The following is a 57,671-nucleotide window of genomic DNA, read 5'->3' on the forward strand; positions in this document are numbered from 1 at the left end:
ACCATGAATGTTCAGTATATTATTCGCAACAATTGATACTTCATCTATCAGCTTTTCCTGAAAACTAAAATCAATATCATCTAAATTTATATCAATCATAAAATATCTCCTCTTATCAACGACTAATGTTCTTACTAACAGCTTTAGTGGGTTCTGGTGCTTCTAATTGTGGAGCGACTTGATTTTCCAGATGCTCCACATACTCTTTACTCAAACTCGAATTGAAGGATTCTACTTGTTTGTGTGAATCAAACAAAATCTCCATATTCTCCTCTCCCTCTACAGTTAATTTGCGATCGAGGATAGACCAAGTAACAGAATTGCGTTCGCCTTCGAGCCGGATGTCCAGACCCATATTGGAGACAACTCCATAACGGTTCAGAGCAGCAAAAAGGATAGGAACTGCTCGTTGGACTAAGTCTTGTTGTAAAGGATCGTCGTCTATCAGTTCCTCAGTATCCGAAATGCCAGATTCTTCAGGTTCTTCTTTAGGTTCTTCTTTCTCCTTAAATTTATCAGTGGCATTGTTTATAGCCGGATTTGCTGTTATAGGTTTATGATGTGTTTCTGTATCAATAGTATTAACAGTGACTCCACTAGCAGCATCACTACTACTAGCAGTAGAATTCTTATCACCCGAAACTGAAGGAAAAAAATCAATCTGTAGCCAATTTGAGGATGAATTCTCACGCTCATCAAGCAAAGCTTGCCTAGTTTCCTCCCATAATTCCTCAGACATACCCTCAGAAAGACTTTGCTCTTTAATTTGCTCAGAAAACCCGCGATATTGTTGGGCAAAAACAGCCCAGTCATCCCCAAGGGTTTCTAGTGCTGTGGCTGTCAATTCAAATCCCACAGCACGCCGAACAGTATTAGGTATTTCGATGCTTATTTCACTCATAATTTACTTAAATATCTATAGGTAAAGGGTTACTGCGACGCGAACTAATTGTTGCGGAAGATCTTGGATCTTCGGGTAAAGGGAGAAGTTCTTCTGCTAGAGCAATACGCTTATTCATTTCTTCAGCCATGCGCTCATCCAACTCATCATAACTGCTAATTTCTAATCGTTTGAACTCAGAGGCAATTAAGCGAGGTTCTATTTTCTCCTGCCACATCTTTTCGTTTCCCTGAAAGCGTTTTACCTGCTTTAGTGGCAACTTGATTTCGGGTTTGATATGCCAGGGAACGCTGCCCTCTTGAGAGCTTCCGACGGCCGGATTAATAAAAACACAGCTACGCTTAAACTTGAGCAGAACTTCCTTACTCATCAACGGCACGATCTGAATAGACTGATTTTTAGAACGTGACCCCCCCGCAGCACCAGTACCAAAATTATGAGAAACATTTTGAGTAGAGTAGGTGATTTCCGACTCTCCCAAGTATTTGGAAATCTCCTCTGCCGTCTCCACATGGCCGGGATTAAAGAAAAACTTGGTCGCCATGTTCGCCTGTATGATTGTGGCTCCTTCCTTTCCATACCTTTGTTCTAGCTGTTTATTATTCTGGAAACCAATAATAGTACCACACCCCTTAGACCTAAACTCTGCTGCATATTGCGCTACATTGACTTTTATGGTAGGCAACTCATCAAACATCAAAACTAAGCCACTCTGGCGCTGCTTTGCAAAGTTTTGCAAAACAATCATGTGAATAGTTCCTGCCAGTACGGGAGCTAGAGCATCTTGACGGGCAATGTCATTCTCAACCACAAGCATCATACCGTCATCGATGTAGGTCTGAATACTTGAATCACCAATAGTACAGGCCATTAATTGAGGTTGTACCAAAGGCTGTAATAAGTTGTACGCTCCAGCAATAATACCTCCAGTAGTTTTTCCTGCATCCTCCTTAGCTAAAGAAGCTATTTGATTGAATTGATACCAAAGGAAAGGAGAATATTTTTCCCGTTTGCGAGTTGCTTCTAATAGTCTTTTTTCTAAATCAGAAAGCTGGATTAAAGCATAGCACATAGCTAAATCAGGGTAGTCCGTCGCCCGCGCCAGTTGAATTAACGCCTGCAACAGTTGCTGACTGGCGGGTTCAAAAAATGGGTCTCCGCCCGAATTATCTTTGGAGCCATTTTGATATAAAACCTCTGCTAATTGTTTAGCTCCAAAATTATCAGTAGCACTACGAATGAAATCCTTGATAGGATTGATACAACAACTATATGGTTTTCCTGGGGCAAAAACCCTCACATTTTTGTAACCATTCTGCAATGCTTCAGTCGCTACAACCCACTTTTGTTCTCCCTTATAGTCATAGAGAAGAAAACCAAGATTTTGAGCGATCGCTGCTGAGGCCAAAGGATTTAGAACTCCAAAAGTTTTACCACACCCTGCACCTCCGACAACCATTACACCTCGATTGATTGTACACACGGGAATAGTAGGAGGATTGCCAGAAAAGAAAGTGCCGATAGAACTCCGTTTCCTGAGTTTCCAGTCCCCACAGTAGAGGCCAATTTCAGAAACTTTTCGCTTTTTAATTTCGGAACATAATTTACCAATAGCAGAAGCTTTTTCTCCTCTTCCTGCCCAATGTGCGGTGGTGAGCTTTTGTTTCTTGTCGCCACCGAGAAGTTGCATTACTAAAAGTATCCCTCCCATAGTCAGAATTAGAGGTAGATTTTCTCCCCCAAAGACATTGCCAAAGGCGCTGCCTATATCGCCTGCAATATTGTTAGATGGTGGTGGTTGAGTAGTTTGTGCTAAGATTTTCAATTTAGGATTTTCCTCCTGAATAATTAACAATTAATAATTAACAATTAATAACCACCTCTGATCAATAAATAATTAACCAACAATGCAGGGTAGTTTCATTCTTAACTGTGCTATTTTATGTATTAATAAAACAAGGATTTTCAAGGTTTAGGAAATTTATATTTCGCTGTATGGAAATAAATAAATTAATTACAAAAATCTAGAATTAAATGATGATGCCAACAATAAATCATAAGTTATACTATCTTATGATTTTTTTACACTTTTTTAAACAAGTAAATGAGTGAGTAAAGCAGAAACAAACAGAAATATTAGATGAAAAAAATCTAATTAGGCAATGATTTATTTGTTGGTTTTAATTATTGAACAACTGAAGTATCAGCTAAGTATAGCATTACTTTTTATTGGTATTATATAGAATTCGGTTATATAGTATATGTTGATAATTCTATAATTACTTAAATATTTAATCTCCCCCACTCCCCTACTCCCCTACTCCCAACTATACAATAACTATTCAACCGGATTCTATATTACCCCCATGAATCCGCGACTCAATTATTACTTATTAATCTCAATCGAAAAGGGAGGCTTTTTACCTGATTTTTGAAATCAATAATTATTAAATATTTAATCAACAATTATTAATTATTAATTATTAATTACCAATAACACTATTTCTGGTTTCCACAATCTTGTAAACTTGTCCGTCGAAACATTCGGTAATTTGTTGCAGGGTATTGTTTGTGGGATGTGTTTGGAAAAATCGCAAGCAAGGTAGGGAACTTTTAGCAATAACACCATTAGGTGGCTCTTTCAGTAATTGGATTTGAGTAGTATTTTTAGGAAGAAGCGGATTGATATATCGCCTCAAAATAGGTCTATACTCTCCCGGAGTTTCTTCTAGATAGGCAAGATGTAGACATCCAAAATATCCACAAAAAGATGGTGAATTTATCTTAAATAAAGTAAGTTTATTAGTCAGACGAATTGCTTCTAATTGCTTATAAGTGTTCTCGTTAGCCTTTTCGGACGAATTATCAGCAATAATTTGCTTTGCTGTATCTTCAGAAACGACTGTAGTAGCAGGTTTCCAACCACTAATAGCTTGAGCATGGGAGCCACACCCAATAATTCCGAATAATCCACTCAGGATGAGAAATAGAGCAAATCCTTTAATAAAAGGGACTATAAGGTAAATATATTTTTTGATTGTGAGGGTGTCATGATTTTTCAACAAATTAGTTAGTGGCACAGCTAACTACAGTGCCACCATGAGAGTTGTAATAAGTCCTTACTTTCTGGCCCAATTTCAGTATAGTTAGGCTATTGTCAGCATTTGCTACCCTAGAGTCAATGGGGGTGAACAACCCACCAGCAAAAATTTGAGCAGTTCTTTCAATCAAGCGATCGCCACAAAAATACTTGTCGGTAGTAGGATCGATTTCGCTGCGAGCTAATAGAGCAGCTTCACCAATAATTAGTCGCATCACCTCATCTTGTTTGGATGGGGGAAAAAATTTGTTTAGAGCTGTGGGTGTAGGATGGTTGGATTTTATTAAATTCAAGAGAAATTTTTCACCCCCATCATGCAGAGTAATACTTTCTATTACTTTTTGGTGAGTAGAGTGTAGATGGTATTTGCCAAGAGATTTTCCACAGCGATCGCCCAAACAAGTGATTGGGGGAAAATCAGATTGACTATTGCTATAACCCACGCTTAGAATCTTGATAATTCCTTCTGCCAAAATAGATGGAGAAATTCCACCTGCCACTTCCTCCCCAGTAATGATATTGCCTCGCATTGATATACTTGGTTGCTGCCTTCTCACCTGCTGCTGTGCCAACCGTTGTTGTGTCCGTATAGGCAGCCGATTACTTGGAGGATTACTGCGCAAGCTACCAATAGGAATCATGGCATCTCTCTTATACTCCATGAAAGGTATAGGGCCAATATTGTATGGCGTGCAACCTCCAGTGTTACAGTAACGCAAAAACAAGACAAATTGTGCCGAGTCGTTTGTCTCATCAACCTCCCATAATACCATCTTTGCAAAACCTCCAAATGGAAATCGTCCGGTAGGTTCTAATCCAGGTTTAGCGACGGGTGACAGAACTGCCATTTTAAGTAATCCAGAACCACCATCAACCCACTGCTGCTGGCCGTTAATCCAAGCTTTTCCCTCAAATGGAGACGAGACAGTCGCACCCAGGTTTTCTGGATCGTCAAGTTCTATGTGGGAACAGGACTCTGTATTTTCCGAGGTTTTATTGCACGGGAACTCAAAACCTACCTCCGAACTACCTGTAACAGTCCGCCCCCAATTGGCTTCAGCGGGACCTCTCACAGTGTCAATTCTAGCAATGATGCTAATACTGCTCAAATTCAAAGGATTGGGAAACTGAGAGAGTGGAATATCCGAGATTCCGGGAATGCTGTCTAAACTAAAATTCTCCCAATCAACAAAATTCTTAAGGGGAGTATTTCCCAGGTTTGGGATGCTGCCTATTTTGAGGTTCCCCAATTCGTTCAATTGTATATTGGCAGCAATGGGATTGTTGGCCACAAATTGACCTAAATTTTGTGAAAGTTGGATATCTTCAAATTGAGGATTGTTCTTAAAAAAAGTAGCAAGGGGTTTTATTTGCTTGATTTTGTACTGATCTAAATAGGGAACCCCGGCTGATGAAATGCCATCACCCAAAACTAAATTGCCCAGGGTTTGTTCTCCCATCAGTGGTAATTGGTTCAGAGTTAATTGATTGACATCCACCCCTAAAAAAGCAGATGTTTGTTCTAAAGTAAATTCGGAAGCTCCCAGGGAGGATAAGGAGCCTAATTTGAGTAGTTGGGATGGAGCATCCATACCCTCTATATTAGGCATAGAATTGAATGTCCAGTTCTCTATGTCCGGCATAGCTACTTGCTGCTCCCCCACCTGCTGCACTGTGATAGTATTGGGATTGCTAGAAGCAGTTGTAGTGGTTAGTAGTAGGATTAGCCCAGTAAATCCAGTAAATATGGTTGCTATTTTTAGATTCATTAAATTACTTCGAGTGATTTAGGTTGACGGTTGAGCTTTGTCGTACCTGTCCCCTGGTTTTCGCTCCAGACTGCTCGAACATTCCTCGATTAATTCGAGCAAAACGAGATGTATCTCTCCCTGAAGTCGGGCGAGCAAAATCGGCATCTTGCTTAATGGCATAAAGTTGATCGCTGATGGCTTTATTAGCTGAAGCAGGCGTGAAATTCTGCCGTTCAGTCAGCAAATCTTCTAAGGAAATTTGGGGTAAATATTTTCGAGGATTGAAGGCTTTTCCTTGTTCCTTTGCACTTTGTACTTGGTGGTGAAAGTTTGTTTCTAGAGTTCTTTCAACGGCCTTACCAATCTCATCCGGAGAACAACCTCGGTACTCATCAAGTAAAATTCGCCATTGTGAATCAGTAAAACGCAAATTGGGACAATATTTGCCTAGATGTATTTGAAAAATTTCATACAACGCTCCATTATGGGGATTGCCCAAAAACCACACATATTTGAAGCGCCGGACTAATTCTGCCGGGAGCAATCCTAATCTGTTGATTGTTGCCAGCATAAACACGGGAGTAGTATGGTCTTGCAGCCAAGACAATAATTCCCCAGTCATCTTGGCCATCGCCCCGCCACTACCGCCAGACTCCCACCCCACAAAGTTTTTCTCAAATTCATCAAAAATAAGACTACATTGCCAGAATTATCTGCCAAATCTAGGAGGTGCTTGAGATTCTGTAACGATTCTGATACAGTAGAGCCTACAAGTTGGTTGAAGTCTACCGCTATCATCTTTGCTCTGATGCGTTGGGCAATCATCTTTGCCACAAGGGATTTTCCTGTCCCCGGCAATCCCCAAAGCAAGCCACCATTAGGATTGCGTAATTTCCAAGAAGATGCACGAGGATCGAATAGTGATGCTATTTTATCTATATCTTTATCAAGTAAATCCAAGCCAGCAGCCTTGGGTACGTCAGGAGGAGGCAAAATCCTAACACCTTTACCCGCTAATTTTTGTTTAGCATACTCCAAAACCGAATCTGCAAACTCTTCCAGGGTACTAGCTTCACCTACCAACCGATTCAGAACAAGGGTAATCTCGCCTTCTGGCAGTCCCGTACAAGCTTGAAGCAATGGTAAAGGATCGGATTCTTTTTTGAAAGGATGTTCCTGACAGAATTGAGCTACCAACTCCTCAAGTTCTTTGGACGAAGGAAAAGGCTTCTCCAACTGAGGAATTAAGGGATACAAATTCATCGGTATGTCCAAAAGTGCATCAAACAGCACTATAAAAGTTAGGCTGTCCCTCTGTGTTAGGGCATCGTGGGCATTCCGTAGTTGCAGGTCTATGAGAGGATCAACGCTCTGGACGATACCTTCAACCAAGAAAATCCCATCCCGACTAGCGTTACAGATAGTACCAAGAATATTATCCTCAACTGCAGTAGGAGTAGGGGTAATCTTGCCTGAACGAAATTCTTGGACATATTTATATCCGGCATTCCATAGGTATAGGGGCAATTCCATATCCAAACCCCATTGCTCAAACTGCTTAAAAAAGCATTGTCGGTCTGAGGGCGAGACGGCGATCGCCGTTAACGGACTCTCTAGTAGAGGCCAATGTGTATAATGTCTTCTAGTCATCGCAACTTTCTTTGCATAATTATTCAGCTACTTTCTGAGGCTCCGTTTCACGGGGACTTCTCACAAAAATTGCACAAACTCCTCGTGTAGCTTGGATACCATCAATGGCCAGAGTGATACGATCGCGTTTCGCTTCGATTTCGCATTTTCGAGACACCAAGCGATCGCCATTCCATTCAATCAATTGCCGGGCGAATTCCCCCTGCTTTGATTTGGCCCAATTAAGAAGATGATTGTCTGTAGTAGGATTAATGGGGTTTTTACTGCTCAGAAAAGAACTGATGAAAAGACCCAACACTAGGCCAATAATTCCACTTGAAGCAACGATCGCGCTATGCGCTAATTTATGAGTTGCAATTTTGAGGCCCTGTACAGACTTATCTTCTTTATCTTCTGTTTCAGAAGGACTATCAAAACGCTCCGCAACCAACCGTTCTGCCATCCAACTCATTCGTGCCTCTATCTCTGCGGATAAAGCTTGCTGGTAACTTTCTCTTTTGAATCAAATTCAGTTCCAATCCTTTTAAACATATTTGATTCAGCTATTTCAAAGGCAGAACGGATTTCATCAGGTTTGTTGCGTATTACATAGGCTAAATAAGCGTTTGCTGCAATCTGACTGCAAAACGGATCTTCAAGCGCAGAACCACTTTGAGTAAGAAAACTATGGACCCATACTTTTGCTTCTTCTGGTTCGCCATCCAAAAGGTGATTCAAGGCTTTCTGGTTCTGCTCAATCCACTGACTCGGGGTTGACATAAGCTGTTTCTCTTAGTATGGAAATTAGTTAGATTTAGATCCAGATTCAGCCGGGATTTTGTCTCGAAGCTTCTGATACTGTTCGTTGGACAGGTTAAGTGTCTCTTCAGACACATTTAATTTTGCTGCTAATTCTTTCAGATTTTTGGTATTAGTGATCGCTGACTCAATAGAGCTGATATCTTTTTTGAGTTGATTGGCCAAATCATCTAAAGTAACCTTCTTCTGACTTTTTTTAGGGACTTTTAACTTACCCTCAACAAGATTCGGCAACTGTTCAAAAATCTGGTCAAAGGTTTAGTTGTACTGATTGACAAAAAATCTTGCTCGTCGCGCTAACAAACTATTCGCAGTGTCTATAGCTTGTCGAAATGTTAGATTTTTGCGGTCTAATTCAAATAGTACGGGTGTTGCCACTAAAGGAAAATCAGCTACTAATATACAGTGCTTCTCGAACAATTCCCGATACTCAGGCACGTTATTAAGGTAATTCCAATCAGGAGAACTCATTAAGTGCCCCGAATTACGAATCAAAACATGAGGAAGGTTATCATTATGTTCGCTCAAAGATTTTTGAAGCAATTGAATGGAAGACCAACAACCGTCGGTGATGAAAAACTGGATAAATTGGGGTCTGCCTTCAGGAGCTTTTCGAGTTTGAATACTTCCAGTGGTTATTAGCCATTCCAGAAGTGGCTGATATGTGTTACCGGGCAGATTAACTACTATGTAGTCGGGATTGGTCTCGGCCATCTCTAAAATTTTATCCGGTTCCATTGCCCGCCTCAAATCGTCAGAAAATCCAATTGATTCAGAATCATAAAGTTCGGACACATCTTGAACTTCTCGGTCTGAATCTACGGCAATAACAGACTTACCCGTTGATTCAAGATATTCTATACAGGTACGGCACACGAGGGTTTTTCCCACGCCACCCTTAATTCCTCCTACGAGGATGATATATGTCATGCGTTGTTCTCCTTAATCAATATTGAAACTGTTGAATAATTGGACTCCTATTTGTTCGGTCTCAGACAGCGGGATATCGTTGTCTGAGGTAACATTTTGAGGTTCAATTGTAGGTGCAGGAGAGAGAGAATACGAATTAAATTGATTAGTTTGACGGGGTATCAATCCAACTGTCTCTGTGAGGTAATTGATATGGCCTTGTGATATATTGATACAGATTGTGTGGCTAGACGTGTAGCTTCTTCTATGGAGCCATATTTGTATAAACCAAGAGGGGTATGTATTAACTGGAAAGCTTCTATAATTGCGCTGTTTATATCACCTACATACGAACTATCTGAACATAATATATAGGCATAATATAGGGGATCTTTTTTATCAGCGTAGATTGCTCGATTGAGTCTGAGTCTACCTACGGGATCTTGGGTATGAGTCATAATGAGTGAGTATGTAAAATGTTAAAATTTTCTAGACTGGAGTTGGTATAGACTTTTGATTTTGAGAATCGTGGAGGCTTTTTAGTTGGTAGGAGTGGGCAGCATAGGCATCTACTAATCGAAATGCTAGGATATCTCTGCATTCTTCATGTAGATCTAAATTTTTGAATTGAGGAGAAGCTTCGATCAGGTCTTGCCAATCAGTCCCCCAGTAGGTTGAAATGGTAGAAAAGTGTTCCTGCAATCTATGATACAGGTATTTTCCTGCTCCCCCTGCAACGACCACTTCACTTAAGGATTTTGGAACTTGTTTTTGCAGCCATTGACTGATTAACGCCCAATAGTATTGCTGCGCTGTGCGAATGGCAACAATAATTTCATCTTTTTCTCTCTGCTGATTTTGGGGTATTTGTGACATACATAGCTGGTTTAGGATGGGATTATCGGGATTTACGGGATCTCCTAATTGGTAAACTATTTTATTTAATAGTTTTCGGTCAAGACCGGAAGTTAGTTCGATAATCCGGTCTATGAGGCGAAAAAAACCTAAATTGGTGGTATCAGCTTCAATCATCATTCCTCTCTGGTATGTGAGGATACTGGTATTACGGTGTCCGAATACTAGCGTGGTAATGAATCTGCTGCTTTGAATAAGTATTCCTGTATACCTATTCAGGGTAATACCTGCTCCTTCAGGTATGCACATACAATTTAAACCCCGCAAGTTTATAGGCTTACCTGTAAACAAAAATGATTTGGCTTCTTTCTTGATTTGCTCCTTCAGCTTAGATTGATCGTTCCACTCTGACCATGGCAATAAGATGGTCAGGTTAATTGCTAGCCTGAATTTGGTTTGTTCGGCAATAACCCCCAAGACGGCAAGAATTTTGTACAAAGCTGATTCGTATTTGAGAGCTTTTAGGTTGGCCTCGGCTAGCAGGGCAGAAGCCAAGAACCCAATAGCAAAACTACTTTGCTTATTGTCTTTAAGATTTACCCACGCATCATCCTTGCTGGCACTGTTTAGGTTGATACGTTTTGATCGGTATGTGTCTAAGTGCCCATGTTCGCACTCTATGATCTCGGGTTCCATGGTGAGAAAGTTAATGTCTGGTGAATTATCCAAACTCCAGACAACTTTGGTGAGACTACTACCAAGATCGATACAGATGGTGATTGTTTGTGTCTCCTTAGCCACTGTGTACCTCCGCCAATAACTTTGTTGATTTAGTCTCCTTGATACCTCAAAAAAAAATGAATTGGATAGTGTTTATGTTTTTTAATATTGCTAAGTTGAATAACGCAATTGTCAGAGTTTTTCCGATAGCATTTGCTATCGGAAAGAAAAACTAACTATTACATAAAGTTAAGAAGTATATGAAAATTAACAAAAAAATAGAGTGTATTAATTTGTATGAAAATATCGCGTGTGTTTATGAAAATATCGTGTGTGTGTATGAAAAAGTAAGCTAAAAAATAAGCTCGGAAGAAAAAAAAGAAATAATGTGCATAAGTTTGTATAAAAATATCGCGTGTGTGTATAAAAATATCGCTTGTGTGTAAAAGGTAAGACCATATCCTAGTTCGTCTAATACTTTTGCCATTGCTTGCAAGTTTTTTTGAGACCTGTTCTAGGGGTTGCAATTTCTAAAATCAGCGACTAAGTTAAAAACAAGCTCAAGGATTGTGTGAGGTATCTCCTGAATCATGGATGAAATTTAATCTAACTAATGAAAAGAGATTGTCATTTGAGAGTTCGGTTAACGTTCTCCGAGTACAATGTCCTAAAAGCATTGGCAGAAAGGAGTGAAAAGAGTCTTAGCTCGGTAGTTCGAGAAAAGTTGTTCACTCCTAATTGCCTCACAGATTTCATTGAGCAAAGGTTGAAATTTAGGAAACAGCAAGTAGAATTGCAAACTCTACTTCATCTGGTACGAGATTTAATCTCTACTGAAGAGTTTTCCCCCCAAACTCTTAAGGTTGTTCAAGATATTCAATGCTTGTTGGATGAGCATCATGATTGGTAAAGTCACACGAAACACTAAATTTCATAGTGTCGCCAGCTATATATTTGGCAAGCCGGGAGCCGAAGTACTTCTTGAGAATGTGTTTGAAGGCAAGACGGTAGCAGAAAAAGCTGCGGCGATGCAATGGGTGGCGAGTCGTAATAACAGAGTTAAGCGTCCAGCATATCACTTGTCTTTGTCTCCCTCAGCCGGAGATAATTTGAGCCGGGGTGAATGGGCAGCAATTTGTAGCCAAGTTATTGACGATCTAAATCTTGATAAGAACCAGGTGCTGGTAGGTTTGCATAACGATGTAAATTATCCAGGCTCGGAAAAAACGCGCACTCATGCTCATCTATTGATTAATTTGGTGGATGATAATGGCAAGTGTGCTAATACTAGCTGGGATTATTATAAGATTCCCAAAATCTTGCGGACTGTGGAGCGCAAGTATGGTTTGCAAGCTGTTCCAGATATTGGAGAACTTGAAGAGCAGTCAAATACTATCAAGCCAACTAAGCGCAGTATCCGGCAAAAGCTTCAGAATATTATTGATGAAAGCCTAGAACCGGGAAGTTCCTTTGAAGATTTGACTGCTGCGATGGAATCTTTAGGAGTAGAGGTACATCCTACATCACAGGGGTGGTGGATGCGATATGAAGGTATCCCTTTTGCCGGATATCAACTAGGTCGTAAATACACAAAACCCTCTATATTGAAGCGTTTGGAGGTTAAACAGGTGGATGAATCTGAAGATCGGGAGCCAAGGAGTGAGTCAGTAAGTACACCTATTTCGTCAATGAAGGATGTATTTACTGTCGATGAACCCTCTTTGGGCAAAGATTATTCACCTGAATTGAACTCCGAACAGGATGAAACGTCTCAAAATGAGGAACAGTTTAGTTTAGAAAATATAGATGTAGAGGTAGCTCCTGGAAATTTAATCCAGATGATGAAGCAACAGGCAAATCATCTTGAGCAAAGTGACTATATAGATGGCAGGTTCTATGCGGGAATGTTTCTTGATGTGACGGCGCACCTGGCAGAAGTTGTTGAAATTGGCAGAGAAGTTTGGGGCTCGGAGCAGGAGCAAGAGCAAGAGACAGAAACGCAATTGGAGGAGAATTCTCGGCCTTCAGTAGAAAGATCTCAATCTGAGAGTGATGATGATTGGCTCCATGACGAGGAAGCCTTACGTCATTTTGATGAACGGTTAGCTCAAGTAAAAGTTGACACTGAAACCCCAAGCTCCGATGTCCCAACCAACTTTCAGGAAAGTCCTCAAGCTGTAGCAGAGTCATTAAGACAGTTTGTTCGTGTACGGGCCACTGCACATGACTTGAATCAGGATGAGCCTATTGAAACTAACTTAGGTGTCCTCCACTTCAACTCTGACGAGAATACTATTAGTATTACTCAAAACGTTACTGTAGCAAGTTGGGATGAAAATTTACAGGACTGGCAGGCCGATAGCGAGTTATCTGAGGCACATAAAGCCAATGTGGCACGATTGCTTGATAATCAGGCAGTTGATGCTGAAGGATATCAATTTTCTTCAGACGAAAAAGAACGAACCATCACTTATAAACAGGTGCGGTTTCGGGCTGAACAAACCGATGAAGGTTGGCAGATTTCCGATAATTCTCTATCGTCGGAAGAACAAAATCGCATTCTTCAGTTACCTCAAACAGAGTCAGAGTATACCCGAAATGTTGATAGTAAGGATTTAATTGATTACTTCCAACGCCATGCCCCAGAACAGTTTAGGACGGATATTGGCTCTATCCATTGGACGGATACTAATGGAGAGTTTGAACGTGTCTTTGAAATTTCAAAGCAGTCAGACCTATCGTATCAATTAGAAGGATTTGATTTAAAGCAAACCGATGAATGGGGGAACCCCCGTAAGATTTTTAGTGCCTCCATTGAAGCTGACAATTTCGTGCGATGCGATACTTGTGAAATTCCTTCTTCAGATGTGGATGATTTGCTGACACAGGAGTCTCAACATCGGGAAAAAAGGCCAGAAATGGAGCGTTAATTGTATGTATGCGGAATAAGAGGTTTGTGAGACCTAAATAATTTGATAGCTATAGCCCGTGCGCATCTAGAATGCGGAGATTACTTGATATATCCCGCAGAAAAACTCAGCGTGTGTGTCTCAATTTGAAAAAGAAAAATGGAGTAAGTTTATGCAACTACGTTATGAAGGGCAAAACAGCGGTGACTATCCTATAAGCTACCGTCGTCGTCCAGAAACTTTGGAATCAAAACTAAGTAAAGCATTAGGAATGCCTATTGAGAAAGGAGACTTATGGTTGCTTGCGTTTGTTATTGCCGGACTTACCTTTATCGGTATTCAGAATCCAGCAATGATGACTGTGTATTTAATTGTGTGCTTAATTGCACATAGCGTAAAAATGATGATTGATTATTTCCCGCCACTAGGTAAGTTAATCGGTGTAAGATTTAAGGCCCATCATGTAGCAGCACTTGTCTTGATTTGTTGTATGATATTTTCCAGCATAGGGATGCCCGCTCATGCCCTATTATTCGATGCTATTGAGGCAAAGGTGAATGAGATTCTCACAGGCTCGGGTTCGACTGTCGATCCTGCAACAGTTACCCTGATTTTTACTGTGTTGCGGGTGATCGTGATTTTGGGGATATTGGTAGGGGGTATATTTTTGGTATCACAAGCTATGCAGGGTGGGGACTGGAAACCAATTGGCAACATGATGGCTATAGGTGTAGGCTTCGTGTTGGCGATTGAGGTAATGACACAGCTCATACTGGGTGCGTAGCCTTATAATTCAAAACTTTTCTTGTCTGACAGAGAAAGCAAGAAATTTCTTACTTTCTCTTGAAAAAATAGCTATGGAGTTTCTGAATATGGAGAATCAGTCAGATTTTGTCAAAGTCTCTAAAATTTACCAACAAGAGGCATCCATAGGTCCAGTCCCCGCAGATCAATTAGTTCCATGGGGGCTCTTGATTGGCTTGAGCTTCTTCGTCTGTGAAATATTGCTATCTCTGGGATTGGCTGTATGGGGAGCAAGTTCGGTCTGGCTGATTGCCTCCTGGTGGTTCCTGACTGGCAAGAAGAGCTATAGTGCGACTCGTTCCTATTAAGAGCCTCTAGAAACTAGAGGGGTATGAATAGGGTCTAACGAGGCCACGGAGGAAGAGCCTGCAATAAGTGAGGCCACCAAAGAAGAGCCTGTTAGATAACTGAGTTATGGATGCTGGTGAGAATCCAGCCCGCTAAGGGAAAGCGGACTCCCGACCTGGCCACACCGAGCTAGAACTTTTCCACTAACGGAGTGAAGCTGGCATCAGGCCCCAACCAGAGCTAAGGGTGATAGGCACACTGGGGGTAATGGGGAGACGGCATGGGTACATTACGGAATGTCCTGAAAAAGCGTCTTAATTCTCGGCAAGGAGTCACTCCAAAATCTCCTGACCGCACACGATTATCCCCGCGTCAAATTTTATAGCGTTAAACGCATCCCTGGGGATCGTGTAGGCGAATTGGACAGCCCTAAACCGTCATAATAATCTGTAACTCGGAACGAGGAAAAACGTTGAGAGAGTCTCTAGGAAAGGTCGAATAAGAGAGTAGGTGGGAAAGCACGGAAACCTCTCCAACGGGTAGGATGCAAGCGCAAATTGCTTGCAGGGTAATCAGCGTAGTGAAATTTAGTAAGAGAGTACGTTTAGACACATGAACAATCATAGTGAAACCTGGAGCAACCAAAACTGGAAGAAATTCCAGAAAAACCTGTTCCGCCTCCAAAAACGAATCTACAAAGCCATGCAGAATGGAGACACCCGCAAGGTAAAAAGTCTTCAACGTTTGGTGCTGAAATCTCATGCTGCAAGGACGCTGGCTGTAAGACAAGTCTCTCAGCTTAATTCTGGGAAGAAAACTTGTGGGGTCGATGGACAAAAATCCTTAAACTTCAAACAAAGGCTTAACCTAGCTCAAAAGCTAAAAGAAGCAAACCATTGGGAACATGAGGAATTAAGGGAAGTTAAAATCCCTAAGAAAAATGGGAAAATCCGAACATTAAAAATCCCAACCATCGCAGATAGGGCATGGCAATGTCTTGTTAAATATGCCTTAGAACCCGCCCACGAGGCAACATTCCACGCCCGAAGTTACGGCTTCAGACCCGGAAGAGGCGCACAAGACGCACAAAAATACGTCTTCGATAACCTCAAAAGTCAAGCCAAAGGCAAAAGTAAACGGGTAATCGAATTAGACATTGAAAAATGTTTCGACAGAATTAGCCACAAGGCGATTATGACTAAGGTCATTGCCCCCCAACAAATAAAAACGGGGTTATGGAGATGTTTAAAGGCAGGGGTATCGCCAGAATTTCCTGAACAAGGCACACCCCAAGGTGGTGTAGTATCACCACTACTAGCCAACATAGCACTAAACGGTATAGAGGATATCCACCCGTCCGTAAGATATGCGGATGACATGATATTTTTCTTGAAGCCAAAAGATAACGCTGAGAAGATTTTAGAAAAAGTACAGCAGTTCCTAGCAAAACGTGGGATGAATATATCAACAGAGAAGACAAAAATAACACGGGCAACGGCAGGCTTTGACTTCTTGGGATGGCACTTCAAAGTGCAAGGAAACGGGAAATTTCGATGCACCCCCTCAGAGGAAAACTACGAAAAACTCCGCAAGAAGGTTAAAGCCATAGTCAACAACTCTGCATTAGCCACTACCGCCAAAGCGAAAAAGCTAGACCCTATTATTAGAGGTTGGAGAAATTACCACCGTTATTGCAAGATGGACGGGTCAAGGTTTAGTCTATGGCTCTTAAGCTATACAACCTTTAAAAAGTTCTTAAAGGACAAAAACAAAGGTAAAAATGAAGCCAAAAAACTCATAAATCAAGCATTTCCAACGGTAAACTACTCCGAGAACAAGTTCGTCATGGTCAAAGGGACAAAATCTCCTTATGACGGTGACTTACTCTACTGGAGTAAAAGAAATTCCAGCCTATACGATGGTCACACGGCAAAAGCGTTAAAACGGCAAGGTTATAAATGTGGGCACTGCGGATACTACCTAGAAAACAATCAAAAAGTAGAACTGCACCATATCGACGGCAACCACGACAATTGGAAACCTAATAATCTTTTAGCAGTACATGAGTCATGTCACGATTATATCCACATGGGCATCCATGCCAAAAGCCTAAGATTATCTAGGAGCCGTGATGCGGTGAAAGTCGCACGTCCGGTTCTGAAGGAGAGGTGCGAGGGATAATACCCTCCATCGACTCTAACAATATACCGATTTGTGGATTATCCCTTTAAAAGATTGGGTAAATTTACCAACCATGTGGGTATCTGCGGAAGAAAAGCAATTTGAGCAAAAATGTAAAATGATGATGAAGGAAAAAGTAGCGGTTGCTTCTGTAGATGGAAAAAAAACTACAACTTACCGACCTTTTCAACTTGAAAGTAATCTTCATGTTACGCTTCGGGTTACTATAGGTGGACAAAGTTTCGGCTGCTGGCTGCTGAATGAGGATGGAGATAAATGGTCAGCAGTGATTCCATTTAAACTATGTGGATTTCATCCGCAGCTTCATACTGAGGAAATAGTCGAATATTCGGAAGCGATCACTGAAGCTTTCAAAGAATTTCCCTCTGATGAAAAAATCACATTCCATATGGGATGCTTCCGAAATAAAGCTCCTCGAAAAAAAGAACTCGAACAACTTGCGGAAAAGGCATTACAAAATGAAATGTTACCTATATCGGTTTTAGTAAATAATGAGAAAATTAGGATTGATGAATTAGATGAAATAGGTAATCGGAAGTTTTGGGAAATTTGGGTATTCTGTACTTGGACTGGCAATAAAAATTATCGCGAGAAAGATGGGTTTACAGATAAAATCCTGCGAACAGTGGCGAGAAAAATTGGCAAAACAACCCGAACTTTTATGGGGACTCAAGGGGAATGGGAAGAAAATCTATATTGTCAGCTAGCTAAAGATATTTATGAAAATGGGTATCTGCCTTGGCGGTTACTCCTGGAGACAAAAGTCGGACTTTCTCTTGAAAATCCAGCCGATGATGATTTATGGCATTGGCTATGGTATAGGTTCAATGGAAGATGTACTGTTGCTCCTGAAATCCCCCAAATTATTAAAGTCTCAGAAATGGGCCAAGGTCTTCAGCGTCAAATTATAACGAATACTCAAAAAGATACGTTGTCAGTGGCGCTGTCTGGATTTGACGGAAAAACATCTTGCCCACAACATAATGGCAGTCGGGAGTACATTTACTTAAATCATACTATCGGGGCGGTATTAACAATGGAAGAAGCTCCCACTGGATGGCGCGATCGTCGTTCACAACTCCGGTGGCAGTTTGATTGCTTGGCAGCTTCTTTTGTTTACGACACCGAAGTTTGGCTAGAAATGGAGCCTGGATCAAAGGCAGCGATGCGATATAATTTGGAAAAAATAGCAAAACAAGCTGAGGCTAGCAATCAGCATACTGTTGAGCAGGGTGGTGGTTTGGACGTAGGTTCGGTAGTCCGAGAGGAGGAAAGTTTTGAGGCACAAAGGAAATTAGTAACGGGCGCTACACCTATGATGTGCGCTCCGCTGTATGTGATTTACCGCGATACAGAAGCTCAATTGGATAAGGCTTGTGCTTTGATGTGCAGGAGTTTTGGCATAGCAAGTGTAATTCGAGAAACTAATATTGCATGGAGGCTGTGGGTAGAAACTTTGCCTATTAATAGATTAAAGCTGCTGTGTCAAACCAGTTTATTTTCAAACAGACGGATTATCTTGGATACAGATACTGTGGCTGGTTTGTTACCTCTAACCTGCTATCGACCTTTTCACAAAGGTGGTCGTGGTGTGGAGTTTATTACTGACAAGGGCGGACAACCTATCTATGTAGATTTGTTTCGGAAGACAGAGCGGGCTATTATTACTGCCACTTCTGGAGGAGGTAAGTCGGTTTTGGGTTTTCGCTTTATTGTGGATGCCCTTGCTCAAGGTATTCCAGTAGTGGGAATGGACATTTCCACTGGTGGCGATTCTACCTTTGCTACAGCTTGTCGGATGTTGGGGGATAAGGCTGCTTTTTTCAACATGGCTAACCAAAGTTACAACCTAGTGGAGCCTCCTGACTTGAGAGGAATGGATAGAAAAGTAGTAGCAGAAAGGTTGAATCGTTGGAAACAGTTTCTTCAACAAGCATTAGTCGGTATTGCTATGGGGTCTATCCACGACCCGAAGTTGCAAGAAAGAGTTAACGCTTTGGTAGTAAAGATGATTCAGGTTTTTACCACCAATCCTCAAATTATCGATCGCTACAACTTTGCTTTTGAGCAAGGTTTTCATTCTAATGCCTGGCAAAATATCCCAACCCTGCACGATTTGCTTAATTTCTGTTCTAAGGAAAAGTTGGGATTGAAGTCTTTTGAGGAAATTGACAGACTGGCAATTAATCAAATTGTCAACCAAATTTCAGCAAAACTGGACGATCCAGAGATTGGGCAGGCTATTGGTCGCCCTAGTACAATACCGCCAGACCCTATGGTAAAGATATTTGCTCTGTCAGGTTTGAATAATGACAGTAATGCTCAAATCATGTCTTTATTGGCAGCTATGGCTTGCGTGACCAACGGATTGTCCCATCCTAGAAGTTTGTTTGTGGGAGATGAATTGAGTGTATTGCTGAGTAAGCCTGGATTTGCAGAAATGGTCGGGACAATTTGGGCTACTGGCCGTAAGGATGGTATTTCAGGGCTATTAATCTTACAGGATGTTAATGCTATTGCTGCTTGCTCTGCTGCCAGTAAAATTTTCCAAAATACTTCTATTGAGATGGTAGGAAAAACTACGGCTGCTGCTGCTTCCGCTTATGTTAAATACTGTGAGTATGACCCCGATACTATCAGAGTAAACGCGACTGAAGCATTTGATCCTGATGCGTCGGAATATTTTACTAAGTGGTTGTTAAAGGTAGGCGATCGCTATTGGAGTCCTTTGCGATATTATCCCGGAGCAATGATTCTGGCTGCGGTGGCTAATTCAGAAGATGAAAAAGCTGCTAGGCAAAGGTTTATCAATCAATATCCTCAGAGTCAAGTAGGGGTTCTTAAAGGAACCAGAGATTTTGCTGCTGCTTATATCAAGGTATTAAGAGGAGGTGTTTCTATTAAAGAAATTGGAAAGTAGTATTTTTAAGGAGAAAAAAGGATGAAAACTCTACGGATTTTCAAACTATTAGTTAGTGGGGCAACAGTAGCAAGTATAGCTATTGCAAAACCTGCATTCGCTGCTTCTTTCAGCTTTGAAGATATCTTGGGATTGAATCCTGAAGATATTCTGAGTGATGCACAAGGGAAAATAGAGGATCAGATCAATGATTTAATTGGCCCTATATCCGAATTACTGGCGATCGATCCTAATGATTTTTTGGATGATGCTTTGAACGAATTAAATCTTCCGGATTTAGAGATTTCTGGTATTTATGGAGACATGAATATTCCCGATCCTAATAAATTATTGGAGGAATTAAAAAACGCTGGGACTGAAGATTTTACCTTTGGGATGCAATTAGGTTCTAGTGTCGAGGATAATTTGCTACTCCTTAATGAAGCAAGTGTCGAGTTGACGGGAAAACTAGCAAAAGCTGTGGCCTCCTCGTCAGCTTTGGGAGAGGACGCTCAGGAAAAAATCAAAGAAAAAATAGAATTTGGAGATCAAACTACTCAAACTTCTGCTCTTATGGCTGCTGCTACACAAAAACTAGCCGAGCAAGGCAAAATTTTGGTATCAGAAGGAGAAAGTACGGATGTTACTCAAGACTTGGAGAGACTTCAATTAGATGCAATGGGGCTGAAGTTACAAGCAGAGGCAGCTCAATCTAATCAGCTATCCATCTTATCCGCCCAACAAGCTGCAATATTTACTGAAACTCAGCAAAACCGAATTGATAATGCTTATCGAAATCAAATCCTCAGTGATATTTCGACAACTTTGCAGGGTGGCAATGCTGGAAATCGAGTTGAAAAATCTGCCAATATTCGAGCTTTGGCTAACGGCTCTCAATTTTCCACTTTCAAGGAACCTGAGTAAGTGAAAAATGGCTAACTTAACAGGAAGTGACTTAATTAATCTTGGTTCCGAACTAAACCAAAGCACCACTCAAGCTTGGGGTGAACTATGGGGTGAAGCTATTTCCTCCAGTAGTCCTCTCTGGCAAGCCTTGAATGATTTGGGATTATTGCTGGCAGGAATCTCACTACTGTACTTAGCTATTGAAAAGATTCAGCCTTTGCTTGAAAAACAAAGTTGGAGTGCTTTGGCTGATTTGCTGATTATGCCACTCATAGTAGTGTGTCTGCTTGGAGGGAATGGAACTTTGGCAGCGGGGGTGGTGCAAACCTTTTACGGTATTGGTTCTTACAATGTTCAGTTTGTCCTTACTCAACAGATTGGCTCTTCTTCACTGGATGCTCAAACTGCCCTAAATGAAATACGACAGGAGAATGCCGAACAGGCGATCGAGCAAGAGATATACGCGGATTGTATGAATCTACCACCCGCAGAGCAACAACAGTGTATGGAAGATCCAGCTAGGGAAGAGGCAGCAAATGAAGCGGGGGTTGATGTACCTTCCCCTACTGTGAGTGGTGGAAATCCCTTGACAAATGGCTTGCGCTCTGCTCTGATTACCCTCCTGATGATGTTTTTGTATGCCATTCAGTGGGCATTTATTAATTGTATGGAAGCTGCGTTACTAATGACAGCACTGTTATTTCCACCTGCTTTAGGTATTAGTATCCTCCCGGTGGCAGGTAAAACTGTCTTTGCTTGGGCTTCTGCGATGGTGGGGATGTTCGCTACCATGCTCAGTTACAACATCATTGTGGGTTTAACGGCTATTGTTGTCAAAAAAGCTCAAGTTGCAGCCGGACAGGATATGGGTGGGACTAGCTTCCGAGATATTGCTTTTGCTGCTTTCATTGCTGTTGCTAGTCCTGTACTAGCAATCTATCTAGGGCAGATGGGTGGTGTGGCCTTATTCCAAGCTATTAGTAAGCAAGCTGCTGCTGTTGTTTCCGGGGTGGGGAGCTTTGCTATGGGAGCGGGAGTCGCGACGACAAGAGTAGTAGCTCAATCAGGAGCGGGGCGGGCGTTTGCTCGCAGAATCCGGCAAGCATTCCAGAAATAATGAATAATTAATAATTAATAATTGCCTATTTTTTCAAGAAAACCAAGCTTTTTATGTGGCAATAATAGCAGTAAAAAAATGGATTTTAATCCCTGTTTAATTGAATTGATAGTTTCAAAAAAAACTGTTAAAATCTCTGACTACTGACTATTAGAAACATTCAAACTATTTGTGGTAACTATCGTTGGCCTCTGTTCAATAATTAATAATTGAGTTGCGTATGTGTAGGGAGATAGTCTCCCCTTGTAATTAATAATGAATAATTATTCATTGTTAAGCTCCCTAACCGAATAATTAATAATGAATAATTAAATGATTCAGGTTTTAATATTCCCCCTTGAAGGGGAAAAACAAATTGTTTTCTTTGTTCCTCAATCCTCTCCCTAAAAGGTAGAGGTAATTATTAATTATTAATTGTTAATTGCTGAAAAAATTGTTTACCTACCCTAATTTGATGTGAGCCTACAGTATAAGGATTTCAGTCTGACAAAAAGCGTAATTAATTTGGTAATGTGCTTAATTGTTAATGCTCCGGCGAGCGATAATTATTAATTGTTAATTATTTAGGAGAGGTAATTATTGATTATTAATTATTAATTGTTAATTATTAATTAGTATCATGGCCAATATTCTTATTCCAGAAAAAGATACTCCTAAATTTCTGATTGCTTTATTACTTCTGGCAGGTAGCCTGTGTTTTGGTACTATGGGAGCTTTGATTTTAGTTTTGAATAATCGCTCCTTAGCTACGATGGAAAGAACTTATGTGCAGATGAGTGATGGTACTGCACACGACATTGTACAGGTAGAGCCACTACATCGGGAGCCAGGAGTTCTTAAATCTACGGCTGAATCATTTATCCAGCTCATGTTTGAGTGGGATAATAAATTGCCGAATGGTGAGAAGGATGCGGGTGTATCAGTTGTGGGTGTGAAAGTTCCTTCAAAAGTATACATGGCAAGCTTTTTAATGGAACCTCGATTTCGCACCGAATTCCTGAAGTTAATGGGAAGTCAGATAATTCCAAAGGCAGTCCTTGATGGATTTCTAGAGTCTTCGGTTGTTATTTATGAGGTTTCTGAGCCTGTGGAAATTGCCCCGGGTAGGTGGGAAGTAAGAGTTCTTGCTGCACGCTTTGAGACCAATAATCAAGGCGAACAAGGGCAGGTTATTATCAGTAGGCGTATCAGTCTAAAAGCTATACCAGAACAGGTTTCAGTATTATTGCCAGCCGATCAAACTAGCCCTTTTCGAGAGAGTCTGCGGTTGTTGCTTAGAAATAAAGTTATGGTCACGAGTGTTGTTGAAGATGGTTTTTAATGTGAGAGGTTTCAACGATTAATAATCACCTTTATACAGAATAGGATAGGCTAAAAGGAGGAATGGACGTGAGTGTAATTCAGGATGAAAAGGGGACTCAAGTTATCTCAGGGACAGAAGAGGATAGTCTGTCGATAGAAGAGCTTGCAGATACCACAGGAAGCGCGGACACTTCAAAAAGCTCGGTATCAGAATTAGAATCTGATGCTGACACTTTATTGAGTCCAGAGGATTTACATCATCCCATACGGGGAGAACCACGAGCGGACGTTACCAAGAATCCTCTAGCAAAAACAGTATTTGTGGGTGGGCTGTTTGCTGTTGTGGTAGTTGCTATTTCCCTTGTTGTGATGCTATTCAATTCCACGGGGAACAAACAAATAGCCAAAACTTCCACGAATGAAGCAGGAGAGACTGATGCTAGTGCTGAAGAAATTAAGCGACTGCAAGATGAATTATATAAAGAAAGAGCTGCTGTAGCTGTGAGGAATCTTCAGTCACCTTTACAGGAAAACCAAGAGAAACCTAAAAGGTCTAGGACTGCTAAAAAGGCTGAAAAAACTGAGGAGACTCCTTCTCAAAAACCTACTCCAAAGCCTACCTCTACTCCAAAGTCTACTCCTACTCCAAAGCCTACTCCTAGAGCTGCTCCTAGACCTGCTCCTACTCCTGTGCCTAGAACTGCTCCTGCTCCAAGACCTGCTCCTACTCCTGTGCCTAGAACTGCTCCTGTTCCTAGAGCTGCTCCTGCTCCTGTTCCTAGAGCTGCTCCTGCTCCTGCTCCTAGAACTGCTCCTGCTCCTAGACCTACTCCTATTCCTAGAGCTGCTCCGACTCCTGCTCCAGAACCCGAACAGTTTGACGATCTGAGCGCCTGGACAGAACTAGCAGCACTTGGTCAGGTTCAGCGAAAGGAGTTTGAGGAGAAAGAAGTAGTTTCTGAATCTGAAACTCCTCAAACACAAGCAAAACCAACCCCCGCAATTGCACCGACAAATAATCTTATTGCTTCGGTTGTTGTAGGAGAATCAATCAAGGATGGCTTGACACCAGGAATGCAAGGCATTATTAATCAGAGTTCTGAATTTACGGGCTACAAGGATATTGAGGTTACTATTGGTACAACTGCAGAAGGTAGGGTGGTTGTACCTCTGCACTGGAACCAGGAAATCGATGGTACAGATGGATTGTTTTTGGTGGAGCTAACAGAGCCTTTGGTGGCATCGGATGGTACCCATGCTCTGAAAAAGGGCAGCCAGCTAATTGTATCGGTGTCATTTATCTCTGATGCCGGACAAGTCTTTCAATCTGTGGTGGCTGTTGTTCATCCCGACGGACGCCAGGAAACTATTCCTACAACAGGTTCCGGGTATAATGATGCGCCCACAACTCCTTTGGTAATTCGAGGTAAGAAAGGTAACGTATTGATTGCTAAAAAAATCAAAGGCTCGGATGCAGGCCCGGGATTGGGTAGTGATATTGCTGTGGGATTAATGGCAGGAATTGCGGAGGCTGCCGATAACATAACACAGCCAGAACAGGAGGTACAAACACAAACTACAGGATTGTCTTCTACTACGACAGCTCAACAAAATAGGCAAGAACCAAGGGCAGCATTTATTAAAGGTTTAGCCGAGACTCTAACAGAAAGGATGACGGAACGACTGGACTCTAAGCCCAAGGATTTAAAAATATTCCAGGTTCGTAGGGGAGAAAAAGTACAGTTGTTCGTGAATAGCTTTGTGACGTTTAGAGTTCCGAAAAAAGGGGGGCTCAGATGAATTGGAAAGGAACCATTTGGGGTGCAATTGCAAGTTTTGCTATTATGTCAAACCGAGCTTTATCCGTACCTCCCGCTATAGAAACTGTGAACGCTCCAAAAGCATTAGCGGAGACTACAGAAATAGTCTTGGTTCCTGGGCGTCAGAGTGTGATTGAATTTAGGAATGGGGAAACGATTCAATTTATTTCTCTGGCTGATGTACATCAAATCGTATTTTCTACCGATTTGCCTGTGGATACTGGCCGGGCATCGTTAATTGTGCTGAAAACCATTGAACCTCTGCGGTTGAAGGGTGTGGTAGAAACTCCATCTATAAGGTCTGTTCGCGAAGAGGATTATCCTTATGAGACTATTTATCCTACTAATTTGGTGGTTGTTACGTCTAATCAAAATAATGAGAAGCGTACCTATACTTTTGATTTAACTATTTCTTTGACAAGAACTCCTCAAATTTCTAATGGAGTTGCTATTGTGCCAGAAGTTTTGCCACCAACTGAGGAGCTTCTCACTTTAACTGATGGGCGGCAGGCAAGCTTGCTAGATATCCGACGTGGTTATGTAGAGGCTCTCAAAGGAAAGTACACAGCTTATAAAGACCCCGTTGTCGATAAAATCAAAAAATTTCTAGATTTAGCTCGTCATGGTGTGACTTTTCTAGAAGCTGCCCAGAGAGCTGAGTTGCCTTTTGCCGTGATTGAATCGCTTGCTGAGATTGGTTTGCAAACTGCTGCGACAGAAGTGATTGATGATAAGCAACCCTCACTTCTGAGAGGATTGATTCCACCAGTTCGGAGCCGTTCCAAATTTTAGAAAAATTATGAAAAGTCGATCGATCTGAGAATATTGAAATCAACTATGTGTGTCCTTCTTCTTGTCCCCCTCCGTTAAAACTGGTCCGACGACGGTAGCAAGGGAGGGGGTTAGGAAGTGGGTTTTGCCGGGGCGTGGGAGGATGTGGCATACATTAAAAATGCTCTGTAACACTTAGTAAATTTGATGTTTCGGAGCAGACTATATAGAACTGTTGTAACTAACGTTAGTTAACGAGAGAAAAACCTATGGAAGTAAAAGTAGAGATCAAGCCGGAGGAAATAATGTGGGCAATTTCCCACATAGCAAAATATGGAACTATTGAAGAAGTACGAATGCTTTTACCCAAGTTGCAATCGGCTGTGAGTGCCCTCAATTTGCGATTAGCTAGAGATTCAAAGATGCTGACACAGAGACGGAACCAAGAAAAAGACGCCTGGTCAGTTAACAATTACATATAATATTTTCTAGGCTGTTTGGAAAAGGAGAATTAACAAACAAACCATTTCCTCCCAGCGATCGCCCAGAGAATAAATTTCAAAGCGATCGCCATTACCAAACTCAATCTATGTACTTGCTTTGAGTTGAGACCAAAACGATAAGGAACGGGAGTTAGAGTTATTTTGTATTGGTCTCTCCAGCTTTTCCAGACTGTATAAATTTTGTTAGAAGTTATCATAGAACAATAATATTAAGATTCTGGTTGCATTTTAGTACAGTTGTCAGGGTCTGACAAGAAATCCCGAACTATTTCAATAATAAAAACGACGTGTGGAGGAAACATGGATAATACGAGTATTGATGATGATATGACTAATTTAATACTAGATCCAAGTACAGAGTTGCAGGATTTTGATGAACGCTCAAAAACTTCATCAACCACCCCTGAACTAAGTGAAAAAGAAAAAATGGAGCTAGAAAATTTTGATGTACAACTTGAAGCCTCATCACAAATTAATCCAGAACTTGCTAATTTTGATAATCAGCTAGAGCAAATTGACAACAGCTCTGCGCATCAAACTATAGCGGATGGAATTAACAACTTCCTGGAGCTACTTCAAACAGATCGTTATGAGACGGAGAATTACATCTTGGAAAAGGGTGATGAGGAAATTTCAATTAACACTAAAGACGATAGAGGTGAAGTTTTTCATCAAGATGCACAAGGAAATATTGAATCTAATCTCACTCAAGATGAAACTGAAAAGTTTGTTGATTTTAGCGAACAAGTCCAAGAAAAAAGTAACAATTTAGAAGGAAATAATGAAACAAACAAAGCCTTGGAGTTAGAGAATGACTACGAACAGTCAGAAAATAAGCTTATTGTAGATGGGGTAGATAATTTTTTGACAATGCAAGAGTCGGAACGGTATGAAACTGCTAATTATATACTAGAAAAGTCTGAAAATGGAGAAATATCAATTAGCGCTCGTGATGGCGACAACGAGAATAAATTGTTTACTGTGGATGAGGGTGGTACTATAACAAACCAACTTAGTGCAGAACAAACAGAAGATTTCGTGACTTTTGCTGAGAAAGTAGACGAAGCTGCTAATAAAAAAATACTTGAAGCTGTTGACAATTTTCTTGACCTCCAAGAAAGTGATTATCACGGGACTACTAATTACTTTTTTGAAAGAACAAGTGATGGTGATATTTCTATCACATCTAAATCAAGTGGAGAGGAAGTATTTCAAGGTTCAGCAGATGGAAATATTGTCGAAGAAAATCTGAGTCCAGAAGAGACTAAGAAGTTTTTAGAGTTTGCTAATACTGTCGAGCAAGCTGTTGAACAGAAAGAGTATACTGCCTCGCAAAAAGAACGTTGACATACCCCGACGTTGCTATATTCGCGAGCCGTTCTTAGAAACCTACGATAATCTATAGAAATTTATGATTATCTGTTCCAATCCTGCTTCATTAGATATAACAATTATAGCCGGAGCAAAGCATCATTAATTATTTGAGTTATGAGGGTGTCTAGTAAATATGTCTATTACTCACAAGACAGTATACAAAAACATTTAAAATAGATAGTTTATAGTTTAATATTAATTATTTGTTCATTCATATCAACTTATTTCTACTTATCTGAAGTAGTTAAATTTCCATGATAATTTTCTCAACTCTCCAAGCTGTTGCACCTCCTATTTTTCCCACTTTGATGAACTGCCAACTACCATGAGTGTAAATATTAGAACCTTTTTGACAATAAGGCTTGACTCCTATTAAATGTTTAACTTCCGCAGTGGAAAGTAACCATCCCCCAATAGCAGCTTTCTCTAATTCGTCGTGGTACCAAATTGGACTTTTAGCTTGAATATTCGCAGCGATCGCTCCGACTAGCTGTTCCAATAATTCAATATATTTAGTGTTATTACTTTGAGTAATAGATAAATTTCTTATTCTCCGCTAACAAGTTTTTCTATCTGAACCAATAACTTTTCTAATTGTCTTCTTTTTTTAGTATTATCCCAAATTCTCGAACTCTTAATTAAACGATAGGTATTGTCCAGACCACTTTTCAAGGTATCTTCTTGTTTTACAGTCTGATTAATTTCTGCCACTCTTTGTCGAATCCCCGACAAAGACAGTGAATTTTCTATTACTTCTTCCAGTAAACTTTGTCTCATGGCCTCGTCTTTGACTTTAGCTATTGCTACTGCCTTTGTATAATCTAGCTTTCCAGAGCGCAGAACCTCTAGAATATCTGGGGGTAATTTTAACAATGGAAGGCGATTTTTAACAAAGGATTGCCAGTTCATCAGTCCCAGGTCTTCAAATACTGATTCTATGATTTGAGCAGTAGGGCTACCCATAACGTTAGGGGTAACTTTTCCTTTTTCCTCATTTTGCATTCTGTTTAACAACTTTACCACAGAGGGAATATTTTCATCTATCTGGACAGCCAATAGTTGCAAAATACCTTCAGTTTCTTCAAGAGGGTTGAGGTCTTCTCTTAGTAGATTTTCTATCAACGATAATTGCCAGGCATCCTCATCATTGAGAGAGCGGATAATTACAGGCACAGAAGTTAGTCCAGCCATTTTTGAAGCTCTTAAACGTCTCTCCCCTGCGACTAACTCATATAAGTTGTTGTTAGTAGGTCGGACTAATAGTGGTTCAAGTACGCCAAACTGAGAAATAGAAGCACTTAGTTGAGCTAGTTTCTCTGGGTCGAAATAGCGTCGTGGTTGAGATGGGGGTAAAACAATTTCTTCTATGGATATTTCTTGTTGTCCTGTAGTGGACTGTAAGGAAGTGGTGGACATAGAAGAAGTTTCTTTTGTGTCAAATATAAAGTTACGGAGTGGATTTCTTTTTGTCATCGTCAAGAAACTTTGGACTTAGAAGATTTAGATTTCGGCTTAGATTTAGCTCTAGTCTTAGTAGATTTGGTAGACCTAGTAGATTTGCTTTTTGTTGCAGGGTTTTTCATTTCTATTCCTGCGGTAGAAAATGCTTCTGTAAATAATGAGTCAAATTCAGATGCAGAGGAAGTAGCCATAGCGCCGGACATTTGAAATGTTGTCTTGTTTTGTCCAGGGGCATCAGCGAGGCATTGTCTCTGATAGATTACGGCTTGCAGGGTTGGAATGGAAGATTCTGCTAGGACTTGCCGAGATTCTCTAAGGAGAATTGTACCTTTGGTGGCTCGGTTAAGATAGAGAAAAGCTTTTGGCACACCCTGACGTAGTTCTTGAGCCTGGTTAATAAAGCGTAGTGTTTTATTACTACTACGGAGGTCGAGACCGGATGGTTGACAGGGTACTAGAGCAATATCACAACGGGATAATATAGCTTTGGAAACTTCACTCATTCCTCCAGGCCCGTCTACTACTACGTTGTCATATTCTTTGGCTAGGATTGGGAGAGCATCAAAGATTTCTTCTGGGTCGCTGATAATTTGAAAAGGCATTTGGAGTGTTTCTGCCCAGACTGAACTACTGTTTTGGGCATCTGCATCTACAAGAATAACTGAACCACGTTGCATTAACCAGTAGACTAGATGGATGGCCGAAGTGGACTTTCCTGTGCCTCCTTTCTGATTGACAAAGGCTATAATCATGTGTTTTTTCTGGGTAATATGGTGCTGTAATTGAATACTATCAGAAAGTGGTTCTGATTTACCCATAACATTAGGGGTAAAATTATTATTGATAAAGAGATTATCTATTATCATATATGTAGATAGATATAAATCTAGACAAAACAATTAATGCCAATAAATCTAAATTTGTATCCAGACAACTGGAAAGAAATCGCTTTATCCATTAAACAAGCAGCAAATTGGACTTGCGAATGGTGCGGGCGACCGTGTAGACCTCCTGGAATCTCTCAAAAGGAGACTGAACAATGGCTGATGGATAATCATCCAGAGTGGTTGGTTCATCTTTACAAAGTAGTGGAAGACGATGAACACGGCACTATCAGAATTACCAAACCTCAACGATTTACTTTAACAACGGCTCATTTAGATCATAATCCTAACAACTGTGAAGCTGACAATCTTAAAGCGCTCTGCTCAGTCTGCCATCTTAATTTCGACCGTAATGACTGGAACCGAACCCAGAAGGTACGGAGAATGAAGTTGTGGGAACAATACGGGCAGTTAACTCTTGATTTGGATTTGGAAGTTCAGTAATTAATAATTAACAATTAATAAGAAAAAAATCAACTCTAACATTCGTTCCTTTATTTATAAACAATATAACTATGAGATTTATCAGTCCGAAAACCGACTTTGCCTTTAAAAAAATCTTCGGTTCAAACCGCAGTAAACAAATATTAATTAGTTTTCTCAATGCCATAGTTTATGACAATCATAAAACTATACAATCTCTGGAAATAATTGACCCCTATAATCCAGGCATTACTCAAACTCTTAAGGATACTTATCTAGATGTTAGAGCCGTATTAGATAATGGCTCTACAGTCATAATTGAGATGCAAGTATTGAACGTTGAAGCATTTGAAAAAAGAGTAATTTATAACTTAGCTAAAGCTTATGGTAACCAGCTAGATACTGGGGAAGGATATCGAACTTTAAAACCTTTTATTGCTTTAACTATTACAGACTTTGTGCTATTTAAAGAAGCCAAAAAAATGATTAACAAATTTAGATTCAAGGAGGAGAAAGATTCATTGTACTATCGAGACGAGTTAAAACTAATATTTTTAGAATTACCCAAATTTAACAAAGAATTATCAGAGTTAGAAACCGAGAGTGATAAATGGATTTATTTCCTTAAATCTGCTCCTAATTTAGAAGTAATTCCTGATTTTCTTGGAGAAGTAGCAGAAATCGAAGCAGCGTTAAATATTGCTAGCCGAGCTAATTTAAGTAATGAAGAATTAGAGGAGTTACATAAACAAGAAGTATTTATTGGAGATAGAAAAGGTGAAATTAGTTTAGCAATACAGGAGGGTCGAGAAGAAGGCCGAGAAGAAGGTCGAGAAGAAGGTCGAGAAGAAGGAAAAATTGAGGAAGCAGTTAAACAAATATTGCGTCTAATTCGGCGAATGTTAGGAGAAATTTCTCCAGAAGTGGAGAGTCAAATCCAACAATTATCTTTGGCCAAATTAGATATTTTAGGGGAGGAAATTTTTGACATGAAAACTATTGCAGATGTAGAAAATTGGTTAGATAATCAAAGAGAAAAAGAGGAGTAAACAATTAATAATTATAGCGCTTTTCACATGGATAGACTACAGTTAATATGGCCAACTCCAAAGCATTTTTCTACTCCCTACTCCCTACTCCCTACTCTAAGCGCCAAAAATAATTTTGTGGTCTACTAATCATGAAAAACGCTGTAATAATTAATAATTACCTCTTCTTGTAAGGGTATCGGTAGCAAATTTACAGAAAACCACGCGCTTTTTTAAAGAAGTCCAACCTATATTACTGAAAAGGAAGGGCATTCCTTGTTAGCTCAGTTTATGTCTACATAGTAGAGTCGCGCTCGTAGCCCACACGCTCTGCTAGTCTCAGTGCCCGGAGTATGTCACTCTAATAAGATTTTATATACGAAATCAACAATTTTTTTTCCTAAAGTAAATCCTATTGACATAAATAATACACCTAATAAATAGTCTTGAGAAATCTCCCATACATTTGATTCTATATATAGTTTATAGTTATCTTCAAAGTTATAAACTAAGTTATATATAGCTGAGATCGAATGTTTTACAATTATGATAAATAAAAACAATATTATATTTTGGCTAACTATTAAACTCGCTTCATAATGTATGTCATCTTCAAGTCTATCAACGGGAAACAATAATAATAAAAAGGTGAAAAAATTACCACTGAACCATTGATAAATATCAATTAATTTATCAGAAAATTTGTACAGTTTTATAGATCTAAAAATTGCAATTAAGAATACTATAAAGATTAAAAATATAATAGTAGATATGACTACTGGCATTACTAAAATACTTTTTAAAAAGTTTATTAATTTTGTATAAATTTGCATAATTAGTAATTACTGGAGTTTAGACCAGGGCAAATGCATCTAAATTGTGGAAGCTTCTGCCGTTAAGCTTTAGAATAGTAATGAGTAGAAATACTTAAAATATGGGAATTAGTTGTCTGGGAATCTTTTTCTTGAAATATACCTCTATAAATAGGTATATTTAGGTCAAATTTTTCCATCTATTATAACTAATAATATCAAAAATTAGATGATAAAAATGATTGATTTACAATTTTTCACTATGTCTTTTCGATAGAGTATGCAATCGAAAAATTTGACAAATACAGGATATTGGAAAACAAAAATACAGACATCATCAGGATTATAACGGTTCATCACTTACACAGATGTATCAAAAACCTACTACTGAATTGCCTTTTCTACTTACGGTTGAGGTAAGCTCCTACATATTTTCCGGTAGCATACTCTATCGGAAAATATCATAGTAAGAGTTTTCTCTTGATACACATATATGTAGCACAGCTTCTTAGCTATACATCCTATAAAAATATTGATGTATAAAGCTTTCAAAAATCAATATTTCGTCTCATGTCAAGTCTATCTGTAACAACCAAATTTGAACACAATCCAGGCAAAACTTTTAGCGTTAGCGCCCCAACCGCCCCGCCTCACCAACAACTTTTGTTTTCTGCATTAATTTAACTAGGGGCGTGTTGGGGAAAAGTTTTAGCGGAGCGGCCTGGATTGTGTGTGGAGCCGACTATAGAGGTTAATCAGAGCGCGTTAATAAATAACCTCTGACTCAATTTACTCAATTTCTGGAGAAGGCTCTACAATTTTTATTTCTTTCCAAAAAGCAGGAGGATAGTTGTATCTCTCGTCTCCACAATCCCAAACATATACATTGTAGTTATCTTTATCTTTGTAGACATAATAGGTGCCTATTTTATAAGTCCACTCTCCTTTTTTTCGATAAGCCAGCAGTAACAAATTACTACTCCTTTTATTATCTCTCCAAGGTCCTGTGGGGATATCATTAATTTCTGATTCGTCGTGCCATCTAGTTTCAATTTTACACATGGTTTCAAAGGATAAATTTATAAATTATGATGAGCTGCGACCGCGCCCATTTGATGGACAGCTAGCACGCTGAGTAGTTCGCGACCGCTTTGAGTTTAGAACAAATAGACTTCAATTAATTTTCTAACAAATCTAGAAAATCTACATATTTTTTGATAAATTTTGTCTGAACAAATGCTTGCTCCTTACTAATTTTGGTTATTTTTATTTTTTGATGATCGATACAAAATTTTACCTCATAACAATAATTATCAGTGTTAAACACATAAGTATGCCCTTTTTCTTCGGAGTAAATATCATCGAGGTAATGTGTGAATTCCCAGTCAAATTCATTCAAATATTGCCTAATTTGATTTTTGATTTTGATGAATTCTAAGTAATCAGTTATTGTGTTCATATTAATCAGCTATTATCATAAAGACTATTCGCGGGACAGCGCGAATAGCTGAAGGCTCTTGACTACCAGACGAAACCCCTAACGGACAGATGGATCTCCTAATCTGTGCATAATTAATTTCAATACTGCAATCTGAGCTGCATCTGCGCTAGCTTCTGAAATATCTTCGTCCAGGCTAGTTGTCAATTCCACAACTTTCGTGGATAAATCAGTATCTTCAATACAACAGGCTAGATTATCCAGAATTTGATAAGCTGAAACCAACAATTCTTCAAAGTTCATCTGGGGAATCAATTCATCAAGTTGATCGAGTGCTTGTTGGTCTTGGTCTGAAGGCTTTTTACTTACAAAATAATTGACCGATTTCATCATTATTGCTCCTATTTGTGTAGAATTTGACATAGGTTAGATTTCTACGACTGCTTCCAACCAGTCGGTTATGTAGGTTTGAAAAATTCTTCTTGGTATGGTGATGATTGCGTCGGGTGTCAGTATTGATATATCCTCACCTACCCTTATTGCTGCCTCTATGTATTCTGGATAGATTATTCTACCTAGTTCCATAGAAGCAGCGATCGCTACCTCTATGCTCGTCATGGCGAGTACCTAGAATTCGTCGTAGTCATCGGGTGATGCGGATGCTTTAAACTCTTCTACCTCTCGCCATATCTGCTCTGGTGTTTTGCCTGGTTCATTGGAGTAACAGTCTAGGTCTTCCTCGTACAGAGGGAGTTTATATGCAGTAGTTTCTACCTCAGTGCAAATGTTGTAAGGAGCTTGAGAGTAGTCTGTATACAACCAGGCTTCATCTGTACCTGCATAAAGCCAGTTATCGTTGCTTTGAGGTGGTTGTACGGGTGGTGCGACTAGCTTCAGTTGAGGTGGGGCTGGCCTTTTTGTCTGTATTTGTGTTAACATTGTAGTTCTCCTATGTCTGATGTAGGGGGTGGGACATCACTTTGCTTTTCCAGGGCTTGGGTGGTGTCCCTTTTGGTTTTTCCCTTTCCTATATCTATATATTATCCTAGTATACTAGGATAATACAACCCTTTACCGATTAGAATTATCCTGGTATACCTGAAGATATGATAACTTCAGCTTATATATCCTAGTATACCAGGATATTCGGATATAATGGAGTAATAATTTATAGGAGAAGTATTATGGCTAAAGGTAATCGCAACCCAAAACCAAAAGACTCAGTATTTCATCAAACTAAAAGAGTAGCTATAAGCGATCGTTCATTAGGAGAGTTAGCAAAAAAACCTGTATCGGTCAAGTTGGAAGTAGATGTAGATGAATATATCAGGGGGCTACCTCAAAAAGATAGAGTTACTTTTCTGAGAGAATCAATTACCAATGCTGCAAGAGCGGAGATGGCTAACCAACATTCTGAGGAGATGTGATCTGCTAATTCCATTTCTGCTCTCTTTTTTTTTGCACATTAAAAGCGAACTGCTCACATTTAGTTTGAGCGATTTGTGTAGCGCTCCGTTCCGGAATTGCCATCAATCTAATTCAAAACAATTACTTTCTTTGAAATAATTCAAATATGTATCAACTAACCATTAATATACCTGAAGAAACAGCCCTAGCGTTAAAATTAACCCCAGAACAACTTAGTCAAGAAATGCAACTAATTGCTGCTATTAAACTTTATGAATTAGGTCGTCTTTCTTCTGGGGCTGCTGCAAATTTAGCTGGAATTCCTAAAGTCTTATTTTTAACAAAATTAGCTGATTATGGTGTAGACACTTTTCAACTCACTGAAGCTGAATTAGCTGAGGAATTCAGACGTGCCTAATATTATTGTCAATACTTCACCTATTCAATATCTCTACCAAGCTCATTTACTTGATTTACTCCATAATTTATATGGTCAAATTATTGTGCCTGAATCTGTCGCTGATGAATTAGCAGTTGGTCTTTCCCTCGGAATTTCTCTACCAGATATTTATTCTATTTCTTGGATTGAAATTCGTTCAGCTCAATCTAAAGCTATTTTACCTCTTGTGACTGAATTAGGAGCTGGAGAGCGAGAGGCACTGGCTTTAGGCTTAGAAATACCTGAAAGTTTTATAATTTTAGATGATGGTTTAGCCAGACGTTATGCCCAGTTATTAAAATTAGAGTATATTGGCACATTAGGGATTCTTCTAAAAGCAAAACAAAAGGGATATTTAGAGCGAGTTAAACCTATTCTGGAACGATTAGATACTTTAAAATTTCGTTTAGCATTATCGACTCGGAATAAGATTCTCAAACTAGCTGGAGAAGAATAAGAATAACTACAGTAAATCCTGGATATTTTACAACTGGAGTTTAGACTAAATAGGTGGAAATCAAAGAATAAATCATAAATTTGCCAGGAGAATTCCTCTATTAATAATTGTTTTTTGCGTTGGTAAATCAAGAGATGAAACTTTAAGAGTAATCTGTCTCTAATACCTCTAAATATTTAACCAGAGTACAAATGTTGTTGATTGGGTTGAATCTGAGGTAGGGATGGGGCAGTAGTGAAGTATCCACTCAATATGATGGGGTAGGCAATGATTTATAACTGCCAAGACCAACCAAAGGAATTAACAGAGCCATATCATCGGACTAATACCCTGTAATACGACTTTGAGTTGGTAGATAACGGGTTCGGAGTAATCAGACATTTGTCCATCTTACCATATACTGTCATCTCCCCCGATTTTTTTCACTCTCCTACATTTTGTTGTGTGGAATGTGGGTTTAATCACCAAGGACTACCAATAATAGTAAAGCCTGCCCAATAATAAGGATGAGATAAATTTTGACTCTCCTGATTTGCTAACGCAGGGGGTAATACCACTACTACTCCACGACCTTCAACTCTTCTTAACTTCCCATCTGCAATCACCACCTCCCCTCTTAGCATTGCTAACTGAGCTTGTCTTAGTGCCTCTGCTTTAATCTTGACATCATTCAAATGAGTATAAAACTCCATCATCAACCCCAATGTACCTTCATCACTCACATCCCACAAACTAGCTAAAGCCGACTTCACTCCTGCTGCTATTGATAACCCTGCAAACCCTAATTCTGCATTTCTGTCTCCAATAGCAGTAGTGCAAGCTGACAAGACCAACAAATCAACCGCAGGTTGACTCCAACCTAACTTCCTAATTTGGTCTAATTTTATTTGTTCATTACCCCACAGTTGAATATAAGAATTACTCGCTTTATCAGGTAAAAATTTTGCATGAGTAGCTAAATGAATAATAGGATAAGGATAATTTTGTCGTTGAATTAGTAGGTTATTACGAGTAAAATCTTCATTAAGGAACATATTACCCTGCCATAACTTTTGGGAGATAGTTTGTATCTCTACGGGTACTCCTGGTAATGGCTTTTGTTCCAGAAATTCACTTGCTCCCATTGCTAATACCTGAGTATCTTGAAGTGGGCGATAGTTAGTATCCATTAAACTCACACTAGGAATCAAACTGAGGCTATATTTTTCAATTAAAAATTGTTCCCCATCATGTAACGCTGCTATAGGTAAGCTCCGCAAACCTTCATCCATACTAAACAGTAAAGTATCAATATTTGCTGCTTCTAATTCTGCTGATATAGGTGCAATTAACCAATCATATAATTGTTGTGCTGTTGATAGATACTTATCAGAATGACTAGCGGGATTTTCAATGTCTCCCAGTAATTCGCTAACAAATTTGAGTAATTTTTGGCGTCCAACTTCAGGTTCAAGAATAGTTTTAAGAATTGGCTTCCCTGATTTAGTATATAAAATGATTTGTAATTGATTGTCATAAGCATTAATATAAACAACTGCAGATTCTTTTCCAGTTTTAGTAGCCATGCCTGCCAAAATATCTCGGATGTTTTTTGTATTAACTAATTTGTCCTTAAAGTCTTCTCCAAAGTAATTTGAATATTCTTTTACGCGGTTTTCTTCTAACATATTTACTATTTGATCTGAACTTTCGGCTGCCATGATAGGATTGGTGTTAACCGTATCAATTATGTTCAATATTTGTTGAGTGTCTATGGTATTGTTGATAGACTTTTCCATTTGTGATTTAGGTGTGCTAGTATTTACTATTTCGTTATTGTTACTGGGGATTGTATCATTAAGATTGACTGATATCTGGCTTGTATTTTGATTGGTTTCTTGGGTCTGAATATTGATAGAATTATTGCCAATATTTTGATTGATTTCTCCAATATTTTCTTGGCTACCTGCATTTTGAATATTGGTAGCATTATTTCCTGCTGTTTGAGTAACGTTGCTAATATTTTGTTGGTTACCTGCATTTTGAATATTGGTAGCATTATTTCCTGCTGTTTGATTGATATTTCCTGTGGTAATGTCACTAAATGTAGCTTGAATATTAGTTGCATCATTTCCGGCATTTTGAGTGATGTTTTCTGTGGTAATGTCTCCACCTATAACTGAAATATTGGTATTATCATTAGTAGTAATTTGTCCAGTGTTAGTCTGAAGATTAATAGTGTTATTGTTAGTATTGTTAACGCCTGTGTTTTGATTGTTGATGGCATCATTGCTAGCAGTCTGATTAATATTTCCTGTGTCTATATTACCTGTATTTACTTGAAGATTGGCAGTGTTATTGTTAGCTATATCTCCTGTGTTAGTTTGAATGGTAGCTGTGTTGTTTGTGGTAGTATTAACTCCTGTATTTTGAGTGTTGATAACATCATTGCTAGCAGTCTGATTAATATTTCCTGTGTCTATATTACCTGTATTTACTTGAAGATTGGTAGTGTTATCATTGGCTATATCTCCTGTGTTAGTTTGAATGGTAGCTGTGTTGTTTGTGGTAGTATTAACTCCTGTATTTTGATTGTTGATGGCATCATTGCTGGCAGTTTGATTAATATTTCCTGTGTCTATATTACCTGTGTTTACTTGAAGATTGGCAGTGTTATCATTGGCTATATCTCCTGTGTTAGTTTGAATGGTAGCTGTGTTGTTTGTGGTAGTATTAACTCCTGTATTTTGATTGTTGATGGCATCATTGCTGGCAGTTTGATTAATAATCCGTGCATCCTTTGCCAACCACTACCGCCGGATGATTCCCCTACTCCTAGAGACCTTAGAATTTCGCTCCAACAACGACATTCATCGCCCCGTAATTCAAGCAATAGAGCTACTCAAGAAATACGCTCAAAGTAAAGCTAGATACTATGAAAATGGAGAAAATATACCCATTGATGGAGTGTTAAAAAGTGGTTGGAAAGAAATCCTTTTAGAAAAAGAGGAAGATGGAAAAGAACGCATTAACCGCATTAATTACGAAATCAGTGTTTTACAAACCCTTCGAGAAAGATTATCCTGTAAAGAAATCTGGGTAACAGGAGCATATCGCTATCGAAATCCTGATGAAGATTTACCTACAGATTTTGAACAACATCGTCAAGTTTATTATCAAGCTTTAACCTTACCAGAAGATGTAGAAACCTTCGTCCGTAACCTACAACAAAAAATGGCTGACTCCTTAGAAAAATTAGACAAAGGAATGCCTGATAACCCAGATGTTAATATTGTCGGAAAAAATCAAGGTTTAATTAGACTTAGCCCATTCCCTGCAGTAAATGAACCTCTAAACCTCAAACAACTAAAAGGAGAAATTAATCGTATTTGGCATCAAACCAGCTTATTAGATATTCTCAAAGAGACAGATTTAAGGGTTAATTTTACTCGGAACTTCAAGAGTATGGGAACACGGGAAATTATTGATAGAGAAACGCTACAAAAAAGATTACTGCTTTGCCTCTACGGTATGGGAACAAATACAGGATTGAAACGCATTAATACAGGTATCAATGGCGAAAACTATCAAGATTTACTCTATGTCCGCCGTCGCTATATTCATAAAGAACAATTACGCAGTGCCATTACTGAAGTTATTAATGGTATCTTTGAGATTCGTTTACCACAGATTTGGGGAGAGGGAACCACAACTTGTGCCAGTGACAGTAAACATTTTGGAGCTTGGGAACAGAATTTAATGAACCAATACCACCTCCGTTATAGAGGTCGAGGAGTGATGATTTATTGGCACGCCATCGAAAAACTCAGCCTGCATTTATTCTCAACTCAAAACTTGTTCTTCAAGCGAGGTGACTGCAATGATTGAGGGTGTTTTACGTCATTGTTCTAGTATGGAAGTTGAGAAAAACTATGTAGATAGTCACGGACAAAGTGAGATAGCTTTTGCTTTTACCCATTTGTTAGGATTTCAATTAATGCCACGGTTAAAGCGAATTAAGGTACAAAAATTGTATCGTCATTATGTTGGCCAGCCAGAAGCTTATCCTAATTTACAACCAATTCTTACCCGTCCTATTAATTGGGATTTAATTCGGACTCAGTATGACCAAATGGTAAAATATGCCACAGCCTTGAGATTAGGAACGGCAGAAACAGAAGCTATTTTAAAACGTTTTAGAAAAAATTCTTTCAAACATCCAACTTATTTAGCTTTAATAGAATTAGGAAGAGTTATTAAAACAATTTTTTTGTGTGAATATCTTAATTCAGAAGCAGTACGAAGGGAAATAAATGAAGGTTTAAATGTTGTGGAAAGATGGAATGGGGTGAATGATTTTATTTTCTACGGAAAAGGGGGTGAATTTGCTTCTAATCGTCTAGAAACTCAGGAATTATCAGTATTATCTTTGCATTTATTACAAAATTGTTTGGTGTATGTGAATACCTTGATGATTCAGAGTGTATTGGCAGAGCCACATTGGTTTAAAAGGTTGACGGAGACAGATTTACGGGCTATTACACCTTTGATTTTTAGTCATGTTAATCCTTATGGTACATTCAAGCTAGACCTCAAAGAAAGAATTGCTCAGTTGAGCAATTCTTCTGTGGCGATCAGAAACTAGAGATAATAATGAGTCTGACGGTACTCTGCAACGTGGAGTGAATAGTTTTTGAGGGAACGGGCGCGCGGACAAACTTGGCTCTAACCTATACTACATAATACTTGTAGCTACATTTCACACTTGAGATACACGCGCTCAACACTCACTTTTCAGAGCAAGAGTATTATTAATACTCTTTTATTATGGGAAAATTTTGTCGCATTAATATATATTAAATATATACTTATCAGTCATTTTTTAATAGTATTTGTAAAGCGTTTTGAGCAACTTGTTCTGCTCTTAATGATGTAACTTTTTGATACTTTAGAGTAGTTTGAATGTGAGAATGACCCATCAAGGCCCGTAGTTCCTCAATTCCCATTAAACCCACTCTTTCTGTGGCAAAAGTATGACGTAAATCATGTAGCCTCACTCCTGTTAATATGGGACTTTGATTGGTTAATTCTCGCCATAAGCTATAAACTCGATGATAGGATAATCGGGTAATAATTTCGGTTAATGGATGTTTTGCTGTAAATAGGGCTTTATGAGGTTTGTGTCGATAATATTGGATATATTTTTCTAAAAGAATAGCAGAATCTTTACTATAAAAACACCAGCGTTTTTTATTCCCTTTACCTATGACTTGAAATTTACAATTATCTCGGTCAATATCTTCTAAATTTAAGGACAATAATTCACTGATTCTTGCTCCTGTGCGATGTAGATGTAACGGCTCGCAAACAAAAACGCTTCAGCTCGCAAACAAGGCAATTTTCAGCTCACATTAACTGCAAATAAAAACACCCTTCAGCTCACATTAACTGCAAATAAGCTCAGATTATTTGCAAACAGCTCACAAACAAGATTTTCAGCTCACATTAATTGCAAATAAGCTGTAAGCTTTTTGATGCCTAGATTACAAACTTTAAAACATACACTGTCCCCACTGTAAAGACAAATGTCTACAGCTAATCCTCACTCCACAAGGGCAGAGTAGTATCAATACTCTGTCCATAACATAATTTTCCAAGTTAAAAATATATTTAGAGGTATATTATTACAGCAATTAATTTGAGGGTTTATTATCTAAATTTGTCAAGATAATTTAAGCTTTTTATACAGCTTATTTTTCACATAATTGAATAGCTTTTTCAGACGCTACAAGAGCAGAAACATTATTATCAATTAAACTATTAATTTTGCTAATCTCTATCAGATTAACTCTTCCTAAATAGCTAAATCCTGTTGAAATTATTGAGATTTCAACTTTTAAGCCTAATATGTTGGGCAATTTAATTGTGGATTTACTGTATACTTTCAACGAAAATAATTATGCAAATTGCCTAGTAAGTACATTTTTAAAAATTGATAATATAAGTATAAAACAAGGTAATTAATGTTTAATATGTAGTAGAATATATTCATTAAATATATATACTAATTAGTCAATAATATATATACTTTTATATATATTATTGACTAGAGAAAAGACCTCAATTAGGGATAAAACGTCGTTTTACTATCAAAAAGGCACTTAATTGGACATTATATGGCCAATGATTTAGACAAAAAGACTATAATACTTTCTGTGTCAAAGTTACAGGCTATTTGCAGTTAATGTGAGCTGAAAATTCTGTTTGCGAGCTATTTGCAAATAATTTGAGCTGATTTGCAGATAATGTGAGCTGAAAGCTGTTTTTATTTGCAGTTAATGTGAGCTGAAAATTAGCTTGTTTGCAAGCTGAGGCGTTTTTGTTTGCAAGCCGTTACACCTATATCTTAATCCATTTAGGATTGCTATATAACTTTTATTTAAGGAAAATTGATGACACAAACCGTTAGTTCCACTACTGAGGAAAATCTGAATTTAGGTATTCTCGCTAAAGAAGCTGGAATTGCCCTAGTCATAAAATTTGCGGGTATTCTTCTGACTTATTTAGTGCAAGTTTTCCTCGCCCGATGGATTGGCAGAACCGAGTATGGCATTTATGAATATGTCGTTGCTTGGTCTGTCCTCTTAGCCATTCCCGCAGGATTGGGTTTACCCCATACCGTTTTGCGATTTGTCTCCCAGTACCGGGTGAAAGAAGAATGGGAACTGTTGCGGGGGATCGTGCGCAGCAGTTGGTTGATGACTATTCTAGCTAGTCTCTTAGTTAGCTTGCTAGCTGCTGGTGTAATTTTACTGCTCAATTATTACCACCCCTTTGCTTATGCCATTCCTTTATTAATCGGTATCGGTCTCATCCCGCTACAAGCCCTAGTGAAGTTGCAATTAGAAACAGCTAGAGCGGCCAAGGATGTTACTTTAGGTTATGCGCCATCACAAATAATTTGGCCAGTCTTGCTAATCTGTGGCGCATTTCTGTTCTTAGAGACCAATCGCGCTCTCACAGGAATTTCTGCGATCGCTATCTCTCAAATAACCTTGCTAGCAGTTGTCTTATTCCAGTTGGGATTATTATTGCTGAAGTTAAACCAAGAATTTGTTGCTAGCAAACCGATCTATGCCATTCGAGAGTGGTTGGGTGTTGCTTTTGTGGTGTTATTACAGTCCGGTTGTTTCCTCATTCTCAGTAAAACTGACACGATTATGGTGGGTTCAATATTGGGACCGTCCGAAGCAGGGATGTACGCTGCGGCACTGAAGACGGCTAAATGGGTTGGTTTTGTACCGACAATTATCAATATAGTCGCCGCTCCTAGTTTCGCAGCCCTGTATGCTAAAGAGGATATTGACGGTCTCCAAAAAGTGGTTGGAACAGTTGCCTTGTGGATTTTCTGGCCTTCTTTGGCTATTTCCTTATTTCTAATCCTCTTCAGTCAACCGGTTTTAGGAATATTTGGCTCGGAATTTATTACCGCCAATTGGCAGTTAAAGATTTTGGTGTTAGGACGGGCGATTAACTCTTGGTGCGGTCCTGTCTCCACCTTGATGATTATGACGGGGAATCAAAATAAATCCGCGATGGTTTTTGTTTATGCAACTGCCATCAATATCGTGTTAAATGCGATCGCGATTCCTCTCATTGGCGCGATCGGTGCAGCTATGGTTACAACTCTTACTTTCGCCATGTGGAATATTTTGCTGAGTTTTTTAGTCGTGAAATATGTGGGAGTAAGTCCCCTAGTTTTCAGGGGACTTTTTCAACGGGATTCCTCAAAATCTGAGATAGGGACCTAATCCCTTCGCTAAGGCTTCACTGTAGATTATAGAGTAATGGTCGCCAGCAATTTTGTGGATATTGATGCCACCAGCAGCTAGAGAACTCCAACCTTGAATGTGTTCTTCAGCTAATTGTTCCAATGTTTTCTCCGCACAGAAAAGATTAATCCGACCCGAGTAAGGCTGGGGTACATAACTATAGCTGGCTAGGCTGTTAGCTTGGTAAACGGCAAATAGCTGACGAATCTGCTCTAGACCCATTTCTGGTGGCAAAAGTTGAACTCTTGTTCCCTCCTTAAAAATATAGTTTAATTTCTCGTCCAACCCCAGTTGCTCCAGTCGATTTGCTGACACTGGCAGTTCTTTGTGAAAAAGACGACTTAGAGACCCGGCAAAAGAAGTTACAAGCCTGGCTTCATCTGGTAATGGTTTTTTGAACAAGAAAGGAGAAAAGGGATCTATCAATGCCAAGAGTGATATTTCATGTCCTAAAGAGCTTAACTGTTGGGCTATCTCAAAAGCGATCTTAGCACCCAAACAGAAACCGCCAAGTTGGTATGGTCCTTGAGGTCTAACAGTTTGTATTGTTTTGATAAAAGAGGTAGCCATGTCCTCAAAGCTAGTTAAAGGCTTTTCTTCTCCATTGAGTCCAACAGATTGCAGAGCATAGAAAGGTTGTTCCACACCCAATTGGCGAGCTAAGTCTGCTAAACACAGAACAATGCCTCCCCTGGGATGAACGCAGAAAAATGGTGGCTTTGAACCGGTTTGCCGAATTGGAACTAAAGGTGAAAAACTTTGAGTATTGGGGGTACTAGTGAGTAAACGACCTTGGCTTTCAATGGTAGGTTCGGTAAACAGAGTTGTCAAAGGCAGTCTCATTCCAAACTGTTGTTCGATGCTCGCCATTAAGCGCAACCCTAACAGGGAATGACCGCCTAAGTCAAAGAAGTTATCTCGCACTCCCACGGAGGGTAGATTGAGAACCTCCGACCAAATTTGTGCCAGTTGCAGTTCTGTGGTGGTACGGGGGGGGATTTCTCCTACTTCCTGGGTAGAAACATCCGGTGCGGGTAAAGCATGTCGGTTTACCTTGCCATTGGGAGTCAAGGGCAGAGACTCCAAGATGACAAAAGCTGCCGGAATCATGTAATCGGGTAGCTTGCTTTTCGCGAAGCTGCGCAATTCACTCATGACCGGTTGAGAGCCCTTGGCTACTACATAGGTAACCAGGCGTTTATTCCCGGGATTATCTTCGAGGGCAATAACCACCGCTTCTTTGACTTGAGGGTGCTGTGCCAGTACCGCTTCGATTTCTCCCAGTTCAATCCGGTACCCCCTCAGCTTGACCTGGAAATCTTTGCGCCCGAGAAATTCAATCCCGCCATCGGGTCCCAGGCGACCGATATCTCCCGTGCGGTAAATTCGCTTGTTGCCCCCTTCTGGGTCGGCTATAAAAACCTTATCAGTCCGCTGAGGTTGCCGCCAATAGCCCAGGGCGATATAGGGACTGCGAATCCCGATTTCCCCATAGAAATCCGTGACCTGGCCGTTGTCGTCGAACAAGATAATTTCTGTTTCTTCGATCGGATAACCTACGGGAACCCGATGACCTACTTCTGTTTGTCGATCGATAAAATATTGTAAGGTAACAGTCGATTCTGTCGGTCCCAGACCATTGACCAAGATACAGTCCCCACCGAAGTACTGTTGGTAAATTTGCACATCTTGGGGTGTGACCTCCTCTCCTCCGAGGACAATTAAACGCATCTGCGGCAACTTTTGTGCTACCGTCAGGTGACTCTCCAAGTGCCGGAATACAGTGGGGGTGGAGTGATAAATGGTAATCCCGGACTGCTGAAGATAAGTAGGCAGAGGAACTAAACCTTCAGACTTGATGTCGAAGGGATACAGGGTCGCACCATTTAACAAGGCAGCAAAGATATCCATAATTGCCGCATCAAAGGATATGGATGACAGCAGGGTTAACTTATCAGAGGAGGTGATTTTGAGATTATTGGTATAGTTCCTGATGAAATGCAGCACGTTGCGATGATTTTGCATCACCCCTTTAGGAACTCCAGTAGAACCGGACGTGTAGAGTATATATGCGAGTTGGTCTGGGGAAATTTCCGGTTTCATTACAGAGCCATCATCTGTGACATCTTCCTTATCAATATTGATGATGGTTATTGCCTCGGGGCATAATTCCACCGCTAATTCCCGATTCCGGTTGTTGGTCGCTATTGCCGTTGCCTGAGAATCTTCGAGAATATAAGCGAGTCTTTCTCTGGGATAGCTCGGGTCGAGGGGCACATAGGTTTTTCCGGCTTTGAGTACTCCTAAAATTGCTGCTATTGCCGGGGCATCATGTTCCAATAGCAGGGCAATTCGTTGTTGGGCACCACCGCATTTGTTGAGGACTATTCCTGCGACCCCCTCGGCCTTCCGTTCTAGTTCTGTATAAGTCCATTGGTAATTTGGGGTTTTGATGGCTAGATTCTGGGGATATTGCCGAACCTGTTGAGCAAATCGCTCTGGGAGCGATCGCTCTATTTCTGTTCGCGCAAATTCCCTAAAGGCAAGGCTTGGAGAAATCTGCTCCCTGAGATCGGGATAATGCTTATGTTCGGTTCTTAATAGAGCCAAACCTGAGAGCCTCTGTTGGGGTACGTTGACTATCTGCTCTAATAAATACTGATAGTGTTCCAGCAGTTGAGACATTCTCAGGGAACTAAATAGCTCGGCGTTGTACGATAATGTCAGTTGGATACTCTCATTGGTTTGGAGAACGTACAGGGTTAAGTCAAACTTAGACTGAGCAACTCCTAAAGAGAGTTTTTCTACTGTCAGCCCTGGGAGTGACAAGGGACGACGGGGCACGTTCACCATATCGAACCAAACTTGAAAGAGAGGATTGCGACTTAAATCTCGCTCCGGTTGCAACTGTTCGACGAGCTTCTCAAAGGGCATATCTTTATGAACATAAGCCCCCAAGGTTACTTCCCGCACTCGTCCTAATAATTCCCCAAAGCTGGGATTACCCCCCAAGTCAGTTCGCAACACTAGGGTATTGACAAAAAACCCGATCGAACCTTCGAGTTCCGTGCGATCGCGGTTGGCTATGGGGGTGCCGATAATGATATCCGACTGCCCCGAATAGCGCGATAGCAATACTTTGAATGCTGCCAGTAAGGTCATGTACAATGTCACGCCTGACTGACGACTTAACTCTTTGAGGGATGATGTGAGTTCTTCTGATAGTTGGAAAGATTCTTTCCCACCGGTGTAAGTTTGCACTCTGGGACGGGGGTAATCTAGGGGCAGTTCTAAGACCGGTAGCTCTCCTCCTAATTGCTGTTTCCAGTAGTTGAGTTGGGTTTCTAATACTTCCCCTTGTAACCACTGCCTCTGCCAGGCGGCATAGTCGCCATATTGAATGGGCAATTCTGCTAATGGTGACGGTTTACCACAACTGAAAGCTTGATAGATCGCGGACAACTCTTGGCGCAAAATTCCCCTCGACCAGCCATCAAAAGCAATATGATGCACGTTCAATAGCAAAATATGCTTTTGGTCTTCTAGTTGCAATATACTCGCCCGCAGTAAAGGCGCTTGTTCTAAATCAAACGGTTGCTTGGCGAATGCTTCTGTCAACTTTTGCACTTCCAGCGATCGGTCCGGTTCTGATAATTCCCGTAGGTCGATGACCGGTACAGTTAGTTGACAGTCTGGTGCGATCGCCATCCGCGCCACACCAGAGACTGACTTAAAGCTAGTCCCCAGGACTGAGTGGCGACGGATTATTTCTGTGAGGGATTGTTCGAGGGCATCTATGTTGAGTCCCCCAGTTAGCTGCCATACCGTCGGCATATTGTAGGCAGAGGTATCTCCTGCTTCTAGTTGGTGGAGGAACCACAGTCGTTCTTGGGCAAAACTTAAGGGCAAATCTTGCTCGCTCGATACCCTCTCGATGGCTGGGGCGATGGCCAGTTGCTCATCATTTTGACTCCTGCGGTTGAGTTGTGCTTCTAGTTCGGCTACTGTGGGGGCTTCAAAGATACTGCGTAGGGGGATTTCTACCTCGAAGGTTTCTCGCAACCTGGAAATGACTTGAGTTGCGAACAGAGAATGTCCTCCCAGTTCAAAAAAGTTGTCGTGAATTCCGCAGCCTTCGATGCCCAAGACAGATGAGATGATTTCGGCGAGTAACTCTTGGGCTGGAGTTTGGGGGCCGACAAAAGAAGCCGATGTGGTGGAGTCTAGTTCCGGTGCTTTTAAGGCACGTCGGTTCACCTTGCCGTTGGGAGTTAAGGGTAGAGATTCCAAGATGACAAAAACAGCCGGAATCATGTAATCGGGTAGCTTACTTTTGAGGAAGGAGCGCAATTCACTCTTGACCGGTTGAGATCCCTTGGCTACTACATAGGCAACAAGGCGCTTCTCTGAGGGATTGTCTTGGAGGGCAATAACCACGGCTTCTTTGACTTGAGGGCGTTGTGCCAGCGCAGCTTCTATTTCCCCCAGTTCAATCCGGTATCCCCTGAGCTTGACCTGGAAATCTTTGCGCCCGAGAAATTCGAGGCTGCCATCCGGTCTCAGGCGACCGATATCTCCCGTGCGGTAAATCCGTCGGTTGCCCCCGTCTGGGTCGGCCAAAAAAACCTTGTCGGTCAGCTGAGGTTGCCGCCAATAGCCCAGGGCGATATAGGGACTGCGAATCCCGATTTCCCCGTAGAAATCCGTGACCTGGCCGTTGTCGTCGAACAAGATAATTTCTGTTTCTGCGAGGGGATAACCTACTGGAACTTGATTACCGACCTCTGTTTGGCGATCGATAAAATACTGTAAGCTAATGGTCGATTCTGTCGAACCCATCAGATTGACTAAGATACAGTTCTCACTGAAGTGCTGAAGGTAGATCTCGACATCTTGAGGTTTGACCTCCTCTCCTCCTAAGACGATTAAACGCATCGGCGACAAACAGTCTGCTGCCGTCAGGTGGCTCTTCAAGTGCCGGAATACAGTGGGGGTGGAGTGATAAATTGTCATCCCGGACTGCTGAAGATAAGTAGGCAAAGGAGCTAGACCTTCAGACTTGATGTCGAAGGGATACAGGGTCGCACCATTTAACAAGGCTGCAAATATGTCCACAATTGCCGCATCAAAGCAGAGGGATGACAGCAGGGTTAACTTATCATTGGGCGTAATTTTGAGATTATTGGTGTAGTTCCTGATGAAATGCAGCACGTTGCGATGATTTTGCATTACCCCTTTAGGAACTCCGGTAGAACCTGAGGTGTAGAGTATGTATGCGAGTTGGTCTGGGGCAATTTCCGGTTTCATCACAGAGCCATCATCTGTTACATCTTCCTTATCAATATTGATGAGGGTTATTGCCTCCGGGCATAATTCCACTGCCAATTCCCGATTCGCGTTGTTGGTCGCTATGGCCGTTGCCTGAGAATCTTCGAGAATATAAGCGAGTCTTTCTCTCGGATAGTTCGGGTCGAGGGGCACATAAGTTTTTCCGGCTTTGAGGACTCCTAAAATTGCTGCTATTGCCAGGGCATCATGTTCCAATAGCAGGGCTATGCGTTGTTGGGCGCCACCGCATTTGTCGAGGACTATTCGTGCCACTCCCTCCGCCGTCCGTTCTAGTTCCGTATAAGTCCATTGGTAATTCTTGGTTTTGATGGCTAGATTCTGGGGATATTGCCTCACCTGTTGAGAAAATCGCTCTGGGATCGATCGCTCTATTTCTGTGCGTACAAATTCCCTAAATTCTTTCTCCGCAGGAATCTGGTTCGCCAGGAGAGGAGTATGCTTATGTTCGGTTCTTAATAGAGCCAAACCTGAGAGCCTCTGTTGGGGATTATTGACAATCTGCTCTAATAAATACTGATAGTGTTCCAGCAGTTGGTCCATTCTCAGGGAACTAAATAGCTCGGCGTTGTACGATAATGTTAGTTGAATGCTCTCATGGGCTTCTCGAACATATAGAGTTAAGTCAAACTTAGACTGAGCAGCTCCTAAAGAGAGGTTTTCTACTGTCATTCCTGGGAGTGACAAGGGACGACGGGGCACGTTCACCATGTCGAACCAAACTTGAAATAGGGGATTGCGACTCAAATCTCGCTCGGGTTGCAACTGTTCGACCAGCTTCTCAAAGGGCATATCTTTATGAGCATAAGCCCCCAAGGTTACTTCTCGCACTCGTCCTAATAATTCCCCAAAGCTGGGATTACCCCCCAAGTCAGTTCGCAACACTAGGGTATTGACAAAAAAGCCGATAAGACCTTCGAGTTCCGTGCGATCGCGGTTGGCTATGGGGGTGCCTACAATCATATCTGACTGCCCCGAATAACGTGATAGCAATACTTTGAATGCTGCCAGTAAACTCATGTACAACGTCACCCCTTCCTGGCGGCTCAACTCTTTGAGGGATGATGTGAGTTCTTGGGAAAGTTGCAAATATTTTTTGCCGCCCCTGTAGGTTTGCACTTTGGGACGGGGGTAATCTAGGGGCAGTTCTAATACCGGTAGCTCCGGTGATAATTGCTGTTTCCAGTAGTTGATTTGGCTTTCTAATACTTCCCCTTGTAACCACTGCCTTTGCCAGGCTGCATAGTCGGCATATTGGAGCGGTAATTCTGCTAATGGTGACGGTTTACCACAACTCAAAGCTTGATAAATCACCGACAACTCTTGGCGCAAAATTCCCCTCGACCAGCCATCAAAAGCAATATGATGCACGTTCAATAGTAAAACATGCTTTTGCTCTTCTAGTTGCAATATCTTCCCCCGCAGTAACGGTGCTTGTTCTAAATCAAACGGTTGCTTACCTTCGGCCTCTGTCAACTTTTGCACTTGCAGGGATTGGTCCGGTTGTGATAATTCCCGTAGGTCGATGACAGCCAAAGTTAGTTGACACTCTGGTGCCAGCGACCTATACGGGCCACACCTGAGACCGACTGAAAGCTCGTCCGTAGAACTTCGTGACGTCTGATTATTTCTGTGAGGGATTGTTCGAGGGCATCTATGTTGAGTTTCCCAGTTAGCTGCAATATACTCGGCATATTGTAGGCAGAGGTATCTCCTTGTTCTAGTTGGTGGAGGAACCACAGTCGTTCTTGGGCAAAACTTAAGGGCTTCTCGGAGTTCTCTACCCTCCCGATGACTGGGGCGATGGGGAGTTGCCCCTCATTTTGACGGTTGAGTTGTGCTTCTAGTTGGGCAACCGTGGGCGCTTCAAAGATACTGCGTAGGGGCATTTCTACCGCAAAGGTTTCTCGCAACCTGGAAATGACTTGAGTTCCGAACAGGGAATGTCCCCCCAGTTCAAAGAAGTTGTCGTGAATTCCGACTTGTTCAATTCCCAAGACTGATGCGTAGATGTCCGCCAGTAACTCTTGGGCTGGAGTTTGGGGGCCGACAAAAGGAGCCGATGTGCTGGAATCTAGTTCCGGTGCTTTTAAGGCACGTCGGTTCACCTTGCCGTTGGGAGTCAAGGGCAGAGACTCCAGCATGACAAAAGCTGCCGGAATCATGTAATCGGGTAGCTTGCTTTTCGCGAAGCTGCGCAATTCACTCATCACCGGTTGAGAGCCCTTGGCTACTACATAGGCTACCAGCCGTTTATCCCCGGGATTGTCTTCGCGGGCAATAACCACGGCTTCTTTGACTTGAGGATGTTTTAGCAGCACTGCTTCTATTTCCCCCAGTTCAATCCGGTACCCCCTCAGCTTGACCTGGAAATCTTTGCGCCCTACAAATTCAATCCGGCCATCGGGTCCCAGGCGACCGATATCTCCCGTGCGGTAAATTCGCTTGTTGCCCCCTTCCGGGTCGGCAATAAAAACCTTGTCGGTTAGTTGAGGTTGCCGCCAATAGCCCAGGGCGAGGTAGGGACTGCGAATCCCGATTTCTCCATAGAAAGGAGTGACCTGGCCGTTGTCGTCGAACAAGATAATTTCTGTTTCTTCGAGGGGATAACCTACTGGAACTTTATTGCCGACCTCTGTTTGGCGATCGATAAAATATTGTAAGCTAATGGTCGATTCTGTCGAACCCATCAGATTTACCAATCTACAGTTTTCATGGAAGTGCTGTTGGTAAATCTGCACCTCTTGGTGTTTAACCTCCTCTCCTCCCAGGACAATGAAACGCATCTGGGGTAAACTGTCTGGTTCCGAAAGGTGGTTCGTCCAGTGTCGGTAAACGGTGGGGATGGAGTGATAAATGGTAATCTCTTCGTGCTGAAGATAAGTAGGCACTGGAGCTAGACCTTCAGACTTGAGGTCGAATGGGTACAGGGTCGCACCATTTAATAAGGCCGCAAATATGTCCACAATTGCCCCATCAAAGCAGAGGGATGACAGCAGGGTTAACTTATCAGAGGAGGTTATTTTGAGATTATTGGTGTAGTTCCTGATAAAATGCAGCACGTTGCGATGATTTTGCATCACTCCTTTGGGTCGTCCGGTGGAACCCGACGTGTAGAGTATGTATGCGAGTTGCTCTGGGGCAATTTCTGGTTTGCTGTGGGACCAATCTCCCGCTACATCCATAATATCGATATTGATGAGCCTCATTTCCTCTGGCAGCAATTCCACCGCCAATTCCCAATTCTGGTTGTTGGTTACCACCGCCGTTGTCTGAGAATCTTCTAAGATATAAGCCAGCCTTTCTCTGGGATAGCTTGGGTCTAGAAAAACATAAGTTTTTCCGGCTAAGAGGACTCCTAAAATTGCTGCTATTGCTGGGGCATCATGTTCCAATAGCAGGGCAATTCGTTGTTGGGCACCACCGCATTTGTTGAGGACTATTCCTGCGACTCCCTCCGCTTTACGTTCTAGTTCTGTATAAGTCCATTGGTAATTTGGGGTTTTGATGGCTATATTCTGGGGATATTGCCGAACCTGTTGAGAAAATCGCTCTGGGAGCGATTGAGAGATTTCTGTTCGCGCAAATTCCCTAAAGGCAAGGCCCGGAGCAATCTGCTCCCTAAGCTCGGGATAATGCTTCTGGGAGGTTCTTAATAGAGCCAAACCTGAGAGCCTCTGTTGGGGTAAGTTGACTATCTGCTCTAATAAATACTGATAGTGTTCCAGCAGTTGAGACATTCTCAGGGAACTAAATAGCTCGGCATTGTACGCCAATGTTAGTTGAATGCTGCGATCTGTTTCTCGAATATATAGAGTTAAGTCAAACTTGGACTGAGCAACTCCTAAAGAGAGTTTTTCTACTGTCAGCCCTGGGAGTGACAAGGGACGACGGGGCACGTTCACCATATCGAACCAAACTTGAAAGAGAGGATTGCGACTTAAATCTCGCTCCGGTTGCAACTGTTCGACGAGCTTCTCAAAGGGCATATCTTTATGAACATAAGCCCCCAAGGTTACTTCCCGCACTCGTCCTAATAATTCCCCAAAGCTGGGATTACCCCCCAAGTCAGTTCGCAACACTAGGGTATTGACAAAAAACCCGATCGAACCTTCGAGTTCCGTGCGATCGCGGTTGGCTATGGGGGTGCCGATAATGATATCCGACTGCCCCGAATAGCGCGATAGCAATACTTTGAATGCTGCCAGTAAGGTCATGTACAATGTCACGCCTGACTGACGACTTAACTCTTTGAGGGATGATGTGAGTTCTTCTGATAGTTGGAAAGATTCTTTCCCACCGGTGTAAGTTTGCACTCTGGGACGGGGGTAATCTAGGGGCAGTTCTAAGACCGGTAGCTCTCCTCCTAATTGCTGTTTCCAGTAGTTGAGTTGGGTTTCTAATACTTCCCCTTGTAACCACTGCCTCTGCCAGGCGGCATAGTCGCCATATTGAATGGGCAATTCTGCTAATGGTGACGGTTTACCACAACTGAAAGCTTGATAGATCGCGGACAACTCTTGGCGCAAAATTCCCCTCGACCAGCCATCAAAAGCAATATGATGCACGTTCAATAGCAAAATATGCTTTTGGTCTTCTAGTTGCAATATACTCGCCCGCAGTAAAGGCGCTTGTTCTAAATCAAACGGTTGCTTGGCGAATGCTTCTGTCAACTTTTGCACTTCCAGCGATCGGTCCGGTTCTGATAATTCCCGTAGGTCGATGACCGGTACAGTTAGTTGACAGTCTGGTGCGATCGCCATCCGCGCCACACCAGAGACTGACTTAAAGCTCGTTCGTAGAACTTCGTGACGTCTGATTATTTCTGTGAGGGATTGTTCGAGGGCATCTATGTTGAGTCCCCCAGTTAGCTGCGATACCGTCGGCATATTGTAGGCAGAGGTATCTCCTGCTTCTAGTTGATGAAGGAACCACAATCGTTCTTGGGCAAAAGAAGGAGGAATGTCACTGCGGTCATCTATTCGTTTGATAGTGCGATAATTCGTATTAGAAGTTCGTCCAAAGCGATCGCTTTGTAAAAAAGCAATTATTTCTGCTTTTTGCTCTTTAATTTGGACTCGCAACTCTGGAGTTAGCGATCCTTTTGGAGCGTTAAACTTAAGGCGATCGCCCTCTACCCAGAGTTTGATATCCAAACTGCCAATGTAAGATAAAAGTTCTGCTGTTGCCTTAAATTTTTTCATTGTTAAATTTCTCCTTCTTCTCGGTTGTTATCTGTAACATTCATTTTTTCATACCCCAACTCTTCTGCCACCTGCCAAGTTTCTTCTGCTAAAAAATCGACTTGGTAATCTTCCTTCCAGCGATCGGCAGCTTTAGCATCAATACTCTTGTGAGTATGAAACTTGGGGTCGCCCACCATTCTAGATACAGAATCAATACTATCACTCATACGCTGTTTCTTTTCCTTATACGGTTGGAGCATATCGACATGGAAATCCAACCCTATAAATTCACATAACAGATTAACAGTGCTTTGGGGTTGTTGCACTAAATCTTCATACTTAACCCGATGCTGACGGGAACTCGGTACATTTTTCAGGAATTTTAGTATATTGTCATGACATATCGACCACATTAATTCTCCCTTTTGTTTGACCGAGAATCTCATATCGTCGGTGTCTTCTGCCATCCCTAGTAACAAATCTAACCTTATCTCTTCCACAGAATGAATCATGGCCAAGGGATGACGCAGTAGGTGTAGCGGCCAGCAATAAGATGTAGCGACCAGCAATCTTATTGCCCTCGACCAGCAATAACGAACTTTTTGAGCCAAGATTAACTGCAACTATATTTGTGTTTGAGCCAGAATTAACTGCAACTAGCCAGCAATAACTTTTTTAGGCCAGAGTTAATTGCAAATAGTCTAAAACTTTTGTAGCATCTACATTTCCCAACAAAGGAATTGTTGGTGTGGTAAATTAACTCGTCATTAATCACAATACTTTTACTTTGAAAGATTTACGGCTTTCTTAACTTGAAAAAGCCGATTTTCTCGTTGACTCAGGTATATGAACCAGGAGTAAAAAAACGTTCGTTTTCTTTACACGTCTAGTTGCAGTTAATTCTGGCTCAAAAAAGTTATTGCTGTCTGGTTGCATTTAATTCTGGCTCAGTTGCAGTTAATTCTGGCTCAGTTGCAGTTAATTCTGGCTCAAACGTTAATCTAGTTGCAATTAATCCTGGCTCAAAAGTTCGTTATTGCTGGTCCGGGGCTTTCTTATTGCTGGTCGCTACAGGTAATTAATTCTTTGATGTTTTGATTAGAGATGATATAATCTTCTGGATTATCTTCATATTTGTTATTAAAAATATCCGTAATTAAATCTTCTGCTAATATTGAATATTTTTCAAATAATAGATGATTTAATTGTTCATCTATCACTATGTCTGAAGAATCAATAACCTTGATAGTTCCTAAGTCATCACCGAGCCAATCTCCCAATCGTTCATCATTATAAAATTTGAATATTTCTCCCTGACGAACTATCACTAAATCATTCATGTTTGATAGGGAGTGTAGAGCATTTTGGATAATATCTGCTTTGTTGAATTCCACTCCTAATTTACCTATACCCATTAGGTAATCATTTGGGTTTATTTCTCCTTGAGATTGAATATCTTCTATTAAGTTGTCAATGTCGATACTATATGTATCTCTGAGTAGTTGTTTTTCCCGTTCTGGTAGTTCCAATCTTTCATCATCCTTAAAAAAATACTGTGCCAAATAATTCTTTGTCTTGGTGTATATATGCTGTAGTAGAATTATTTCGGGTGGCAATTAAGTCGGTATTATACCCGTTCAGGATATCAATAAAATACTCTAAACTATCAATGATGTCTTGATTAAACCACCATGCTGCTCTTTCTACAGCCTCTTCTATAGTTTTTGTATGGTTTGAAAATGCTGTTTCATGGCTTATGAAGAATAGACCTTTACTTTCGTCTTTATCGGTGATTTTTACCCAGTCACTACTATTTTTATCATCTGTTTCATAGAGCATTACTTGGCTATCATCAATAGCTTCTAATGTCCAGTTTTCTGATACTAATGGTTCGATTTTTTTTGATTATTGGTATAGTAGTTTCAACTTCTGTGTGCTGACTATTTGTTGAAGTTTTTACCTCTCCATATTTGCTAAAAACTTCATTGAATTTGTTTGTGTTTTCTCCCCAATAGACTAGACAATGTGACTGACGTGCAGGTAGTTTTGGTTGGTAATTAACGTCTAGGAATTTAATCCTTCCTTTCCAGAAACAGATGGGTTGATTCCACAGTGGGGCAAACCATTTTGTGTCTGTTGATGCTGGCAGGAGGGCGATCGCTTCTGTGACGTTACTATCATTAACTTCTGTTAGGAGTTTCTCTATCCATTTACCAGGACAGCTATAGGGTGGGTTGATGAATACTTTCCCAAACCATACACAAGCAAGTCCATCTTCTCTTATGGTTTTGTGGTATTTTGCTGGTATGTGTTTCCCGTCGTCGGAACAGGGGTCTAGGTCTATTTTTCCTAATACAAGTTCTACTAATTCAACAATCTCTGGTGGTGTGTACCAACAGTCGGAAGGCTTGGAGGAGTTTGGAGCTTTGTTCGCTTCAGCAGTTTCTATTTGGGTGATTGCTGCTGTCTTATGTTGAGGAGTTACGCGATCGCTTGATTTCTGTGACTCTAAAACTATATCTGTCTTTAAGCCTTTCAATATTTCAGTAAACGCATGAATATTTCCAGAACAGTAAACTTTGTTGCGACCAGGACGGATATACCAAAAGTTACCGTCGTTATGACCTACCTCGATATCTTCATTCTCGATCTGAAAAACGCCAAAAGTTTCATTTAGATGGAAAGTGCCGGAAGTACCTAAATTACATAAAGAAGCAGTAAACTTACCTCCTACTTCCTCTGCTGCTTCGTACAATTTCTGTCGAAAATTTTCAGCAGGTTTTCCTAGTTTGAATTCTTTCTCCACCCTATCTATTAAGGGTTGAGTAGTGGGATTGATATCTTTACTCCACCTCTTGGCGGATTCAGATTTTTTGAGACCTACTTGATGTTGATTTTGTTTGTTGTTCCAAAGTACCCGGAAATACCTTCGTTCGTTCCCTACACTTACTTCTCCACTGATGGAGTTGTACCAAGTTATATCAACATCTTTTGATGCGTTACTTGTTGCAGGCAGTTCTGTCTGATTGTCTAGACTATTATCATCTAGACAATTACTACTTTCGTTATATTTTGAGGGTTTTGTGTCCGAGACTACATTTTTTTGTTCGTCTTTTCGATAATCGCCATCAACTATTTCAATTACTCGCAGTGTTGGTGACGGTAATGTTGGTAAGATTAATCCGAGTTGTTCGGCAACTTCGGATCGATATACGGGATATTTTGCGAGTATTGGAGCTAATTCTCCTGTTAATGCAGAAATTTTCGTATCTGCATTACTCATGTCTTCTAGACGTTCTTGTTCTTGCTGTAGCTGGATTTGAAGAATTCTCACCAGCTCTTGTTGGCTTTGTAGATGTATCATAATGAATTTTATTGATATCGTTTACAGAATTTCCTG

45 protein-coding genes and 2 pseudogenes are annotated in these 57,671 nt (G+C 40.7%); 19 read left to right on the forward strand and 28 right to left on the reverse strand.

The window, feature by feature from the left end; translation table 11 throughout:
- Positions 1-115 precede the first annotated feature (115 nt).
- The 11 genes from SAGCYANO_RS35060 to SAGCYANO_RS35110 all read right to left on the reverse strand — a co-directional run bounded on the left by SAGCYANO_RS35060 (position 116) and on the right by SAGCYANO_RS35110 (position 10,765).
- Positions 116-901 carry a hypothetical protein gene (locus SAGCYANO_RS35060; protein ID WP_202224277.1) on the reverse strand — a complete coding sequence of 262 codons (786 nt, stop codon included), beginning with the start codon at positions 899-901 and terminating at the stop codon, positions 116-118.
- 7 nt (positions 902-908) lie between these two features.
- Positions 909-2,726 (reverse strand): type IV secretory system conjugative DNA transfer family protein, encoded by a 1,818-nt coding sequence (locus tag SAGCYANO_RS35065; protein ID WP_202224228.1) that lies wholly within the window; start codon positions 2,724-2,726, stop codon positions 909-911.
- A 658-nt stretch (positions 2,727-3,384) separates the two neighbouring features.
- Entirely contained in the window at positions 3,385-3,981 is a 597-nt protein-coding gene (locus SAGCYANO_RS35070) for a hypothetical protein (RefSeq protein ID WP_202224229.1), read from the reverse strand.
- Positions 3,968-5,770, reverse strand: a complete 1,803-nt coding sequence (locus SAGCYANO_RS35075; RefSeq protein WP_202224230.1) for a hypothetical protein — start codon at positions 5,768-5,770, stop codon at positions 3,968-3,970. Before SAGCYANO_RS35075 ends, SAGCYANO_RS35070 begins: the two co-directional genes overlap by 14 nt.
- A 4-nt stretch (positions 5,771-5,774) precedes the next feature.
- Complete coding sequence (locus SAGCYANO_RS35080; protein ID WP_202224278.1) at positions 5,775-6,416, reverse strand: hypothetical protein; 642 nt, start codon at positions 6,414-6,416, stop codon at positions 5,775-5,777.
- Complete coding sequence (locus SAGCYANO_RS35085; protein ID WP_202224279.1) at positions 6,371-7,402, reverse strand: AAA family ATPase; 1,032 nt, start codon at positions 7,400-7,402, stop codon at positions 6,371-6,373. Before SAGCYANO_RS35085 ends, SAGCYANO_RS35080 begins: the two co-directional genes overlap by 46 nt.
- Positions 7,403-7,421: 19 nt before the next feature.
- Positions 7,422-7,853, reverse strand: coding sequence for a DUF6753 family protein (locus SAGCYANO_RS35090; RefSeq protein WP_202224280.1), 432 nt, complete (start codon positions 7,851-7,853; stop codon positions 7,422-7,424).
- An 8-nt stretch (positions 7,854-7,861) separates the two neighbouring features.
- Complete coding sequence (locus tag SAGCYANO_RS35095; RefSeq protein WP_202224281.1) at positions 7,862-8,161, reverse strand: hypothetical protein; 300 nt, start codon at positions 8,159-8,161, stop codon at positions 7,862-7,864.
- A gap of 24 nt (positions 8,162-8,185) precedes the next feature.
- A complete protein-coding gene (locus tag SAGCYANO_RS35100; RefSeq protein WP_202224233.1) occupies positions 8,186-8,434 on the reverse strand; it encodes a hypothetical protein in 249 nt (82 codons plus the stop codon).
- 24 nt (positions 8,435-8,458) lie between these two features.
- On the reverse strand, positions 8,459-9,130 hold the full coding sequence (locus SAGCYANO_RS35105) for a hypothetical protein (RefSeq protein WP_202224234.1): 672 nt from the start codon (positions 9,128-9,130) through the stop codon (positions 8,459-8,461).
- A 468-nt stretch (positions 9,131-9,598) separates the two neighbouring features.
- On the reverse strand, positions 9,599-10,765 hold the full coding sequence (locus tag SAGCYANO_RS35110) for a ParM/StbA family protein (RefSeq protein ID WP_202224235.1): 1,167 nt from the start codon (positions 10,763-10,765) through the stop codon (positions 9,599-9,601).
- Positions 10,766-11,297: 532 nt separating this feature from the next.
- On the opposite strand from SAGCYANO_RS35110, the gene SAGCYANO_RS35115 reads away from it, so the two are divergent.
- From SAGCYANO_RS35115 to SAGCYANO_RS35165, 11 genes are all read left to right on the forward strand, one after another.
- A complete protein-coding gene (locus tag SAGCYANO_RS35115; protein WP_237396987.1) occupies positions 11,298-11,594 on the forward strand; it encodes a hypothetical protein in 297 nt (98 codons plus the stop codon).
- Positions 11,584-13,614 carry a relaxase/mobilization nuclease domain-containing protein gene (locus tag SAGCYANO_RS35120; RefSeq protein WP_237396988.1) on the forward strand — a complete coding sequence of 677 codons (2,031 nt, stop codon included), beginning with the start codon at positions 11,584-11,586 and terminating at the stop codon, positions 13,612-13,614. Before SAGCYANO_RS35115 ends, SAGCYANO_RS35120 begins: the two co-directional genes overlap by 11 nt.
- 115 nt (positions 13,615-13,729) lie before the next feature.
- The gene (locus SAGCYANO_RS35125) at positions 13,730-14,377 is read left to right on the forward strand and encodes a hypothetical protein (RefSeq protein WP_202224238.1); all 648 of its coding nucleotides are present in this window, start codon (positions 13,730-13,732) and stop codon (positions 14,375-14,377) included.
- Positions 14,378-15,297: 920 nt separating this feature from the next.
- Positions 15,298-16,866, forward strand: coding sequence for a reverse transcriptase domain-containing protein (locus SAGCYANO_RS35130; protein WP_202224239.1), 1,569 nt, complete (start codon positions 15,298-15,300; stop codon positions 16,864-16,866).
- 31 nt (positions 16,867-16,897) lie between these two features.
- Positions 16,898-19,807, forward strand: a complete 2,910-nt coding sequence (locus SAGCYANO_RS35135) for a type IV secretory system conjugative DNA transfer family protein (protein WP_237396996.1) — start codon at positions 16,898-16,900, stop codon at positions 19,805-19,807.
- A gap of 21 nt (positions 19,808-19,828) precedes the next feature.
- Positions 19,829-20,710, forward strand: a complete 882-nt coding sequence (locus SAGCYANO_RS35140; RefSeq protein ID WP_202224283.1) for a hypothetical protein — start codon at positions 19,829-19,831, stop codon at positions 20,708-20,710.
- Positions 20,711-20,717: 7 nt separating this feature from the next.
- Positions 20,718-21,809 carry a hypothetical protein gene (locus SAGCYANO_RS35145; protein ID WP_202224284.1) on the forward strand — a complete coding sequence of 364 codons (1,092 nt, stop codon included), beginning with the start codon at positions 20,718-20,720 and terminating at the stop codon, positions 21,807-21,809.
- A 619-nt stretch (positions 21,810-22,428) separates the two neighbouring features.
- On the forward strand, positions 22,429-23,130 hold the full coding sequence (locus tag SAGCYANO_RS35150; protein WP_202224285.1) for a hypothetical protein: 702 nt from the start codon (positions 22,429-22,431) through the stop codon (positions 23,128-23,130).
- A 68-nt stretch (positions 23,131-23,198) separates the two neighbouring features.
- Positions 23,199-24,911, forward strand: a complete 1,713-nt coding sequence (locus SAGCYANO_RS35155) for a hypothetical protein (RefSeq protein WP_237396997.1) — start codon at positions 23,199-23,201, stop codon at positions 24,909-24,911.
- Positions 24,908-25,723, forward strand: a complete 816-nt coding sequence (locus SAGCYANO_RS35160; RefSeq protein WP_202224287.1) for a hypothetical protein — start codon at positions 24,908-24,910, stop codon at positions 25,721-25,723. The genes SAGCYANO_RS35155 and SAGCYANO_RS35160 overlap by 4 nt, the downstream gene beginning before the upstream one ends.
- 284 nt (positions 25,724-26,007) lie before the next feature.
- Positions 26,008-26,184, forward strand: coding sequence for a hypothetical protein (locus tag SAGCYANO_RS35165; RefSeq protein ID WP_202224288.1), 177 nt, complete (start codon positions 26,008-26,010; stop codon positions 26,182-26,184).
- A gap of 29 nt (positions 26,185-26,213) precedes the next feature.
- On the opposite strand, the gene SAGCYANO_RS35170 is transcribed toward SAGCYANO_RS35165, so the two are convergent.
- A complete protein-coding gene (locus SAGCYANO_RS35170; protein WP_202224289.1) occupies positions 26,214-26,402 on the reverse strand; it encodes a hypothetical protein in 189 nt (62 codons plus the stop codon).
- A gap of 103 nt (positions 26,403-26,505) precedes the next feature.
- Between SAGCYANO_RS35170 and SAGCYANO_RS35175 the strand changes: the two genes are divergently transcribed.
- A complete protein-coding gene (locus tag SAGCYANO_RS35175) occupies positions 26,506-27,552 on the forward strand; it encodes a hypothetical protein (protein WP_202224290.1) in 1,047 nt (348 codons plus the stop codon).
- A gap of 271 nt (positions 27,553-27,823) precedes the next feature.
- On the opposite strand, the gene SAGCYANO_RS35180 is transcribed toward SAGCYANO_RS35175, so the two are convergent.
- Genes SAGCYANO_RS35180 through SAGCYANO_RS35190 form a run of 3 tightly spaced genes read right to left on the reverse strand, consistent with a single transcriptional unit; the run spans position 27,824 to position 29,858 of the window.
- Complete coding sequence (locus SAGCYANO_RS35180) at positions 27,824-28,078, reverse strand: hypothetical protein (RefSeq protein WP_202224291.1); 255 nt, start codon at positions 28,076-28,078, stop codon at positions 27,824-27,826.
- Between the two features lie 47 nt (positions 28,079-28,125).
- Entirely contained in the window at positions 28,126-28,995 is an 870-nt protein-coding gene (locus SAGCYANO_RS35185; RefSeq protein WP_237396998.1) for a ParB/RepB/Spo0J family partition protein, read from the reverse strand.
- Between the two features lie 59 nt (positions 28,996-29,054).
- Positions 29,055-29,858, reverse strand: coding sequence for an AAA family ATPase (locus tag SAGCYANO_RS35190; protein WP_202224293.1), 804 nt, complete (start codon positions 29,856-29,858; stop codon positions 29,055-29,057).
- A gap of 84 nt (positions 29,859-29,942) precedes the next feature.
- On the opposite strand from SAGCYANO_RS35190, the gene SAGCYANO_RS35195 reads away from it, so the two are divergent.
- Together SAGCYANO_RS35195 and SAGCYANO_RS35200 are read left to right on the forward strand one after the other, a co-directional pair.
- Positions 29,943-30,368, forward strand: coding sequence for a hypothetical protein (locus SAGCYANO_RS35195; protein ID WP_202224294.1), 426 nt, complete (start codon positions 29,943-29,945; stop codon positions 30,366-30,368).
- Positions 30,369-30,439: 71 nt separating this feature from the next.
- Positions 30,440-31,396 (forward strand): Rpn family recombination-promoting nuclease/putative transposase, encoded by a 957-nt coding sequence (locus tag SAGCYANO_RS35200; RefSeq protein ID WP_202224295.1) that lies wholly within the window; start codon positions 30,440-30,442, stop codon positions 31,394-31,396.
- A gap of 1,580 nt (positions 31,397-32,976) precedes the next feature.
- Here SAGCYANO_RS35200 and SAGCYANO_RS35210 read toward each other — a convergent pair.
- From SAGCYANO_RS35210 to SAGCYANO_RS35230, 5 genes are all read right to left on the reverse strand, one after another.
- Entirely contained in the window at positions 32,977-33,249 is a 273-nt protein-coding gene (locus SAGCYANO_RS35210) for a hypothetical protein (protein WP_202224297.1), read from the reverse strand.
- 115 nt (positions 33,250-33,364) lie between these two features.
- Positions 33,365-33,646 carry a hypothetical protein gene (locus SAGCYANO_RS35215; RefSeq protein WP_202224298.1) on the reverse strand — a complete coding sequence of 94 codons (282 nt, stop codon included), beginning with the start codon at positions 33,644-33,646 and terminating at the stop codon, positions 33,365-33,367.
- 78 nt (positions 33,647-33,724) lie between these two features.
- The gene (locus SAGCYANO_RS35220; RefSeq protein ID WP_202224299.1) at positions 33,725-34,048 is read right to left on the reverse strand and encodes a hypothetical protein; all 324 of its coding nucleotides are present in this window, start codon (positions 34,046-34,048) and stop codon (positions 33,725-33,727) included.
- A 3-nt stretch (positions 34,049-34,051) separates the two neighbouring features.
- A complete protein-coding gene (locus SAGCYANO_RS35225) occupies positions 34,052-34,243 on the reverse strand; it encodes a hypothetical protein (RefSeq protein WP_202224300.1) in 192 nt (63 codons plus the stop codon).
- A 9-nt stretch (positions 34,244-34,252) separates the two neighbouring features.
- Positions 34,253-34,564, reverse strand: coding sequence for a hypothetical protein (locus SAGCYANO_RS35230; protein WP_202224301.1), 312 nt, complete (start codon positions 34,562-34,564; stop codon positions 34,253-34,255).
- A gap of 245 nt (positions 34,565-34,809) precedes the next feature.
- On the opposite strand from SAGCYANO_RS35230, the gene SAGCYANO_RS35235 reads away from it, so the two are divergent.
- The 3 genes from SAGCYANO_RS35235 (at position 34,810) to SAGCYANO_RS35245 (ending at position 35,928) form a co-directional block, all read left to right on the forward strand.
- Positions 34,810-35,052, forward strand: a complete 243-nt coding sequence (locus tag SAGCYANO_RS35235; RefSeq protein WP_202224328.1) for a hypothetical protein — start codon at positions 34,810-34,812, stop codon at positions 35,050-35,052.
- Between the two features lie 146 nt (positions 35,053-35,198).
- Positions 35,199-35,450: a UPF0175 family protein gene (locus SAGCYANO_RS35240; protein WP_202224302.1), complete on the forward strand. Its 252-nt coding sequence runs from the start codon at positions 35,199-35,201 to the stop codon at positions 35,448-35,450.
- Positions 35,443-35,928 carry a DUF3368 domain-containing protein gene (locus tag SAGCYANO_RS35245; RefSeq protein WP_202224303.1) on the forward strand — a complete coding sequence of 162 codons (486 nt, stop codon included), beginning with the start codon at positions 35,443-35,445 and terminating at the stop codon, positions 35,926-35,928. The genes SAGCYANO_RS35240 and SAGCYANO_RS35245 overlap by 8 nt, the downstream gene beginning before the upstream one ends.
- Positions 35,929-36,389: 461 nt before the next feature.
- On the opposite strand, the gene SAGCYANO_RS50955 is transcribed toward SAGCYANO_RS35245, so the two are convergent.
- Positions 36,390-37,706 (reverse strand): CHAT domain-containing protein, encoded by a 1,317-nt coding sequence (locus tag SAGCYANO_RS50955; protein ID WP_375340050.1) that lies wholly within the window; start codon positions 37,704-37,706, stop codon positions 36,390-36,392.
- 985 nt (positions 37,707-38,691) lie between these two features.
- On the opposite strand from SAGCYANO_RS50955, the pseudogene SAGCYANO_RS46375 reads away from it, so the two are divergent.
- Positions 38,692-40,552, forward strand: a pseudogene (locus SAGCYANO_RS46375) (Tn3 family transposase); the annotation flags it as partial.
- Positions 40,553-40,778: 226 nt separating this feature from the next.
- On the opposite strand, the pseudogene SAGCYANO_RS35265 reads toward SAGCYANO_RS46375, so the two are convergent.
- Positions 40,779-41,243, reverse strand: a pseudogene (locus SAGCYANO_RS35265) (tyrosine-type recombinase/integrase); the annotation flags it as partial.
- A gap of 1,116 nt (positions 41,244-42,359) precedes the next feature.
- Between SAGCYANO_RS35265 and SAGCYANO_RS35270 the strand changes: the two are divergent.
- Positions 42,360-43,718, forward strand: coding sequence for an oligosaccharide flippase family protein (locus SAGCYANO_RS35270; RefSeq protein ID WP_202224306.1), 1,359 nt, complete (start codon positions 42,360-42,362; stop codon positions 43,716-43,718).
- Here the strand turns inward: SAGCYANO_RS35270 and SAGCYANO_RS48455 are convergent.
- From SAGCYANO_RS48455 to SAGCYANO_RS35300, 6 genes are all read right to left on the reverse strand, one after another.
- Positions 43,695-50,621, reverse strand: a complete 6,927-nt coding sequence (locus SAGCYANO_RS48455; RefSeq protein WP_202224307.1) for a non-ribosomal peptide synthetase — start codon at positions 50,619-50,621, stop codon at positions 43,695-43,697. The genes SAGCYANO_RS35270 and SAGCYANO_RS48455 overlap by 24 nt on opposite strands.
- A 2-nt stretch (positions 50,622-50,623) precedes the next feature.
- Positions 50,624-54,289: a non-ribosomal peptide synthetase gene (locus tag SAGCYANO_RS48460; protein WP_202224308.1), complete on the reverse strand. Its 3,666-nt coding sequence runs from the start codon at positions 54,287-54,289 to the stop codon at positions 50,624-50,626.
- Positions 54,290-54,291: 2 nt separating this feature from the next.
- Positions 54,292-54,882, reverse strand: coding sequence for a sulfotransferase (locus tag SAGCYANO_RS35285; RefSeq protein ID WP_237397000.1), 591 nt, complete (start codon positions 54,880-54,882; stop codon positions 54,292-54,294).
- Positions 54,883-55,326: 444 nt separating this feature from the next.
- A complete protein-coding gene (locus SAGCYANO_RS35290; protein WP_202224310.1) occupies positions 55,327-55,833 on the reverse strand; it encodes a hypothetical protein in 507 nt (168 codons plus the stop codon).
- The gene (locus SAGCYANO_RS35295) at positions 55,814-56,110 is read right to left on the reverse strand and encodes a hypothetical protein (protein ID WP_202224311.1); all 297 of its coding nucleotides are present in this window, start codon (positions 56,108-56,110) and stop codon (positions 55,814-55,816) included. Before SAGCYANO_RS35295 ends, SAGCYANO_RS35290 begins: the two co-directional genes overlap by 20 nt.
- A 13-nt stretch (positions 56,111-56,123) precedes the next feature.
- Complete coding sequence (locus SAGCYANO_RS35300) at positions 56,124-57,635, reverse strand: DNA N-6-adenine-methyltransferase (protein WP_202224312.1); 1,512 nt, start codon at positions 57,633-57,635, stop codon at positions 56,124-56,126.
- Positions 57,636-57,671: the final 36 nt, after the last annotated feature.

The sequence above is a fragment of the Okeania sp. KiyG1 genome (assembly GCF_014132355.1).
GTDB lineage: Bacteria > Cyanobacteriota > Cyanobacteriia > Cyanobacteriales > Microcoleaceae > Okeania.

Coding starts and splice junctions, on each gene's coding strand:
- SAGCYANO_RS35185 (WP_237396998.1), bottom strand. CDS start 28,995: ATGTCCACCACTTCCTTACAGTCCACTACAGGACAACAAGAAATATCC.
- SAGCYANO_RS35165 (WP_202224288.1), top strand. CDS start 26,008: ATGTGGGCAATTTCCCACATAGCAAAATATGGAACTATTGAAGAAGTA.
- SAGCYANO_RS35210 (WP_202224297.1), bottom strand. CDS start 33,249: ATGTGTAAAATTGAAACTAGATGGCACGACGAATCAGAAATTAATGAT.
- SAGCYANO_RS35145 (WP_202224284.1), top strand. CDS start 20,718: ATGGCTAACTTAACAGGAAGTGACTTAATTAATCTTGGTTCCGAACTA.
- SAGCYANO_RS35230 (WP_202224301.1), bottom strand. CDS start 34,564: ATGTTAACACAAATACAGACAAAAAGGCCAGCCCCACCTCAACTGAAG.
- SAGCYANO_RS35105 (WP_202224234.1), bottom strand. CDS start 9,130: ATGACATATATCATCCTCGTAGGAGGAATTAAGGGTGGCGTGGGAAAA.
- SAGCYANO_RS35235 (WP_202224328.1), top strand. CDS start 34,810: ATGGCTAAAGGTAATCGCAACCCAAAACCAAAAGACTCAGTATTTCAT.
- SAGCYANO_RS35115 (WP_237396987.1), top strand. CDS start 11,298: ATGAAAAGAGATTGTCATTTGAGAGTTCGGTTAACGTTCTCCGAGTAC.
- SAGCYANO_RS35195 (WP_202224294.1), top strand. CDS start 29,943: ATGCCAATAAATCTAAATTTGTATCCAGACAACTGGAAAGAAATCGCT.
- SAGCYANO_RS35160 (WP_202224287.1), top strand. CDS start 24,908: ATGAATTGGAAAGGAACCATTTGGGGTGCAATTGCAAGTTTTGCTATT.
- SAGCYANO_RS35215 (WP_202224298.1), bottom strand. CDS start 33,646: ATGAACACAATAACTGATTACTTAGAATTCATCAAAATCAAAAATCAA.
- SAGCYANO_RS35075 (WP_202224230.1), bottom strand. CDS start 5,770: ATGAATCTAAAAATAGCAACCATATTTACTGGATTTACTGGGCTAATC.
- SAGCYANO_RS35220 (WP_202224299.1), bottom strand. CDS start 34,048: ATGTCAAATTCTACACAAATAGGAGCAATAATGATGAAATCGGTCAAT.
- SAGCYANO_RS35130 (WP_202224239.1), top strand. CDS start 15,298: ATGAACAATCATAGTGAAACCTGGAGCAACCAAAACTGGAAGAAATTC.
- SAGCYANO_RS35085 (WP_202224279.1), bottom strand. CDS start 7,402: ATGACTAGAAGACATTATACACATTGGCCTCTACTAGAGAGTCCGTTA.
- SAGCYANO_RS35300 (WP_202224312.1), bottom strand. CDS start 57,635: ATGATACATCTACAAAGCCAACAAGAGCTGGTGAGAATTCTTCAAATC.
- SAGCYANO_RS35170 (WP_202224289.1), bottom strand. CDS start 26,402: ATGATAACTTCTAACAAAATTTATACAGTCTGGAAAAGCTGGAGAGAC.
- SAGCYANO_RS35200 (WP_202224295.1), top strand. CDS start 30,440: ATGAGATTTATCAGTCCGAAAACCGACTTTGCCTTTAAAAAAATCTTC.
- SAGCYANO_RS50955 (WP_375340050.1), bottom strand. CDS start 37,706: ATGGAAAAGTCTATCAACAATACCATAGACACTCAACAAATATTGAAC.
- SAGCYANO_RS35095 (WP_202224281.1), bottom strand. CDS start 8,161: ATGTCAACCCCGAGTCAGTGGATTGAGCAGAACCAGAAAGCCTTGAAT.
- SAGCYANO_RS35090 (WP_202224280.1), bottom strand. CDS start 7,853: ATGAGTTGGATGGCAGAACGGTTGGTTGCGGAGCGTTTTGATAGTCCT.
- SAGCYANO_RS48460 (WP_202224308.1), bottom strand. CDS start 54,289: ATGAAAAAATTTAAGGCAACAGCAGAACTTTTATCTTACATTGGCAGT.
- SAGCYANO_RS35295 (WP_202224311.1), bottom strand. CDS start 56,110: ATGCTCTATGAAACAGATGATAAAAATAGTAGTGACTGGGTAAAAATC.
- SAGCYANO_RS35060 (WP_202224277.1), bottom strand. CDS start 901: ATGAGTGAAATAAGCATCGAAATACCTAATACTGTTCGGCGTGCTGTG.
- SAGCYANO_RS35240 (WP_202224302.1), top strand. CDS start 35,199: ATGTATCAACTAACCATTAATATACCTGAAGAAACAGCCCTAGCGTTA.
- SAGCYANO_RS35225 (WP_202224300.1), bottom strand. CDS start 34,243: ATGACGAGCATAGAGGTAGCGATCGCTGCTTCTATGGAACTAGGTAGA.
- SAGCYANO_RS35270 (WP_202224306.1), top strand. CDS start 42,360: ATGACACAAACCGTTAGTTCCACTACTGAGGAAAATCTGAATTTAGGT.
- SAGCYANO_RS35120 (WP_237396988.1), top strand. CDS start 11,584: ATGATTGGTAAAGTCACACGAAACACTAAATTTCATAGTGTCGCCAGC.
- SAGCYANO_RS35150 (WP_202224285.1), top strand. CDS start 22,429: ATGGCCAATATTCTTATTCCAGAAAAAGATACTCCTAAATTTCTGATT.
- SAGCYANO_RS35190 (WP_202224293.1), bottom strand. CDS start 29,858: ATGGGTAAATCAGAACCACTTTCTGATAGTATTCAATTACAGCACCAT.
- SAGCYANO_RS35175 (WP_202224290.1), top strand. CDS start 26,506: ATGGATAATACGAGTATTGATGATGATATGACTAATTTAATACTAGAT.
- SAGCYANO_RS35140 (WP_202224283.1), top strand. CDS start 19,829: ATGAAAACTCTACGGATTTTCAAACTATTAGTTAGTGGGGCAACAGTA.